This is a genomic window from Psychrobacter sp. 72-O-c, assembly GCF_904846605.1.
In the GTDB taxonomy this organism is placed as follows: Bacteria; Pseudomonadota; Gammaproteobacteria; order Pseudomonadales; family Moraxellaceae; genus Psychrobacter.
The window spans coordinates 57,672-115,342 of record NZ_CAJHBI010000006.1 but is presented as its reverse complement, the minus strand read 5'-3'; the positions used below and the strand labels follow the sequence as shown (position 1 = coordinate 115,342).

43 protein-coding genes, 2 tRNA genes and 2 pseudogenes (2 of these 47 cut by a window edge) are annotated in these 57,671 nt (G+C 42.7%); 28 read left to right on the top strand and 19 right to left on the bottom strand.

Translation table 11 applies throughout. The features are described 5' to 3' along the window. From JMX97_RS03415 to JMX97_RS03400, 4 genes are all read left to right on the top strand, one after another. Positions 1–730 carry the 3' portion of a cytochrome b gene (locus tag JMX97_RS03415; RefSeq protein ID WP_413786388.1) on the top strand. It extends 491 nt beyond the left edge of the window, so only the last 730 of its 1,221 coding nucleotides appear in the window; the start codon falls outside the window, past its left edge; it ends in the stop codon at positions 728–730. Beyond that, entirely contained in the window at positions 730–1,443 is a 714-nt protein-coding gene (locus JMX97_RS03410) for a cytochrome c1 (RefSeq protein ID WP_201555415.1), read from the top strand. Before JMX97_RS03415 ends, JMX97_RS03410 begins: the two co-directional genes overlap by 1 nt. 252 nt (positions 1,444–1,695) lie before the next feature. Beyond that, positions 1,696–2,310, top strand: coding sequence for a glutathione S-transferase N-terminal domain-containing protein (locus JMX97_RS03405; RefSeq protein ID WP_201555414.1), 615 nt, complete (start codon positions 1,696–1,698; stop codon positions 2,308–2,310). A 94-nt stretch (positions 2,311–2,404) separates the two neighbouring features. Next, a complete protein-coding gene (locus JMX97_RS03400; protein ID WP_201555413.1) occupies positions 2,405–2,851 on the top strand; it encodes a ClpXP protease specificity-enhancing factor in 447 nt (148 codons plus the stop codon). Between the two features lie 108 nt (positions 2,852–2,959). Here the strand turns inward: JMX97_RS03400 and dcd are convergent, their stop codons facing one another. The 6 genes and pseudogenes from dcd to JMX97_RS03370 form a co-directional block, all read right to left on the bottom strand. Next, positions 2,960–3,535 carry a dCTP deaminase gene (gene dcd / locus JMX97_RS03395; protein WP_201555412.1) on the bottom strand — a complete coding sequence of 192 codons (576 nt, stop codon included), beginning with the start codon at positions 3,533–3,535 and terminating at the stop codon, positions 2,960–2,962. 165 nt (positions 3,536–3,700) lie between these two features. Next, positions 3,701–4,177, bottom strand: a pseudogene (locus JMX97_RS03390) (DUF2804 domain-containing protein); the annotation flags it as partial. Positions 4,178–4,428: 251 nt separating this feature from the next. Beyond that, positions 4,429–5,655, bottom strand: coding sequence for an iron-sulfur cluster carrier protein ApbC (apbC, locus tag JMX97_RS03385; RefSeq protein WP_201555411.1), 1,227 nt, complete (start codon positions 5,653–5,655; stop codon positions 4,429–4,431). Positions 5,656–5,895: 240 nt separating this feature from the next. Next, complete coding sequence (locus JMX97_RS03380) at positions 5,896–6,696, bottom strand: 3-hydroxybutyrate dehydrogenase (protein WP_201555410.1); 801 nt, start codon at positions 6,694–6,696, stop codon at positions 5,896–5,898. Between the two features lie 78 nt (positions 6,697–6,774). Next, positions 6,775–7,404: a CoA transferase subunit B gene (locus JMX97_RS03375; RefSeq protein ID WP_201555409.1), complete on the bottom strand. Its 630-nt coding sequence runs from the start codon at positions 7,402–7,404 to the stop codon at positions 6,775–6,777. Positions 7,405–7,465: 61 nt separating this feature from the next. Further along, the gene (locus JMX97_RS03370) at positions 7,466–8,179 is read right to left on the bottom strand and encodes a CoA transferase subunit A (RefSeq protein WP_201555408.1); all 714 of its coding nucleotides are present in this window, start codon (positions 8,177–8,179) and stop codon (positions 7,466–7,468) included. A 396-nt stretch (positions 8,180–8,575) separates the two neighbouring features. Here JMX97_RS03370 and JMX97_RS03365 point away from each other — a divergent pair, with 396 nt between their 5' ends. The 12 genes from JMX97_RS03365 (at position 8,576) to JMX97_RS03315 (ending at position 24,288) form a co-directional block, all read left to right on the top strand. Then, a complete protein-coding gene (locus JMX97_RS03365) occupies positions 8,576–10,063 on the top strand; it encodes a GntP family permease (protein ID WP_201555407.1) in 1,488 nt (495 codons plus the stop codon). Positions 10,064–10,468: 405 nt separating this feature from the next. After that, positions 10,469–12,583 carry a methionine--tRNA ligase gene (gene metG / locus JMX97_RS03360; protein WP_201555406.1) on the top strand — a complete coding sequence of 705 codons (2,115 nt, stop codon included), beginning with the start codon at positions 10,469–10,471 and terminating at the stop codon, positions 12,581–12,583. Positions 12,584–12,923: 340 nt separating this feature from the next. After that, positions 12,924–13,982: an ABC transporter substrate-binding protein gene (locus tag JMX97_RS03355; protein WP_201555405.1), complete on the top strand. Its 1,059-nt coding sequence runs from the start codon at positions 12,924–12,926 to the stop codon at positions 13,980–13,982. Between the two features lie 64 nt (positions 13,983–14,046). Then, positions 14,047–15,069, top strand: a complete 1,023-nt coding sequence (locus tag JMX97_RS03350; RefSeq protein ID WP_201555404.1) for an ABC transporter substrate-binding protein — start codon at positions 14,047–14,049, stop codon at positions 15,067–15,069. Positions 15,070–15,473: 404 nt separating this feature from the next. After that, a complete protein-coding gene (locus JMX97_RS03345) occupies positions 15,474–16,373 on the top strand; it encodes an ABC transporter permease (RefSeq protein WP_201555403.1) in 900 nt (299 codons plus the stop codon). 92 nt (positions 16,374–16,465) lie between these two features. Continuing rightward, entirely contained in the window at positions 16,466–17,260 is a 795-nt protein-coding gene (locus JMX97_RS03340; RefSeq protein ID WP_201555402.1) for an ABC transporter ATP-binding protein, read from the top strand. Positions 17,261–17,642: 382 nt separating this feature from the next. Further along, positions 17,643–20,030 (top strand): FdhF/YdeP family oxidoreductase, encoded by a 2,388-nt coding sequence (locus JMX97_RS03335; RefSeq protein WP_201555401.1) that lies wholly within the window; start codon positions 17,643–17,645, stop codon positions 20,028–20,030. Positions 20,031–20,141: 111 nt separating this feature from the next. Continuing rightward, the gene (locus tag JMX97_RS03330) at positions 20,142–21,155 is read left to right on the top strand and encodes a formate dehydrogenase accessory sulfurtransferase FdhD (RefSeq protein ID WP_201555400.1); all 1,014 of its coding nucleotides are present in this window, start codon (positions 20,142–20,144) and stop codon (positions 21,153–21,155) included. A 735-nt stretch (positions 21,156–21,890) separates the two neighbouring features. Beyond that, on the top strand, positions 21,891–23,546 hold the full coding sequence (locus tag JMX97_RS03325; protein WP_201555428.1) for a sodium:solute symporter family protein: 1,656 nt from the start codon (positions 21,891–21,893) through the stop codon (positions 23,544–23,546). A gap of 48 nt (positions 23,547–23,594) precedes the next feature. Next, positions 23,595–23,729, top strand: a complete 135-nt coding sequence (locus tag JMX97_RS13755; RefSeq protein ID WP_227671432.1) for a putative transporter small subunit — start codon at positions 23,595–23,597, stop codon at positions 23,727–23,729. 272 nt (positions 23,730–24,001) lie between these two features. After that, positions 24,002–24,075: transfer RNA gene (locus tag JMX97_RS03320), tRNA-Cys, on the top strand. A gap of 126 nt (positions 24,076–24,201) precedes the next feature. Beyond that, positions 24,202–24,288 (top strand) — tRNA-Leu (locus JMX97_RS03315). A 502-nt stretch (positions 24,289–24,790) separates the two neighbouring features. Here the strand turns inward: JMX97_RS03315 and JMX97_RS03310 are convergent. Further along, complete coding sequence (locus tag JMX97_RS03310; protein WP_201555399.1) at positions 24,791–25,642, bottom strand: SDR family NAD(P)-dependent oxidoreductase; 852 nt, start codon at positions 25,640–25,642, stop codon at positions 24,791–24,793. Positions 25,643–25,720: 78 nt separating this feature from the next. Continuing rightward, a complete protein-coding gene (locus tag JMX97_RS03305) occupies positions 25,721–26,230 on the bottom strand; it encodes a 2,4'-dihydroxyacetophenone dioxygenase family protein (protein ID WP_201555398.1) in 510 nt (169 codons plus the stop codon). A 336-nt stretch (positions 26,231–26,566) separates the two neighbouring features. Between JMX97_RS03305 and JMX97_RS03300 the strand changes: the two genes are divergently transcribed. Beyond that, positions 26,567–27,310 (top strand): SDR family NAD(P)-dependent oxidoreductase, encoded by a 744-nt coding sequence (locus tag JMX97_RS03300; RefSeq protein WP_201555397.1) that lies wholly within the window; start codon positions 26,567–26,569, stop codon positions 27,308–27,310. 54 nt (positions 27,311–27,364) lie between these two features. On the opposite strand, the gene JMX97_RS03295 is transcribed toward JMX97_RS03300, so the two are convergent. Beyond that, on the bottom strand, positions 27,365–30,202 hold the full coding sequence (locus JMX97_RS03295) for a LuxR C-terminal-related transcriptional regulator (protein ID WP_201555396.1): 2,838 nt from the start codon (positions 30,200–30,202) through the stop codon (positions 27,365–27,367). A 781-nt stretch (positions 30,203–30,983) separates the two neighbouring features. On the opposite strand from JMX97_RS03295, the gene JMX97_RS03290 reads away from it, so the two are divergent. Beyond that, positions 30,984–32,144 carry a M20 aminoacylase family protein gene (locus JMX97_RS03290; protein ID WP_201555395.1) on the top strand — a complete coding sequence of 387 codons (1,161 nt, stop codon included), beginning with the start codon at positions 30,984–30,986 and terminating at the stop codon, positions 32,142–32,144. A 52-nt stretch (positions 32,145–32,196) separates the two neighbouring features. Beyond that, positions 32,197–33,513, top strand: a complete 1,317-nt coding sequence (locus tag JMX97_RS03285; RefSeq protein ID WP_201555394.1) for a DUF3100 domain-containing protein — start codon at positions 32,197–32,199, stop codon at positions 33,511–33,513. Positions 33,514–33,606: 93 nt separating this feature from the next. On the opposite strand, the gene JMX97_RS03280 is transcribed toward JMX97_RS03285, so the two are convergent. After that, positions 33,607–34,902: an LD-carboxypeptidase gene (locus tag JMX97_RS03280; protein WP_201555393.1), complete on the bottom strand. Its 1,296-nt coding sequence runs from the start codon at positions 34,900–34,902 to the stop codon at positions 33,607–33,609. A 638-nt stretch (positions 34,903–35,540) separates the two neighbouring features. On the opposite strand from JMX97_RS03280, the pseudogene JMX97_RS13985 reads away from it, so the two are divergent. After that, positions 35,541–35,637 (top strand): annotated as a pseudogene (locus tag JMX97_RS13985) (YkvA family protein); the annotation flags it as partial. A 452-nt stretch (positions 35,638–36,089) separates the two neighbouring features. Here JMX97_RS13985 and JMX97_RS03270 read toward each other — a convergent pair. Beyond that, positions 36,090–36,395, bottom strand: coding sequence for a hypothetical protein (locus JMX97_RS03270; RefSeq protein ID WP_201555392.1), 306 nt, complete (start codon positions 36,393–36,395; stop codon positions 36,090–36,092). A gap of 106 nt (positions 36,396–36,501) precedes the next feature. After that, positions 36,502–37,068 (bottom strand): hypothetical protein, encoded by a 567-nt coding sequence (locus JMX97_RS03265; protein WP_201555391.1) that lies wholly within the window; start codon positions 37,066–37,068, stop codon positions 36,502–36,504. Between the two features lie 344 nt (positions 37,069–37,412). Here JMX97_RS03265 and dnaQ point away from each other — a divergent pair, with 344 nt between their 5' ends. From dnaQ to JMX97_RS03225, 8 genes are all read left to right on the top strand, one after another. Beyond that, positions 37,413–39,146: a DNA polymerase III subunit epsilon gene (gene dnaQ / locus JMX97_RS03260; protein ID WP_201555390.1), complete on the top strand. Its 1,734-nt coding sequence runs from the start codon at positions 37,413–37,415 to the stop codon at positions 39,144–39,146. Between the two features lie 165 nt (positions 39,147–39,311). After that, positions 39,312–40,994, top strand: a complete 1,683-nt coding sequence (locus tag JMX97_RS03255) for a hypothetical protein (protein ID WP_201555389.1) — start codon at positions 39,312–39,314, stop codon at positions 40,992–40,994. 117 nt (positions 40,995–41,111) lie between these two features. Continuing rightward, the gene (gene nudC / locus JMX97_RS03250; RefSeq protein WP_201555388.1) at positions 41,112–42,041 is read left to right on the top strand and encodes an NAD(+) diphosphatase; all 930 of its coding nucleotides are present in this window, start codon (positions 41,112–41,114) and stop codon (positions 42,039–42,041) included. Positions 42,042–42,136: 95 nt separating this feature from the next. Beyond that, positions 42,137–43,015: an RnfABCDGE type electron transport complex subunit B gene (locus JMX97_RS03245; protein ID WP_201555387.1), complete on the top strand. Its 879-nt coding sequence runs from the start codon at positions 42,137–42,139 to the stop codon at positions 43,013–43,015. Positions 43,016–43,350: 335 nt separating this feature from the next. Further along, positions 43,351–44,046 carry an endonuclease III gene (gene nth / locus JMX97_RS03240; protein ID WP_201555384.1) on the top strand — a complete coding sequence of 232 codons (696 nt, stop codon included), beginning with the start codon at positions 43,351–43,353 and terminating at the stop codon, positions 44,044–44,046. Positions 44,047–44,473: 427 nt separating this feature from the next. Next, a complete protein-coding gene (metK, locus tag JMX97_RS03235; RefSeq protein ID WP_201555382.1) occupies positions 44,474–45,640 on the top strand; it encodes a methionine adenosyltransferase in 1,167 nt (388 codons plus the stop codon). Positions 45,641–45,877: 237 nt separating this feature from the next. Then, positions 45,878–46,276 (top strand): DUF3144 domain-containing protein, encoded by a 399-nt coding sequence (locus JMX97_RS03230; protein ID WP_201555380.1) that lies wholly within the window; start codon positions 45,878–45,880, stop codon positions 46,274–46,276. Positions 46,277–46,478: 202 nt separating this feature from the next. Continuing rightward, a complete protein-coding gene (locus JMX97_RS03225; RefSeq protein WP_201555378.1) occupies positions 46,479–46,829 on the top strand; it encodes a hypothetical protein in 351 nt (116 codons plus the stop codon). 194 nt (positions 46,830–47,023) lie between these two features. Here the strand turns inward: JMX97_RS03225 and JMX97_RS03220 are convergent, their stop codons facing one another. The 7 genes from JMX97_RS03220 to JMX97_RS03190 form a co-directional block, all read right to left on the bottom strand. Further along, entirely contained in the window at positions 47,024–48,679 is a 1,656-nt protein-coding gene (locus JMX97_RS03220; RefSeq protein WP_201555376.1) for a BCCT family transporter, read from the bottom strand. 249 nt (positions 48,680–48,928) lie between these two features. After that, a complete protein-coding gene (locus tag JMX97_RS03215; RefSeq protein WP_201555373.1) occupies positions 48,929–50,572 on the bottom strand; it encodes a BCCT family transporter in 1,644 nt (547 codons plus the stop codon). A gap of 277 nt (positions 50,573–50,849) precedes the next feature. Beyond that, entirely contained in the window at positions 50,850–52,097 is a 1,248-nt protein-coding gene (locus JMX97_RS03210) for a PQQ-dependent sugar dehydrogenase (protein ID WP_413786387.1), read from the bottom strand. Positions 52,098–52,357: 260 nt separating this feature from the next. After that, positions 52,358–54,952: an ATP-dependent chaperone ClpB gene (gene clpB / locus JMX97_RS03205; RefSeq protein ID WP_201555372.1), complete on the bottom strand. Its 2,595-nt coding sequence runs from the start codon at positions 54,950–54,952 to the stop codon at positions 52,358–52,360. Positions 54,953–55,491: 539 nt separating this feature from the next. Further along, entirely contained in the window at positions 55,492–56,070 is a 579-nt protein-coding gene (locus JMX97_RS03200) for a L,D-transpeptidase family protein (RefSeq protein WP_201555370.1), read from the bottom strand. A gap of 146 nt (positions 56,071–56,216) precedes the next feature. Further along, positions 56,217–57,005 carry an SDR family NAD(P)-dependent oxidoreductase gene (locus tag JMX97_RS03195; protein WP_201555368.1) on the bottom strand — a complete coding sequence of 263 codons (789 nt, stop codon included), beginning with the start codon at positions 57,003–57,005 and terminating at the stop codon, positions 56,217–56,219. 124 nt (positions 57,006–57,129) lie between these two features. Continuing rightward, positions 57,130–57,671, bottom strand: partial view of an AMP-binding protein gene (locus tag JMX97_RS03190; RefSeq protein ID WP_201555359.1) — the 3' end only. It continues 1,162 nt past the right edge of the window; only the last 542 of its 1,704 coding nucleotides appear in the window; its start codon lies off the right edge, out of view; its stop codon occupies positions 57,130–57,132.

Below are 57,671 nucleotides of genomic sequence, written 5' to 3'. Positions count from 1 at the left end.
CGATGGGCTTGCTGAATGGGTACGTGGTGATTACATCATCTCAGGTATTACTCTAAACCGTTTCTTTGCGCTACACGTGGTTGCTATTCCGCTAGTATTAGTCGGTCTGGTATTCATGCATTTAGTGGCACTGCATCATGTGGGTTCTAACAACCCTGATGGTATTGACATTAAAAAGCTCAAAGACAAGAATGGTGTGCCATTAGACGGTATCGAGTTCCATCCTTACTATACTGTGCACGACATGGTAGGTATTGTGGTGTTCTTTATTTGCTTCGCTGCAGTAATATTCTTCTTCCCAGAAGGCGGCGGTTTCTTCCTTGAACCCCCTAACTTTGAAGCTGCAAACGCACTGAAAACGCCTGCACATATTGCACCAGTTTGGTACTACACACCGTTCTACGCTATCTTACGTGCGGTTCCTGATAAGCTGGGTGGTGTTATCGCGATGGGTGGAGCGATTGCGGTATTGTTCTTGGTACCTTGGCTTGATAGATCCCCTGTACGCTCTATGCGCTACAAAGGTATCTTATCTAAAATTGCTTTAACCGTGTTTGCGATTAGCTTCTTAGTATTAGGTTATTTAGGTGCGACGCCAACCTCGCCAACAGCAGTAATCATGGCTCGTGTATTCACTGTACTGTATTTCTTGTTTTTCTTACTGATGCCCATTTACACCTCCATTGAGAAGTGTAAACAGCCACCAGAACGCGTTACCGGAGGTCACTAATGAACACGCTAATAAAATCCCTAGCTGGTTTGGGCTTAGGCGCGGCATTAACCTTGACCGCTGGTACTGCGCAGGCAGCAGGCAGTGGATGCGGGACATTCACCAACGCTGAAGGTGTTGAAGAGCACTTAGCTTGTAGTGAAGCCCCGATTGATTTTACCAATAAGGGCTCGCTACAAAACGGCGCGAAGTTGTTTATGAACTACTGCGCTGGTTGTCACTCAGCGAAGTACGTTCGCCATTCACGTATTGCTAAAGACTTAGAAATACCGCCTGAGCTGGTCGAAAAGTATTTGATGGTGACTACCGATCAAATCGGTGATCACATCGATGCTGAGATTGATCCTGACATTCAAGCCTCGTGGTTTGGGGCAGCGCCTCCAGATCTATCGCTTGAATCAAGATTACGCGGTGATGATTGGATCTATACTTATCTACTGACTTTTTATGAAGATCCAAGCCGTCCTTGGGGTGCGAATAACTTAGTACTACAGAACGCAGCGATGCCCCATGTACTGAACAATCTGCAACAAAGCTTGAGTCAAGAAGAGTTCGAAAGCGAAGTGGGCGATTTGGTTAACTTCATGGCATGGATGGGGGAACCTAATCGTCATAATCGTCAAGTTATTGGCTTCTTTGTCATTTTGTTCTTACTAGTCTTGCTCATTCCGGTCTATCTGCTGAATAAAGAGTTCTGGAAAGACGTTAAGTAAGTTTAATTTATCTCTCAAAAAAAGCACTACTTCGGTAGTGCTTTTTCGTATTTAACTTTAGGGTAAATAAACACTTATCTCTTGTATTTTATGAATCTATATTTACCTAGATAAATGATTGCAAAATAGGACGAAAAGTTATCAATCAGTATGATAAAAATCACGTAAGCTCTCCTAGTTTACGCTTCCTACCTTGATAAACAGGGTAACTTTGTTTACGATGGCAGCCTTAACTATTAACATTAGGCTTTCATGATTGATGCGAATGACATACCAAGTAGTCAGCTTATTTTATACGCTGATGATGGCTACGACAGTCATGTAGTGCGCCTATTACTTGAAGAAAAGAAGCTAGCTTATTATTTGTCCCGCTTGCACTCAGAGCGTCCCGAAGACCTAACCGAGCTGAACCCCTATCATACTTTACCTGTTTTACAGCAGCGTGATATTGCGCTGTATGAGATCAATGTTATCTTTGAATATATCGAAGAACGTTATCACACTAACAAGCTTTTGCCTGATACCCCTCAAGGGCGTGCGCAATTTCGGCAATTGGCTTGGCGTATTCAACGCGATTGGTTGGTACTGGGTAAACGACTGCTTATGCACCCAGATAGCTTCAATAAAGCACAAGCCGCTATGGCAAAAAAACAGCTGACCGATTCTTTGATTACCTTATCACCGCTATTTGCTCATAAACCTTATTTTATGGCAGACGAGTTTGGTTGGTGTGATGTGCTGCTAGCACCGCTATTATGGCGGTTGGATGAGATGGGTATCACTTTACCTCCAGCTATTAGCCGTCCTTTACTTGATTATCAAACGCGCCTATTCGAACGCGAAAGTTTTCAGAAAAGTGTCCGCTGATTAACCAATAATCAACTAAGCTAAATAATAAAGCGAGCAGACAATAATTTCGTTAAAATATTAACTTAATACCGTAAACACAGGAAATAATAAGATGAGCGAGCCCACTACTTCTATTACTCCCACCCGCCCATATATAGTGCGCGCGCTTTATCAATGGATAGAAGATAATGCGCTCACGCCATACTTGATGGTCGATGCCACTGCTGAAAATGTACAGATCCCTACCGAACATGTACAAGATGGTCGTATTGTGCTCAATATTGCCAGCCGCGCTACCGGTAATATGAGTATAGAAAACGACTATATTCACTTTAGCGCGCGTTTTAGTGGCGTGTCGCAAGAGATTTGGGTACCACTTACCGCGGTACTGGGTATTTATGCCAAAGAAAACTCACAAGGGATGTTTTTTGACCCTAATGAATATGATAACTACCAACCAGAAGACGATGCCTCTGGGTCATCAGCTAAGCAAAATACAACTACTGGGTCTACTAAGGCTAAACGTGATAATAAAGCCGGCTTAAAAGTTTTAAAGTAATAGACTTGGTGGTTTAATTTTATATAAACATAAAAAAGCTGGGCGTATTGGATACGTCCAGCTTTTTTGTTTGTTGCTTATCTACCAAAGGCTAAGCTTTAATCACTACTACGTTCTTGGTAGTGTCACGCCTTTTTGACCTTGGTATTTACCACCGCGGTCTTTATAGCTGGTCTCGCAAACATCATCAGCATCACTTTGGAAAAATAACATCTGTGCGACCCCTTCGCCAGCATAAATACGTGCCGGTAAATTGGTAGTATTACTAAACTCTAAGGTCACATGCCCTTCCCACTCTGGCTCAAGTGGCGTGACATTGACGATAATACCGCAGCGTGCGTAGGTCGATTTACCTAAGCAAATAGTCAGCACGTCACGTGGAATGCGAAAATATTCAACCGTACGTGCCAGTGCAAATGAGTTGGGCGGAATAATACACTCATCACCGACGATATCAATAAAGCTTCTTTCATCGAAGTTTTTTGGATCGACAACCACTGAATGGACGTTGGTAAAAACCTTGAACTCAGGTGCACAGCGCACATCGTAACCGTAGCTTGAGGTACCATAACTAATCAAGCGCTCTCCGTCGTCATTAAAGCGTACTTGACCGGCTTCAAATGGCTCAATCATGTCATGAGCTTCAGCCATTTGACGAATCCAGCGGTCAGATTTGATAGACATTGTTATTCCTTAGCGAATATTTAACAGCAGATATTGAATAGCAGTTATGATCTTACTAGTATTTTGATAGCGATGATTATACGGAATTGAGTGCACAATTTATAGGCTTGGCTGCGTTTAAAGTAAATCTATAATGAATATGACTCAGCACTTATCACTTAGTACTTACCACTTGGCAAAGTGATCTTCAGCTAATCCTATTACTTTATCAACTTTAACAACCTGGTCTCCTATCCGAATCTCGCCACTATACTCACCAAGCCATTGCTCAAAGATACTGGCAATCACACCAAAGTTATCGGTTTTTTCATAAACAGTAATAGGTGTAAACGTCAAGTCGATATCAACCTTGCTCCAGCCGAGATTCTGATGGTAAATGCGCCAAGGCTGCGGCCTATTAGCATCTGTACTTTGGTTACTTTTATTTTGTAAGTTAATTTCATTGCGAGAAAATAATACGGGCGGTAAATAAAAGATTTGTCCATCAAGCCAGCAAGCGTTTTCACTCATTCCCGTTTCGTTAACACCCATGGATAAATTCAATAAAAAGTGGCGACCATCCGGTAAGTAGCTATTAATACAGGTCCAAAACCAATTGGTCTCATGACGCATATAGCCCAGTGTCCAATCTAAGTTGGCAATAGTCTCATCGGTAAAGTTGGTTTGGACAGTTTGAATTTCTGTATGAAATTGCGAACACGGTTTGATCAGTAGAGAGCTTTGACTTGAGCAAAGACCCCGAAGGTCGGTTGACCATTTTGAATGAGGTTATCAATAGTAGGTCGAGACTGATAGCTACTTTTAGCAGATAATGCCGTCATATTAATTAACATCCTTGTTTATTAATAACAATACATTCTATTCAGTTTATTTTGTCCATACTGCTCAACCAGCTAAAAAATACGCTTATCATCCACAGGCTTAGCAAATTTATCGATATTGGCTTCAATTTTTTTGGCAATACTTATATAGTACGGCGCAAATTCATCATCGGCTAAGACGCTTGGCTCACCTTTATCCACTTGGGCGCGGATACCAGTAGCTAGTGGTAGCTGTCCTAATAATGGCACGTGATATTGTTCAGCGATACGCTCGCCGCCGCCAACTCCAAAGATTGCCTCTGTATGATTACAATTGCTACAGGTATGTAGCGCCATGTTCTCCACCACACCTAATACCGGAATACTGGTTTTATTAAACATCTCGATACCTTTTTGGGCATCAAGTAGCGCAATATGCTGCGGAGTAGTCACAATAACAGCGCCAGTTACTGGAATGCGCTGCGCTAGCGTCAGCTGAATATCACCGGTGCCGGGCGGCATATCAATAACTAGATAATCAAGCTGTGGCCAATTGGTCTGGTTAAACAGTTGCATTAGTGCACCGGTCGCTTTCGGCCCGCGCCATGCCACAGGCGTATTATCACCATCAAGCAAGCTGCCAATAGATAACATCGCTAAACCATGAGCATTAACCGGTATAAATTGCTCGTTTTCTAGCTCAGGCCTTACATCAGCAACGCCTAGCATAGTAGGCATACTGGGTCCGTAAATATCCGCATCGAGCACGCCAACACGGTTACCAAGCTTTTGTAATGCCAAGGCAATATTAACAGTAGTGGTTGATTTACCGACCCCGCCTTTACCAGAAGCTACCACGATAATATGGCGAATATGTGGATGCGAAGACAGTGATGCTTGGGTGGGAGCTGCTTTGCTAATAGGTGGTTCTGGATCAGGGTTAGATTGTGCTGGAGCCTGAGAAGCACTGGATGACTTGTTCATGGCATCAGTCGTTTTTGGCATGCTCTTAGGCAAGCTTGCAGACGCACCTTTAGCAGACGCTGGCAAACGCACATTCATATGAATCGCTTTGATACCATGAGGTTGCAGCAGCTGTCCCAGCTCTTGCTGAATGGCTTCGGGATCGCTGTCTTGTGGTAGGCGCAAATCTAAAGTGAGCTGATCACCGTCACGATCTAATCCGGTTACCATCTGTGCAATACTGGTCTCACCCACTTCATAACCTAGCAGCACCTTATCAACGGCGCTATCACGTGCTGCTCGCTGCTCTGAGGTTTCAGGTTTTGAGGGGGTTATTTTTTTTATAAAATTAAACATAGCTACCTTTACTGTCTATAAGAATATGTAAGTGTGGCATTATTATTATGAAATTGGCGATAAATTAACCTAACGACAATAAAATAAAAATAGACGCGAACGCTATTAAGCCTATTAGTGTAGCCGAATTACGACCACAAAAAAACCACAACGCCAGTAAGTCTGACATTATGGTGATAGATGACTCATTTTCAAATATATCGATCTATATATGGCACAGCTAACCCATTTACTAATCAATCAGTTCATAAACCAGCCATGACTGGCAACGATAGATTGACCGGTAAAAACATTGGTTGGGAAGGCTGCCAAAAACAGTGCCAATTGAGCAATATCATCAACGGTGGTGAACTCTTTATCTACCGTATTGACCAGCATGATATCGTTAATAACGGACTCTTCACTGATGCCTTTTTCTGCGGCTTGCTGTGGAATTTGCTTTTCGACCAGTGGTGTTTTTACAAACCCAGGGCAGATGACATGCGAGCGTACGTTATGCTCAGCGCCTTCTTTCGCAAGTACACGGCATAAACCGAGCAAACCATGCTTGGCGGTGACATAAGGCGCTTTATACAGTGACGCTTCATGCGAATGCGCTGAACCCATGTAGATGACCGTGCCACCCTTATTGTCTTTATACATGTACTGAATGGCCGCTTTGGTGGTTAGAAATGCACCATCTAAGTGAATATTTAGCATCTTTTTCCAGTCGGAGAAAGACATTTTATCAATAGGATCAATGATTTGAATGCCGGCATTAGACACCAAAATATCAATACCACCAAAGGTATCGACCAGCTTTTGTATGCCATCGTTCACTGCTTGCTCAGAAGTGACATCCATCGCGATGGCTAATGCTCTTCCTCCAGCTGCTTCAATAGCGCTAACGGTTTGCTGTGCAGCGTCAAGATTTATATCAGCAATACCAACTGCAGCCCCTGCTTGGGCATAAGTCTCAGCAATATCACGCCCAATGCCACTCGCGGCACCAGTGATGAGAGCGACCTTGCCGGTTAAATCTTGTTGTAATTGAGTCGCCATGATTTATCCTTGTTCTATTCTTATTACATTTTTATCAAGTAGCAGTGGCCTAATTAATTACCCGCTACTGGACAACCGCTATTGGATAATCGTCACTGGGGTTTTTTCTTGTAGTTCATCGAAGCTAACGCCTTCTGCCAGCTCAACTAATTTTAGACCCTTGTCAGTGACGTCCAGCACCGCAAGCTCAGTGATAATGCGATCAACCACACCTTTACCGGTTAATGGCAACTCACAATTAGCAAGAATTTTTGGATCACCATGCTTATTGACCTGCTCCATTAGCACAATCACCCGCTGTACGCCTGCGACTAAATCCATCGCGCCGCCCATGCCTTTTACCATCTTTTTAGGAATCATCCAGTTGGCTAGATCTCCTTGCTCTGAGACTTCCATCGCGCCTAAAATCGCCAGGTTGACATGACCGCCGCGAATCATTGCAAAGGATTCTGAACTACTAAAATAGCTAGCACCCGGCTCCGTAGTGACCGTTTGCTTGCCAGCATTGATCAAGTCAGCATCGACCTTGTCTGCTGTTGGGAACTCGCCAATACCTAGTAAGCCATTTTCTGACTGTAACCAAACGTCCACACCTTCAGGGATGTAGTTGGCAACTAAGGTTGGTAATCCTATACCAAGGTTCACATAATAGCCGTCTTTTAATTCTTGCGCTGCACGCTGTGCCATCTGTTCTCTTGTCCATGCCATGATGTCTTCCTTATTTTTACAATATTCTATTATTGATGTAGCGTTATTTGTTGACTAAAAACTAAGCACCTTCAACCGCTTTAGTCGTAGTTTTTTCAATGCGTTTTTCAGGGCTGCTATTTAATACAATACGCTGCACAAAAATCCCCGGTAGATGAATTTCATCAGGATCAAGCGTGCCAATCTCTACAATTTCTTCTACTTCAGCAATAGTAATTTTGCCTGCCATAGCGCAGTCTGGGTTGAAGTTACGAGCGGTTTTATTGAATATTAAATTGCCCGATTTGTCCGCTTTTTGCGCTTTAATTAATGACACATCAGCAACTAATGAATGTTCAAGCACATAAGTACGACCATCAAAATCACGGGTTTCTTTGCCTTCAGCAACTAGCGTGCCCACACCAGTGGCGGTATAAAACGCTGGAATACCAGCGCCGCCAGCACGTAATTTTTCAGCCAATGTGCCTTGCGGGGTCAGCTCAACTTCTAGCTCGCCTGCTAAATATTGACGCTCAAACTCTTTATTCTCACCCACGTAGGAGGAGATCATTTTTTTGATTTGCCGCGTCTGTAATAGCAAACCCAATCCAAAATCATCGACACCAGCGTTATTACTGATGCAAGTTAAATCCTTGAAGCCACTATCACGTAAGGCTTCGATTAAAGCTTCAGGAATCCCGCACAGGCCAAAGCCACCAATGGCAAGGGTCTGTCCATTATTGATAATACCTTCTAACGCACTGTTAGCACTGCTATATACTTTTGATTGACTCATACTAATCTCCTTGTCAGTCTAATGTTTCTTATTATGTATTTGAAGAAGTTACTGGTTCACGCTGTATTTTTGTCTGTATCGTATGATTATCCCTATTAACTAAAATCTCAGTCATTAATATAAATAACAATACATTTTGTATCAGTATATGATAATTAAAATACTTATGTTAATTTAACATATAATTCTTATTACGACTAGAAAATAACATCAAGGGAGTGGTAGCAGTGATTGGTTTGGGCGATTCTGAATATAGACAGCACAAGTGTTCATTAAATACGAAACATTTATCGATATCACACTGCTAAGTGGTATTTTTAAATTTAAATGACGTATTGACCTATAACGACAAGCACTACATAATTGCCAATTTTTTTATGCCAAGGAGAGGCGCTCATGTTTAGCATACTTGCCATTGTTATTACTTTATTATTATTGATGTTCTTTGCTTATCGTGGTTACTCCGTGCTGATTTTGGCACCGATTATGGCGATTTTAGCGGTATTTTTATCAGGAGATTTCTTAAGCAGTATTCCTGCTTATACTGATGTTTTTATGTCCGCATTGAGTGGCTTCTTGCTCAAATTCTTCCCTATTTTCTTATTAGGTGCGCTATTTGGTCGCTTGATGGCAGATTCAGGTGCTGCGACAGCGATTGCCAATACTGTAGTCAAAAAACTCGGCGCAAGCAAAGCAATCCTTGCAGTCATTTTAGTCTGTGCCATTTTGACTTATGGCGGTGTCTCCTTGTTCGTCGTGGCCTTTGCTATCTATCCCATCGCCAAAGACTTGTTCAAAGCCGCTGATATTCCTAAGCGCTTGATACCAGCTGCCATTGCGCTAGGCTCATTTACCTTTACCATGACCGCGCTACCAGGCACGCCTGCGATTCAAAACGCCATTCCAATTCCTTACTATAATACTAACGTGTTTGCCGCGCCTATTCTAGGTATCATCGGCGGTACGATTATGTTTATCTTTGGTTGGTTGTGGCTACAGTCGCGAGCGAACAAAGCCAACGCTGTGGGTGAAGGCTATGGTCAGCATGATGATGAGTTTGAGGGCGAAAGCGGTGCTATTAAAAATGAAAAAGCAAGCAACAATGATGAACAGAATAATGACGCTCAAAGCAATGTGGCGCAAAGCAACTTAGCAACAGCCGCCGAGGCACGTGATACCCATCACACTTCATTTGGCATTGCAATGATACCGCTGGTCTTGGTCATTGGCTTAAACGCCTTACTGACTTACGCTATTTTTCCGTCCATGGATTTTAGCAATCTGCAAACTCAATACCCTGACCTTAATATTGCTGGCTCTTTAGGCTTATGGTCAATTATTATCTCGCTAATTATTGCTTGTGTGGTGCTGATTCTACTGCGTATCGGTCATTGGAACGATCTACAAAAAACCATTAACCGTGGTACTTATGATTCGATGTTGCCAATCTTTAACACCGGTTCAGAAGTCGGTTATGGGGCAGTCATTGCCTCACTTGCAGGCTTCCTTATTATTCGTGACAGTATCTTAAACCTAAGTCCTGATAACCCACTGATTTCAGAAGCGGTAGCGATGACGACCCTTGCTGGTATCACAGGCTCATCATCGGGTGGTTTAAGTATTGCCCTTACAACTTTAGGCGAAGACTATTTACGGATGGCAGTCGAGGCAGGCATTGATCCAGAATTGATGCATCGAGTCGCAGTTATGGCGGCAGGTGGACTTGATACTTTACCGCACAGCGGCGCGGTCATCACCCTCCTTGCAATTTGTGGTTTGACCCATAAACAGTCTTATCTCAACCTAGCGATGGTAACTATGGTTATTCCACTAATTGCTGTGGTAGCAGTCATTATCTTAGGCACGCTATTTGGTTCGTTCTAGCCTAGTTCCTTTTGGTTTAGTCCGTTTTAACTTAGCTCGTTCTAGAGGATATCTAAACTTTAAAAAGTGCTGAGCTAAATATTTAACAACAAAACCCAATTGGTTGGTAGTCGATTGGGTTTTGTTGTTGCTGATAATCAGCAAGAGCGTTCAGAGACTTTACCAATAGAAGAGAAAATGAGTGCCTTTCTAATGAGCACATCATGAGATTATTACTGCGAACGTTATAAAGATACTTACTAAGCAATGGCACAAATTCGGCTGAATTACGGTATCATAGAAACCATTTTTTTAGTTTTCATAGCTTTTAGACTTTATAATAACATCGCGTCTACTAATAGCTATCAATGAATGGCTTATGACGTTTGATAATTAACCCGTTTATATTATGATATAGGTGATTTTGTGCGTGAGATTTTAGTAACCAGTGCCCTGCCCTACGCCAATGGCTACATTCATTTGGGGCATCTTGTAGAATACATTCAAACTGACATTTGGGCGCGCGCAATGAAAGCGCAAGGCCATCAGGTCACCTATGTCTGCGCCGATGATGCACACGGCACGGCTATTATGCTCAAAGCCGAAGACAATGGCATCACGCCAGAAGAGCAGATTGCTACGGTTAAAGCTTCACATGAAGCTGACTTTGCTAAGTTTTTGATTGAGTTTGATAATTATCATACGACTCATTCAGAAGAAAATCAGCATTTCTCTGAGCTAATTTATCGTAGGCTTAATAGCGCCGGACATATCTCTACCCATGACGTCGAACAGCTTTTTGACCCCGAAAAACAGCTGTTTTTAGCGGATCGTTTTGTCAAAGGCACTTGTCCTGAATGCGCAGCCCCTGACCAATATGGCGATAATTGTGAAGTGTGCGGCACAACGTACAATGCGACCGAACTCAAAGACCCGCAGTCCACACTATCAGGCGCGACGCCAACGCTCAAAACGTCCAAGCACTATTTCTTTGATTTGCCCGAGTTTGAGCAATTCTTGCAAGACTGGACACGCAGCGATAATCGCTTGCAACCTGCGATTGCTAATAAGTTACAGGAATGGTTCGATTCCGGCCTTGCTAGCTGGGATATTTCCCGCGATGCGCCTTATTTTGGTTTTCAAATACCCGATACCCCAAACGATGAGCCGGACAAGTACTTTTATGTGTGGCTTGACGCTCCTGTCGGTTATATGGCCAGCTTTAAGAACCTATGCGATCAGCGCGCTGGCACCGATGACGCCCTAGACTTTGACCATTATTGGTTGCAAGAAAATGAACATAAAACTGAGGTTTATCACTTCATTGGCAAAGATATCGTTTACTTCCATGCCTTATTTTGGCCAGCTATGCTTGCCGGTAGTGAATTCCGCACACCAACCGGGGTCTTTGCCCACGGCTTCCTGATGGTCAATGGCGAGAAGATGAGTAAGTCGCGCGGTACTTTTATCAAGGCCGAAACTTACGCTGACCATTTACATCCTGAATATCTACGTTATTACTTTGCTAGCAAGCTATCTGATAAAGTTGAAGATATTAACCTCGATTTAGAAGACTTTATGCAAAAGGTCAATTCTGACTTGGTTGGTAAAGTGGTTAATATCGCCAGTCGCAGTGCTGGGTTTTTGGTCAAAAAATATGATGGTATGCTATCAGAGATTTGTGCTGAGCCGCGTCTATTAGAAGACATTACCAAAACTGGTGACGAGATTGCGGCCGCTTATGAGAACCGCGAGTTCTCACGCGCTATGCGCTTAATCATGCAGTGCGCTGACAAAGCCAATGAGTATATCGATGACAAAAAACCTTGGGCGCTTGCTAAGCTTGAAGGTAAAGAGCAAGAAGTACAAGACGTCTGCTCAGTGGCGATTAATATCTTCCGTCAGTTGATGGTGTATTTAGCACCCGTATTGCCTGAGCTCACTAATAATGCCAAAGAATTCTTAAACATTGAAGACTTAAGCTTTGCCAGTCGTAATCAATGGTTGCTGGGACATAAAATCAATAAGTTCAAACCACTCATGCAGCGTATTGAAGAAAAAGATGTCGCGGCCATGGTTGAAGCCTCAAAAGCATCGTTAGCCCCAACTGAAGCCCTAAGCACTAGCCAAACAGCAACCAATACTGATGTTGCTAAAAGCACTCAAGCTAAATCCACTGAGGACAATACTACAAACAGTGATGAGGAAGCCGATTACATTGGCATTGACGATTTTGCCAAGATTGAGATGAAAGTTGCCCACGTCTTAGCCTGTAATTATGTTGAAGGCGCTGATAAGCTACTGCAGTTCACTCTAGATGTCGGTGAGGCCCAACCACGTAATGTGTTCAGCGGTATTCGTAAATTTTATGAGCCTGAACAATTGGTAGACAAAAAGGTGATTTGCGTTACCAACCTTGCCCCGCGAAAGATGAAGTTTGGCATCTCAGAAGGCATGGTATTATCGTCAGGCGATCCAAAGACGTCGCTGGTGGTTATTACATTACCAGACGCTGCCGTTATTGGTGATGTTCTCGCCTAAATGACTTAACGCGTTCAGCTAAAGATTTAGCTATCAAAGCTTATAGTAAAAATAAAGTTGATAATAAAAAAGATGTCTTTATGGCATCTTTTTTATAGCCTTTATTATCATTGAATACTCATAGCAAAACCTAAAAATATCAGCAACAAATGAGCGAACAATTACCTTAATAAATCCGATGACAAAAGCGCTTTAATTTCTTATTGCCATTGGTTACATTACTGTCATAATATAGACATCATGATCAAGGAAACGATCGCTTCAATGTTAGCCCGCTATCGCAGAGTTAATGTTGCTATTCGGCTAACCTGCATTTTCTAACCTAAGAGCCAACCTAATAATGACTATTGCCACAACTCTACGCCTAAGCCTGTGCGGAGCTGCTATTAGTGCCATCAGTACGCTTGGCCTAATGGGCTGCTCAAACTCCTCTACTGAACCTGCGGCGGAGACTGATACTACTACCGCTAACGCAGAAAAACCGGCCAAAACACTGGCCATCACCCAAATTGTCGAGCATCCATCGCTTGATGACATGCGCCGCGGCATCATCGATGAGTTGGCAGACAATGGTTATGTCGAAGGTAAGAACTTAAAAGTTAATTTCCAAAGCGCGCAAGGTAACACCGCAACGGCTGGTCAGATTGCCAAACAGTTTGCTGGGGACAACCCAGATGCCATTGTCGCTATCTCCACTCCATCAGCGCAGTCTGTCGTTGCGGCAACGACTACGATACCGATTGTCTATACCGCAGTATCAGACCCACTTGGTGCTAAGCTAATCACCGCAGACGGTAAGCCGTTTCAAGACAATTTAACGGGTTTATCAAGCCAACTGCCTCTAGAGCCGCAGCTGGATTTATTACAGAAAATTAAGCCAAGCATTAAGACTATTGGTTATGTTTATAGCCCTGGCGAAGCTAATTCAGTATCGTTACGTGATAATCTTAAAGAAGCCTTACCGGCACGAGGTCTATCCTTACTAGATATCCCAGCCAACCGCCCCACTGATATTGGTATGGCAACGCGCAGCTTACAAGGACGCGCCGATATCATTTACACCTCATTTGATAATAACGTGGCTTCTGCTTTTGAAGCGATGACTCAGGCGGCTAACGAGATCCAAATGCCTATCGTCGCCTCTGATGAGTTTAGCGTTCAGCGCGGCGCAACCGCAGCTCTGGGTGTTAATGATTATGATTTTGGACGGGTTACTGGCAAGATGGTTTACCGCATCTTAAATGGTGAAGCGGTCAACACGATTAAGCCAGAAGTAATGAATGATCTGACATTATACGTCAGTCCTAAACACGCCAAGGCACAAGGCGTTAGCTTACCAGCGGACATGCTTAAGAACGCAGTCAATGTCGATACAAAAACCCAAACGGCAAACAAATAACTGCGATTAGACGCTATCCTTTATTTATTGTACGGACACATTATTATTTTTAGGAGTAAGACCCATGTTGTATCAAAATCGTTTTGCCAAAGCTCTATTATGGGGCGGTGTTTGTACCGCTATCTTGACTGGTTGTAATCAGTCAGCACAAGATACGACCGCTAATGACGCCGCTGGTGGCGATGCTGCTACGGCTATGAAGACGGTCGCTATTACGGCTATCGTTGAGCATCCAGCGCTTGATGAAGTGCGTAAAGGCGTTATCGATGAGCTGAATGAAGCTGGTTTTAAAGAAGGCGAAAACTTAACCGTTAACTTCCAAAGCGCCCAAGGTAATACGGCTACCGCTGGTCAAATTGCCAAGCAGTTTGTCGCAGACAACTCAGACGTTATCGTCGCTATTGGTACGCCATCGGCGCAGTCGGTTGCTGCTGCAACCAGTACTATTCCATTGGTATTCTCAGCCGTCACTGACCCTGTTGAAGCCAAATTGGTACCTACACTTGATGGTTCTGGTACCAATGTCACCGGTGGCTCTGATGCGCTTCCTTATGAACCACAAATTGCCTTAATGCGCCAAATTATTCCAAACTTAAAGAATGTTGGCTACGTCTATAGTCCAGGTGAGGTGAACTCAACTATTATCCTAGAGAATCTAAAAGAAAAACTAGCACCGCTTGGGATAACTGTGCACGAAGCTCCTGCCCAGCGTAGTACTGATATCGCCATGGCAGCACGTAGCTTAGAAGGTAAGGTCGATATGATCTATACCTCAACCGATAATAATGTTGTATCTGCCTATGAGTCGCTGTTTCAAGTGGCCAGAGAAAGTAAAATACCGCTGATTGCTTCTGATACCAGCTCTGTTGCGCGCGGTGCCATTGCCGCATTAGGCGTTGACTATTATGACCTTGGTCGCGAAACGGGAAAAATCGTGGTGCGTATCTTAAACGGTGAAAAAGCGGGCGATATCCCTGTTTATACGCCGCAGGCTCTTAATTTATATGTCAGCCCAAAGAACGCTGAAGCTGAAGGCATCACTTTGCCACAAGCCGTTATCGACAAAGCAAAAGAAGTGGTAGAATAGCGCTTTTTTATTACTCGCAGTATGAGACAGACGACTATATTGAAGCTTAGTTAATGCTTAATAAATAATGGTCGCCTGTCTTTAAAGTAATAATGCTACTTGTTGAACGCACAAAACCCAGCTATAGCTCAATCAGCTGGGCTTATTTTTTAAGCGATTTGAAAGTTTTAAAAACTTGGAGTGTTTCTAACCAAAGTAGCTTATCATAATTGCTCGTTGTGACATGTTCTGGTTTACCCTAACCGCAGATTGTTTGATCTGTTAAATTCACCGCTTAGTCGTTCGGTTTATAGGCGCTTATTAATGATGCTAGTCACTGACCCTAGTACCTGATATTAGTAACTGACACACATCTATTAATCGCCTTGGTTGCTGAACGCTTGGTTATGACTTACTGATACCTTATGTCCTTAATTGCTTTTTTTGGTGCGCTTGAAAGCGGTCTGATTTATGGCCTAGTGGCGCTTGGCGTCCTTATCTCATTTCGTACTCTTGATTTTCCTGATTTAACAGCAGACGGAAGTTTTCCGTTAGGTGGCGCGGTTGCCGGTGTCTCTATTGTCGCTGGCATCAATCCTTGGCTGGCTTGTGCCTTTGGTATGCTTGCAGGCTCAGTAGCGGGTATCGTCACTGCCTGGCTACATGTCAAGCTCGGTATCTTACAGCTATTAGCCAGTATTTTAGTGATGGTCGCGCTATATTCTGTCAACTTACGAATTATGGGTGCGCCAAACTTACCGCTACTGGGTGAAAACACTGTATTTAGTACGCTGGTTACCGACGGTAATGGTTACTGGATGCGCTGCTTAATTATCGGCGTGGTAGTAATATTGGCCAAGCTATTCTTGGATTGGTTTTATAGTACTGAAACCGGCCTGTCTATGCGCGCGACCGGCTCCAACCTAAAGATGGCGCAAGCCCAAGGTATTAATACCTCGTGGATGACCATTATCGGTATGGCAGTCTCTAACGGTCTAATTGCCTTAGCAGGCGCACTGTTTGTACAGACCCAAGGTGGCGCAGATATCTCTATCGGTATCGGTACCATTGTCATTGGTCTGGCCGCGGTCATCATTGGTGAAACCATTATTCCCGCCAAGCGTATTTGGCTTATTACCATTGCCGTTATTATCGGCGCTATCCTTTATAAGTTATTTATTCAGGTGGCACTATCAAGTGATATTTTGCGTAGTATTGGCTTTGGCCCGCAAGATTTAAACTTAATCACCGCATTGTTGGTCGTGTTTGCATTGGTGCTACCAAAAGCCAAGAATAGGTTTTTAAGTCGTAAATTGCGCGTTTAAGCTCAACGAATAACAGTAAAACAATGATGATAGCGACTGTACTCGTTAAGCTTGAATAAAGCATAAGGAATAATAATTAAGGAATAACAGATATGATGCAAGCCAAAGATTTGCGGTTGACCTTTAATCCAGGAACGCCTATTGAAAACCCAGCTTTACGCGGTATTAATTTAAATATCGCCGATGGTGAGTTTGTTACCGTCATTGGTACTAATGGTGCAGGTAAATCAACGTTTTTGAATGCAGTCAGTGGTACGAATCTAGTGGATAGTGGCTCAATCCTGCTCAATGGTATCGATGTCACCAAAAAAACCACCTATCAACGTGCCCATTGGGTAGCGCGCGTGTTCCAAGACCCGATGGCCGGAACTTGCGAGGCGCTAACTATTGAAGAGAATATGGCTTTAGCCTATAAGCGCGGCGATAAGCGTGGTTTGAGTCTTGCTTTAAACTCAGGTAACCGTGAGCTGTTTCGAGAAAAGCTTGCCGTACTTAAACTGGGGTTAGAGAATCGTTTAACGGATCGTATGGGGTTATTGTCAGGTGGTCAGCGCCAAGCAGTAAGCCTATTGATGGCATCGTTGCAACCGTCCAAAATATTGTTGCTCGATGAGCATACGGCTGCTCTTGATCCTAAGACCGCGGCGTTTGTATCAAAATTGACCGATCAGATTGTCACTGACAATAATCTGACGACTATGATGGTCACCCACTCAATGCAGCAAGCATTGGCGCATGGTACTAGAACCGTGATGCTACACCAAGGTGAAGTGGTACTCGATGTCTCTGGCGAAAGACGTGAAGGTATGACCGTCCATGATTTACTCGATATGTTTGAGCAAACTCGTGGCGAAAAAGTCGACGATGACAGTTTGATTTTAAGTTAATCAATTTAGATCTAAGTGTGGTTAGGCTGGCTGTTCTCAAACCAAAGAAAACACCTGTTTTATAGCAGGTGTTTTTTTGTGGCCGTATTTATGTATAAGATCTCTATTGCTATTAATTATACAAGAAATATTAGCAGCACGAGTTTACGACTACCAAATCCAAAGGTTTTTTATCACATCCGAGCGCTATGTCTTTACCGTACAAATCGGCACTTCTGAGTCTTCAATTATGCTTTTTTGTCTTAAAATACTCCTGTTAAGCAGAAGTAACGATGCGATAGAGTTGCAATTTTTTACTGGCTATTCTGTAGATATCATTTAATATTATTTAGTATCGTTTACTCATCGTCATTTACCTATTCACTCACTTATGAGATCTGTCATGCGCAAAATTCCTGTTTATACGCACCCCGCAGCCGGTTGGTCTGCGCTGATTGCTTCTACTCGTAAGCTGATGGATTACGACGCTTTTTTGCGAGGTAGCTTGAGTGTATTGAGTAGCAATCAGCCCAAAGATGGTTTTGATTGTCCGGGCTGCGCTTGGCCAGATCATAAGACTCACAAAACACTTGATGTCTGTGAGACTGGTATCAAGGTGATTGCCAGCGAAGCCATGTCTACGCGTGCAGATGCCAATTTTTTTGCTGAACATACGGTAAAAGAGCTGCAAGGTTGGTCTGGCTATGAGCTTGAGCATAGCGGCCGACTATCGGAGCCCCTATATTATGATGCGGCGCAAGATCGCTATGTGGCTATCTCTTGGCAGGCAGCTTATGAGCGTATCGCTGAGCAATTAGGGCAACTTGAATCACCAGATGAAGCGCTATTCTATACCTCAGGGCGCGTCACTAACGAGCCAGCCTTTATGTATCAGTTGTTTGTGCGCTGCTTTGGTACCAACAACTTACCTGATTGCTCTAATCTGTGTCACGAGCCCACCTCGGTGATGCTTGGCAAGCAATTGGGCGTCGGCAAGGCAACTGTCGTATTAGAGGATTTTGAGCAGGCCAAGCTTATAATGTTATTCGGACAAAACCCGGCAACCAATCACCCCCGCATGCTTGAGATGTTAGCTCATGCGCATAAGCAAGGTTGTCGAATTATTTCTATCAACCCTATGCGAGAACAGGGTTTAAGTAAATTTAGAAATCCGCAAAAGCCCTCACATATGGTGGCAGGAAAGAGTGACGACATAGTTGATGACGTTATTCAAATTCAAATCGGTGGTGACGTTGCGCTCTTGACTGGCATAGCAAAATGGCTCACCAAAAATGGTAAAATTAATAAAGACTTCATTGATAGCCATACCTCAGGTTTTGAGGCATTAGATCATTGGCTGCGTCAGCAGTCTTGGTCAGATGTCGAGCGCGGCTGCGGTATTACTAAAGACGAGATTATAAACATTGCTCGCCTCGTTGCCGACAGTCCAGCAACGATTTGTACTTGGGGTATGGGTATCACCCAGCATGTTCAAGGCGAAGACAATGTCGCCATGATTACCAACTTACTATTACTTATGGGCATGATCGGTATTGAAGGTGCAGGCGCGTCGCCGATTCGTGGGCACTCTAATGTGCAAGGGGATCGGACGATGGGTATCCACGAGCGACCCAAGCAAAGCTTACTTGATAGCCTTGAAAAAGTATTTAAGCGCTCAATGCCACAGGAGGACGGCCTCGATGTCATCGCAGGGGCAAAAGCTTTAATAGAAAGCAAGCTCAAAGCTTTTGTTAGTATGGGCGGTAATTATGCGGTAGCTGCGCCTGATTCGAGTGCCATTCAACAAGCGTTAACAAAAACTCAGCTTAACGTTTTTATCGCCACCAAGCTTAATAAGACCATGCTTCATCCAGGTGTGAATAATATCATTTTACCGTGTTTGAGTCGCATCGAACGCCTAACCACTGCTAAAGGTGAGCAATTTGCAACGATTGAGGACTCCATGTGCCAGATTGTGGCAACCCAAGGCCGCACTGCTCCTGTTAGTGACACTCTAAAATCTGAAGCGCAGATTGTGGCCGATATTGCCACGCAATTATTTGGCTCTGAAACATCGATTCCTTGGCAAGCTATGAGCGAGGACTTCGACATCGTTCGTGACTATATTGCTCAAGCTATTGAAGGTTTTGAAAACTTTAACCATCGCATCCGTGCCGCTGAGCGTGGCTTTCATTTATTCCATCCTGCGCGCCATCGTCAATGGGATACCGACAGTGGTAAAGCACAGTTTGAAGTACCGCAATACCCTATTACCTATGTCGCTAGCCAAATGGCAAAGACAACATCGACGCTTGACTCAGACTCAGACTCAAAGCATATAAGCGATATTGATGACGTTCAAAACGTCTTTAAGTCTAATTCTCAGAGTAAACCTCAGCCTAATGAACAAGCGGTTTGGCAATTAACCAGTGTCCGTAGTCATGATCAATTTAATACCATGATATTTGGCTTTCAAGATCGCTATCGGCAGACAGATCGTCGTGATGTTTTGTTTATGCATCCTGATGAGATTAGCCGATTGGGTTGGCAAAAGGGCGATAAAGTTATGGTCTCGCGTCAAGACAGTAAAGACGAGCAACGCACATTGGGGCCGCTAATATTAACTGAGATGGATATTGCTGCCAACGCCGTCGCTACCTACTATCCTGAGTGTAACGATTTAATCGACTTAGACACTCATGCGCCAGACTCTAGAACACCGGCGTATAAGTCATTAACCGTTGTTTTGCAACGTGTTAGTGCAGCGGCTGGACTAGCTGACTCTGCTTAGTAGGAAATAACAAAGGTAATTAATAGTGATAATGCTATTTAAAAAGGTAATGACGTTTAAAAAGGTAACACCCACAACAATATCGATGACAACACCATATAACGAGCGTTCATGATAGTTGAAAACAATACCCAATATAGCGCCAAAGTATCAGCAGATAGCATGTCTGAAGATTTAGAGTTGCCTGCGACACCGCTTGCACGTAACCATATGGCGCAAAAACACTCTTATCAATCAAATGAGTATGGTCGCAATAATATTGGTATTGAGGGCTTTGATGAGATTCATATTGATCGTATGTCAGCCAGCTTGGCTGTAGAGGCGGCTATTGCTATTGTCATCAACGGTATTCATTATGCGGTACTGATGGCCAGCCCCAGCCAGCTTGATTATTTAGCGGTTGGGTTTTTGTTCAGTGAGGGCTTGATTCAGCATAGCCATGAGTTGCTCGATTGGGAAGTAACCCAGCTTACGGATAGCAGAAGTTTTGAACTGTTTACTAGAGACTCAACCGATGAATCGCTACCGCTTGAACAACTCTCAGAGCAGTTACAAGACTATGATGTTTATGTGGTGGAACTGGTATTAAACCAGCGCTGCTATCAGCGTATACAAGCACAAAAACGGCAGCTTGCGGGTAGAACAGGATGCGGTATGTGCGGTATGACTGGACTTGCGCAAGCGCTGCCAGATTTGAGTGGTTATTTAAAACATAGGCAACAGACCGAGCAAAAAAATACAGCAACCATGCCAAGCCTTGATAGCTTATTGAACATACGAGCGCAAGTCGATGCCAAGCAACATACGCATCAATTGACGGGCGCGGTCCATGCGGCTGCCACTATGTATGGTCAGCATTTGCACCTGTTTGAAGACGTGGGACGCCACAATGCGCTTGATAAACTCATTGGCTGGAAGTTGCGACACAAAGCAGATATTGACTGCGTTATCATGACTTCACGATTGTCGATTGAATTGGTACAGAAGTCTGTTCGTACTCAAATACCTTGGTTAGTAGGTATGTCTGCGCCTACCAGTACGGCAGTACGTGTCGCTCAGCGCTATGGGCTGGGGCTGGCGGGGTTTTTACGTGATAATAGAGTGACTTATTATTCAGGCCTTTAGTTTATTAAGAAATTAAGTTTTTGGACAAGTTGAACAAAAAAACCTCAAGCGCAAAATCTGCCTTGAGGTTTTTTATTGTCTGTTAGAACTACGTTATAGATTACCATATAAAGAGTAAGTTTGAGATTCCACCCGTAATAGGTTACCCTTGTAGCTGATAAATGTTACATATACTTAACATATTTGTAGTTTTATTTATCAAAAAATAAGTGAAGTGTACTCATAGATGAGGCACTAATTTTAATTAAGCTACTTTTAATTAATGTGATAACCATTAATTTTTACGTATCACATACAACGGATGGGTAAAAGACATTACTCATCACGATGCTTATTACAGCTGATATAGGCTGTCTAAATTTAGCACAGGTTATCGACCGAGTGCTTATCCGTACTTATGCTATAAATGCTTGTTGTTTGAGCATTTATTAGTAGCCGCTACTACTGTGTACAACGCTTTTAGGCGTCATGGTGATTCCATGATAAGGCGCTGGTATTGATAGTTGCCCCTATTATTTGTCACTACCATTATACGGTCAATGACATATGAACAGTGACAATTGAAGCTGGGCATAACACGCACCTTTAACCTTTATCTGTGACTACGATTTTTATCGTGGCTTGGTGAAGTAGGTTCGTGGTCTGTAACGTATTCCTAATTTTTTTATTTTATTTTAATAAAAAACTTTTATTTATCTATAACAATTGCGAGGTATGAATTTGAAAACTGAGTCATTGTTTCAATTTTCGGCGTTCACCATTATTTTATTATTGGTTGCGTTTTATGGCGGTACCTACCTGCTGTCTTTATTGATTAAAAAAGACAAAGAATCAACCAGTGGTTTTATGGTTGCAGGTCACGGTGTCGGTTTCGGTATGGGTGCGGCGAGTATGACCGCAACATGGATTTGGGCGGCATCGTTTTATGCGGCCGCTACTTCCGGCTATAAATATGGGGTTTCAGGGCCGATACATTATGGCTTTTGGGGCGCGTTGATGATTTTATTCATCTATCCATTTGGTATGCGCTTTCGTGAACTGGCACCCAATGGACATACTCTAGGCGAGCTGATTCACGCCCGCCATGGCTCATCAAGCCAATTAATTTTAGCCATATCTAATATTATGGGCAGCTTAATTAGCTTGATGGTCAACTTTACGGCTGCTGGTGCACTGGTATCGGTACTTTCACCGCTATCGTTCCAGACGGGTGTGATTATCGCAGGTGTCGGGGTGCTTAGCTATACCTTGACCTCCGGCTTTCGCGCCTCGGTGTTTACCGATTTTGCTCAATTGGTCGCTTTGATGGCGATTGGTATCGTTATTATTCCAGCAGTGCTCTTCTCTATGGGTGGCCCTTCGGTTATGGTTAGCGGACTATCAAACCTAACTTTTGAGCAACAAAATTTCTTCTCATCTGAAGCCTTCTTCCAGCAAGGCGCACCGTTTTTTGTTGCCGTTTTGGCTTATGCTATTGGTAATCAGACCATTACCCAGCGCTTATTTGCGATTGATAAAACTAAAATCAAAGCTACCTTTATTACCGCCACTGTCGGCTATGCTGGTATTGTTATCGGTCTGGGTATGATAGGTCTCATGGCATTAACGATTGGTGTTGAGCCACTTGATGGCAACATGAATAACCTGATTCCACAGATGGTTAGTACGTATCTACATCCCGTATTTATCGCCCTATTCTTTATTTTGGTTATCGGCTCGCTATCGTCAACCGCTGACTCAGATTTGTCGGCGCTTTCAACCATTATGATGGCCGATGTCTACGGCAAGAATATTGCCAAAAAAGGCAACGTAAAGCCAAAAACTATGATGCTAGTCGGTCGTGGCACTATGATTGTCGCTACTGCCGCCGGTCTTGTTTTTGCCAGCTTTAAGCTTGATATTCTAGTAATGCTAGTGTTTGTTGGTGCATTATGGGGGTCTATCGTCTTTCCGGTTATTGCCAGTGTGTACTGGAATCGGGTGACCAATACTGCCTTTACCGCCGCAGTTATCGTGGGGCTATTATTCTTTTGTATCGCCCGCTTTGAGTTGATTCCAATCGTCGGTATAACGGCGCTATTCTTTGAAATTATGGCCAGTGCTGGCGGCGCAGTCGTCATAGGACTTATGGTCTTTGGCTTCTTAGGTCGCAAAATGGGACTGTTAGCGGCTGCCATTGCGCTGCTGTTCATGCTGATATTCGCTACTGGGTTCTTACGTCAATATATGGTGCTGGTCGCCTCGCTAACAGCTTATGGTGTCAGTACCATCGTTTGTGTGATTGTCAGCCTGATGGGTAATGAGCGCTTTGACTTTGACTTAATCGCACAGCGCGTTGGTAGTTACGATAAAAAGTCTAAAGTTGACACGCAACCGGCACCAGACGCTTAAGAATGCTGATAACGGTTAACTAATGAATAACGACTATAAGGAGCTTATATGGATAATGTTTTTTTCTACGGGTTTTATATTTTAGTATGGCCAGCGATTACGCTTGGCGTGTTGATACTAATTTGCACTGCGACCTATCGCGATATTAAAAAAGCTCAGCGTAATAATGAAGATATCGTTTAGCGTTTTAATTCTTTCGAAATTTATCTGTTAATGATCATCACTAAGCAAAGGCTTGGTGGTGATTTTTTAATTAGTATCACTACCGTAAGATATCTAGTATGTTGCTAACATATAGACCCAGTGAATTAGTAAAATAGTGAATATTAAGCTAATTAAGTATTAATAAAAGTATAAATTCGATGACAATATCGAATAAAGTGACTTTAAAGTGGCTTTGACGAAAAAATGACTTGTAATTTAAGACAGTTTTGCTAATATAGGCCACCTTGATTGGCTGGGTGGCAGAGTGGTCATGCAGCGGACTGCAACTCCGTTAACGCCGGTTCGATTCCGACCCCAGCCTCCAATTTTTTATTAACGTAAAGTTAATTTTGGCTTGCATTATCAGCATAATTGCTTATAATAGCGACCACTATCTAACAAGTAAAAAGCTTAATAAATAGCGTTTTACTTTACAGATAATACAAGTTTTGCCCGGGTGGTGAAATTGGTAGACACAAGGGATTTAAAATCCCTCGCTAGCAATAGCGTGCCGGTTCAAGTCCGGCTCCGGGTACCATTATAGCAGTACAGAAAATACCGTTGACTAGTTATAGTTAGCGGTATTTTTTTGCGTGCGTTTTGTGATGGGTTAAAAAAACATCACATCATTTCAGACGCTACCGCTAATAATCGTTTAAAAGATTTAGGATATCGAAACATACACTGTGCACATGGCTTTAGAGCGACTGCGAAGACTGTCCTACAAGAGCATCTAGAATACTCTCTAGTGCTTGTAGAGATGGCTTTAGGTCATACTACTAAAGATTCTAACGGAGAGGCTTACGGGCGATTTGAGTATATTTATGATCGTGCAAAGACGATGTAAAAGTGGGCAAACTACTTAGATTCTTTAAGAAGAGGTAAAGAAACTATAGAATTTAGAGCGGACGCGCAAACGCAAGCTGATCCTACTGCCCAGCTAGAAAATTTGATCGCCCAGCTGGGAGAGGATACGGTACTGGAGATACTTAACAAATAAGAGCAATGAACGAAGTCTATATTTTATTAAGAATATTAATTTAAGCAGATTTACTTATAATCTGTGCTAATTTCTTATCAACTTGTTTTCTGACAATCATTGGCATCAATCGAGACAAATGGTATAGCTTACGAGCTTGCTTACCCGGTATGATGAAAAACTCATTCCCTCGAATACCTGCTAGTATTTCATCGACTGCTACCTCAACAGATAGACTGCCACCAATTTGCTTGAGCTGCTTAGTGATTGGTGATCCTACCCTTCTCTCTTCAAATACTAAAGGCGTTTCTACCTCAGGCGGACAAATCACGGCTACATCAATGCCTTCTTGCTTACTGAGCTCCATTCTTAATACATCCGCCAGACCTATAACACCGTATTTTGAGGCACAGTAGCCTGCGTAACCATAACAAGGTATCAATCCTGCCATCGATGACATCAAGACTAGCTTTGGCGGCTGCTTGTTCTCATTTCTAGCTTCTTTTAAATAAGGAAGAGCCGTATAAGCCACATTACGGCTGCCTACCAAATTGACATCTATCTGACGTTTAAATTCTGACTCACTCATATCTTCAAAAGATTTTGCAATAGCAATACCGGCACTGTTAATAACGGTTGCAGGTAAACTTAAAGCCTGTTCAGCTGCTCTGAATACTTCTTCTAATTGTTCGGTGTCTAGTACATCAACTTGATAACCCTTTATGTACTCAGTCCCTTTTTTTGACTTTGCGGCATATTCAGTAAGAGTGCTGACAGCATCCTCAACTTGATCATGGGCGAAGATACAGACTCTATCACCTGCTTGTAAGTAACGCTTTGCTAGCTCATAGCCAATACCGCTACTGCCACCAATAATCCATCTGACCTGCTTTTTGGTTTTTTTAAAAATCATAGTCAACCTTCCTTGTTAAAGCTGATAGGCTAGATGAGACAAGCTTGTCTGTCTCATCTATAACCAAAAGAGCAATTATTAAACTTTAGGATTGTTTGTGGCTTTATCGCTGAAATCGTTATTAGCATTTGGCTTTATGTAACGTGGCATTTTTTGCCCCGTTTCTTTAGCGACGGCATGCAGCGTCTGTTCAATCCAACCTGCGTCCATAACGAACATGAGTGAGCCATCTTCATTGAAATTTATATTAGCACCTTCAACGATAATAAAACCTTCTGCACCCTCATCGCTTCTAAGCGTATGTGTAGAGCCAGCTGGTTCAAACAAATAACTACCTGCTGTTTGTACATCATCAGGATACTCTAAGTACATCCAAGATCCCGCTGTCGTATAAAAATGCACTACTCCGGTATGGAGATGCTCAGGTAATTGCGTATTAGGCTCGAAACGGGCATAGATTACCCATACACCAGTTTCAGAATTTAGATGGAAGGGAGTAATGTGAACACCTGGTAAGGCGTTTTTGATCTCGCCTTCTTTCTTCATATTGACTGTCAATAGATAGTCTTGATGGTCGCCAATAAACATAATACAATTCCTTTTGCTGAGGGTTTAAAGCCAGCGTCGATATCCTTCAAACGCTGGCTAGTCATGAACAAGTACAGCCTAAACATACAGTTAGATTGCTATTAGTTTTGAGCCTACTTGCTGATACTTTATTAGTATATCTATCTTAAACACCTTGCCAACCACTCAAAAGAATGGTTTTTGCCAGACTAATACTGAAACAAACCAGTCTTTTACAGTAAAAATTTATGCTAATTTTGAATGGTGTGATGGTTGTTAGAATAGAATCAAGACTATGCACCAACAGATCCAATCTGTTGCTTTAACTAGATATTTTTAATAAAAGGAATTTATCGTATGGATACGCAAGCATCAAATACATTTTCGAAGGATTTATTTGCTAACAAAGTTGCCGTGGTCACTGGAGCAACATCAGGAATTGGACAAGCTGTCGCTACTGCCTTTGCAGAAAAGGGCGCTAAAGTATGGGCATTAGGCCTAAATAGTGAAGAGGCAGAGTATCCAGAGCATTTGGATATTGAGCTTTTAGAATTGGATGTTACTGATGAAGACAAAGTAAAAGAGTTTTTTACCAGTCTGGATAAACTTGATGTGCTTTTCAATGGTGCAGGCATCGGGACCATGACAGAACATGAGTTACCCACTTTTAAAAAGGTTATCGATATCAATCTAACCGCAGTGTTTCATATCAGTGAATGTGCGGCTCCACTATTGGCAAAATCAGATAGCGGCTCTATTATTAATGTCTCTTCAATGTATGCTATCTTTGGCTCACAACTTACCCCTGCTTATGCATCGTCCAAGGGTGCGATTGATCAGCTGACTAAATCTCATGCTATCTATCTTGCTAAAGATAAAGTTCGTGTCAATGCTGTTGCTCCTGGCTGGATTGACACGCCTATGATTCAACAGCTAAAGGTACTAGAAGGTTTCACTGATGGAATTTTGGCACGAACCCCATTAGCAAGGTTTGGTAATCCAGAAGAAGTAGCTAATGTGGTTTTGTTCTTGGCATCTGATGCGGCGAGCTGGATCACAGGCACGATAGTAAACGTTGATGGCGGCTACTCTGTTAGCTAACACGCAGAAAAACATGGCAGACACTAAATAGGCTCCAGCATAATAGTTCTTGGCCTATTCTAGAATATGCTGCTGGCGCGCTTCCGCAACTGCTTGTGTTCGGGAGCGTACTTGCAGCTTATGATATATATTACGCAAGTGCCATTTTACGGTATGAATAGATAAAAACACCCTATCAGCTATCTGACTATCACTTAACCCTTGTTCAACCAGTAATAAGATTTCAATCTCTCGTTCCGACAAAACAAGTTTGTTATCTTGCTTATTATCATTATCACCAGTTAATAGCGCTATATCATTTTGTTGATCTTTAGAAGCTAAACTACCTACCTCATTGTTATAGCCGCTAATTGTTAATAGTGTTCCTATATAGCTACGTATATCAGACGATACTATCATCTCATTCCCTTGATAGTCGTGAAGCTCTTGCAACAGCATAAAAAGCAAAGGATGTTCGTCAAGAATAATACGATGTGATTGCGTTGAGCGAAACTTTTCAAGAGCCTCTATTAGTGCAGCATAAGAAAGAAGGTACTGACCTAGAACATGATATGCCATCGCGAGCAATAACCTGATACGAGCGTTACGTAATACAAATGGTAACTCAGACTTTAAAAGTCGATTCAAACCTACTATTACCTCATCTATCTGCTGGCTACTACCTAAAAAAATAGCAGTACGATACGGCAATAAATCTAATCCAGTCAATAATTCAGCCAATGTCAAAAATTCGGGCTGCTCAATATCTATTTTTAGTTTATAAAATGGCCTACTACTTTCCTTGTCGTGTTTAACAGTACCAGCTAGTGGCATCGAACGCTTTAACTCTTGCTCCTTTAACCACCGTTGTATATCTTTAGGTAGCCGAGTAAGCGACCATTCATCCGCTTTGCTATTGGCCTTTGATATATGTTGATAGCGATCATTTTCCTTTGTTAAACCCCCTAGCCTTAGCTCTGTCAAAAATCCTACAATAATCATATCGGCAATGACCATATTTTCACCCTGGTCAAAATCCATCAAGGCTTGTTTAGCCTCTTCAATACGATTGAGTTCATAATAAAAATCTGCCTTCATACTACTTGCAACACTAAGCATCATATTGCGATTGCTATCGTTAGTGCCTAGCTGAGCATATTCCGGACTGATACCAATGCGCTGAAATTTTTTGGTAGCTGCTGGTATATCCCCTAATAATCTATCGCATGTAGCATCAATACTATCTATATACGTTAGACCGTAAGGGTTATCATCCTTAATATAAAGTGCTCTAGACTGCAAGATGAATGAACGGGCATCTTCTATATTCCCTCGACAAAGTTGATATAAAGCACATATGGCTAAGAGTGGTGCTCTAAAAAAATAGGCGTCTGAACTCAGTTGTTGAAGACCCGTTTGCGCCAGTTGATACGACCTAGGTAAATCATCAGCAATAAACGCGGTCATTGCTGATAATCCTAATTGTTTGTCTTGGTGGCTAATAGATATCTGCTTATCCTTATGTAACAGATACAGCTTCTCTTGCTCCAGCACTTGTATGTAATGCGCAGCCTTGCGATGCTGGCGAGAAAGAATTAAACCCCAAATCAAGTCGTATAATAAGGCTGGGTGTTGGTATAGTTGTTTATCAGATAAGGAGTCGGTTAGCTCCAATAAACTGTAGAGACGCCCTTCAAGTATTAAGTCATGACTAACTACTGTTAAAGTTGATAAGACCAAGTCTTTGTCACCGATTACTTGTGCATGATAAATAGCTTCTAGAAACATATCGTGTTCTTGGTACCATTCAGCTGCCTCAGTCTGTGCTGCCCAATACCTTTTTTCATCTTGATTTTGCAATCTCGTCTGTAAAAACTGTCTCATCAACTGATGTATACGAAACCATTGATATTGATCATCTATAGCTTGAATAAACAGCCCTTGTTGACTAAGATTTTTTAGTAAGAGCTGTGCATCAGTTACTCCTGTTAGAGCCTGACATAAACTAGCGTTTATTTTTCTCAACACACTAATGTTTAATAAGAAATTTTGAATATAGTCATCACACTGTAGGAACACTTGCTCAGCTAAAAAATCAGCTATTTGGCGCTGCGCTCCACTTACTTGGTGAACGAGTTGATATAGGTCTGTCTCATTTTTACAATACAGAGTAATCAGTTGTATACCCGTTAACCAGCCCTCGGTCTTTTCTATGAGCATGGAGACTAGCTTGTCATCAATCAAAGTCGATTTGCTTTCAGTAGTTGCAGAGCGCTCTAATAATATTTGATTAGCCGCCATATAAGGAGTAAGACTGGTGTTTTGGATAAAGTTATTTTGCAAATATTGTTGTAATGCGTCGGTATCAGGTGATGATAACCTCAACTCATTTGCTCTAACAGTCCGTACCAGTCCTTGTAGCTCGTCCTTCGCGAGTGACCAGTCTGGGTATGTACGTGAAGCAAGTACTAGATGGTGGTTAGCAGGCAAAAAAAGGTAGAGCCACCATATTAAATTTAGACTGGCAGGATTGGTTAATACCTCTAGCTCATCAATAAACAACGTGTATTTGGATGGGGTATCGAGTTGAGAAAGCAGATGATGAATATGATTTTTCGTCACCCTATCTTCCGTTAACGACTGCGAATCAGGGAGCTGTGTCAATACTGACCATAAGTACTGATATAAGCGTATAGGATCGTTGTCGTCGTCATCTAAGGTCAGCCATCCAACAGCGATGTTATTCTCTGCTAGCTGCTCGCTCAGTTGGACCATCACAGTCGTTTTTCCATACCCTGCTGCCGCTTGTATCAAAACTAACCGACTGGTGTCATCAAGCAACTGTTTCAACAATCTAGGCCGCTGTAGCAACCTAACCTGCTGTAACTGTGGTCGATTGATCTTTGTCTTCAAAATCAGCATCCTTGCCTCATTCTAAAAAATTGATTGCTAGAGTAGATGATAGTGCCAAACCGCTATAGAATGCAAAACTAAAGAGTACCTTAACGGAAGTGTGCTGACTGTTTATATGCTCTGCACGCAGGTAAGGAAACGTCAGAATTTCAAGCGGATGCTCAAGCGTCAGCTAATCCTAATACCCAATCAAAGTATTCCTAACACCGCTCAAAAATGTGAAGGTGTGCTGCGCTACACCCGCAACTGTCTGATAACCCTGCCCTATCGAAAAGCTACGAACCCCTATTCGCTAAGCCAATACTTGATAAGACCTGTCATGCCACAATCGTAACGCTGCGCTCCTTGTTAAGCCTTAAACAAAAAAATAGCCATCTCACTTTGCCACAGGAATGAATCAATGTTAGTTATAACGTGATTCTAGTAATAACTCTGATTGAGTCTCAATCAGTGCTAGACTGAACATAACCCTTAGTCAAAAGAGTTATCGACATGCTTTAGATAAACGGACATAGGATGAACAGACCATTGAATTTAAATGGTTTACTTATAAATGGAATCAACATCAAGCCACAGCTATTTGTCACGAAACCCGCTGCCATATTCACTAAATCGAAATAGATAAGAGGAATTGAAGCAACGTCTTAGGAAAAATTATAAAGCATACATATATTCCGTCATAAATAAACTAAAGGTTTGGCTGGTGGTGTAATAAAGGACTGATAATACACCTCATTTTCACCCACTACTTATCACTAAACACTCTCGAAGGAGAAAAGAAATGTTAGTTAATGAAGTACTACTAGATGAAGTCAAACAGTGGCGCAAACAGATTCACAGCCAGCCCGAGCTGGGTTTTAAAGAATTTAAGACCTCATCGTTTATTATCGACAAACTACAATCTTTTGGGATTGAAGTGCATCAAGGACTGGGCGGTACGGGGGTTGTCGGTACGCTTAAGAACGGCTCAGGCCCCACTATTGGACTACGAGCTGATATCGATGCTTTACCAATTAAAGAGCAAAGCGATGTTGATTATAAATCCACCCACGAAAACTGTATGCACGCCTGTGGTCATGATGGTCACACTTCAGTCCTACTAGGTACAGCAAAACATCTAAGCCAACACAAGAACTTTGACGGAACGATTCACTTTATATTTCAACCTGCTGAAGAGGTTTTAGGCGGTGCGAAGGCAATGATTGACGATGGTTTGTTTGACAAGTTTCCTATGGATGCGGTTTATGGACTACATAATTGGCCAGGACTACCTGTAGGAGAAATTGCCGTCAACAATGGACCTATGATGGCGTCTTTTGATACTTTTGAGATTACTCTAACGGGTAAAGGCACGCATGCAGCTATGCCACATTTAGGGGCTGATCCCATTGCAGCAGGAGCGGCATTGATTACGAACATTCAGTCCATCATCTCTCGCCGAATATCTCCACTCAAATCAGGTGTCATTAGCGTGACGCAGATGAATAGCGGCGATACTACCAATGTCATTCCTGATTATGCGATTCTAAAAGGCACGGTTCGTAGTTTTGATATGGACGTACGTCAGTCCATGCAGGATATGCTCAAAGAAATGGTTACAGCTTTACCGCCTTTATATGGGGTCACGGGCGAGATGGATTACCATATACGCTATCCAGTAACCACTAATGACAGTCAGGCCTATCTTGAAATTAAAGAAGCTGCTACCAAAGTGCTGGGCGCTGATAAGGTAAAGACTGATGTAGAGCCCTCAATGGCTTCTGAGGACTTTTCATTCATGAGTCAAGTGGTTAAAGGCGCTTATTTTTGGTTGGGCGTTGACGGCAACACCCCTTCTAAACCCTTGCATAACGCGTCCTATGACTTTAACGATGATGCCATTGAGACCGGTATTAAGGTGTGGGTTTCTTTAATAGAGTCTGAGTTACCAAAAAGTCGTTAGTAAAGCAAGTGATTAAAGTGTACGGTAATATCGATATACAAAAGGAATTGTTATGAATAATACCAGTGTGCTATCCAGTACGATGACTAAGCACTTATTTGATTGGAAGCTACATTTACTCGTGATTGTTGTGTCACTAATTGCAGAATGGATAGGCATCATTAAAATTCCTATTGGTATCGGTACATTAGTATTACTACCTTTACTATACGCATTCATTTTTGCGATTTTGTTAAACCCCAACGTTATACCCTCAATGAAAGCGGTCATCTCTAAAGATCGAGCAAAATTTGCCAGCTACGCTGTTCTTTTAAGTATCATGCCTTTTATTGCTAAATTCGGAGTGGGTGTCGGTCCTAAAGTTGAAGAAATAATTGCCGCAGGTCCTGCGTTACTTTTACAAGAATTAGGTAATGTAGCTACTGCCCTTATTGCCTTACCCGTTGCGGTATTAGTATTTGGCATGGGACGAGAAGCTATCGGTGCCACTCACTCGGTCGCTCGTGAACCCAACATTGCTTTAATCGCGGACAAATACGGACTTCAGAGCGCCGAAGGTATGGGTGTCATGGGTGTTTACGTAATGGGCACGTTATTCGGAGCAATTTATTTCTCATTAATGGCCGGTATTATTGCCTCTATGGATATTATGGATATTCGTGCGCTAGCAATGGCTTGTGGTATCGGTAGTGGTAGTATGATGGGTGCCTGTTCGGCAGCACTGGCGGAAACTGTGCCTGCTCAAGAGGAGACTATTACTGCATTTGCAGCGACCTCCAATCTGTTAACTTATGCCACAGGACTGTTCGTTAGCTTATTTATTGCTCTTCCAGTTACAGAGTTTTTATACAAAGTCACTAGTAAGTTCAAAAAGAACAAAAATACTAACACCGTTACCCAAACAGATTTTGGCGCCGGCATACCAGAGCAATCTATCTTATCGGTAAAACAGTCTTTTATTCTGTTAGCCGTTATATGCGTCGTACTGCTATTGAGTAATTGGGTTGGACAGGGTGTTAATCCAATTTCTGCTCTACCTGCTATGTTGATTCTATTTGCTTGTTGCATCGTTGGAATTCTATTAAAACAAGTTATCCCTATTAATGTTCCCGCTATTGCTTGGATATCAATCGTGGCTATTTTAATATCCTTACCACAATTTCCAATGAGTGAATACGTCTCAGTAGAAACAGAAAAGCTTGGAGTCCTACAACTAATTACCCCTGTGCTTGCTTATGCAGGATTTGCAATCTCGCAGATGGAAGTAAATTTATTTAAAAAGTCTGGTTTTAAAATTGCAGTGGTTGCCATACTCACCTTTACAGGTACTTTTTTAGGGTCGGCTATGATTGCACAAGTTATGCTGTAAAGGATTTTTATATCAAACTATAGCGAATCAGATTTAGGATAAAAATTTATTAAGAAAATGAGCTACTTTGAGTGGCTCATTTGTTACCTTTGCCTACAACCTTTGCCACAACCCTTCAACATTAATATCATCTGCTTTAATAGTGGGATAATCCGCGAAAGTCAATTTGTAGCTGCCTTCTGTATTGGGATTAATCTGACAACGTGCCCCCAGCGGAAAGCTGTGTTTTTTACTGATATGACCAAAGCTCATACCATTATAGATAGGCAATCCGGTTAGCTTGTGCAGTTGGCGAATCACTACTGACACATCATAACGTGCGTCATAGCTGTCTTCGCCTGCGCCCGATAACGCACCAAATACGATGGCTTGTTGACGCTTGAACACGCCAGCTAAATACAAGTCATACAGCATGCGCTCAATCCGGTAAGGCTGCTCGCCAACATCTTCTAAGAACACGATACCGCCATCAATACGCGGCAGATAGTCACTGCCCGCCAGCGCTGATACCACGCTAAGGTTGCCACCCCAAATCGTTCCGGTCAGTGTTTGGCTGTCATTACTCGCAAGAATGGTCGGTAACTTCTGACTGGTTAATACTGCGCTTTGCACATCAATAGTTAAATTAGGATTGCTCAGTGCTTCCGCAAACTGGCGGCAACTAACTTGATCCGGTTTGGTTTTACCAAACTCGCTATAGAGCATCGGCGCGGCAAGCGAACTCATGCCCCCTTGCGCCAGTAACGCACACTGGATAGCAGTAACATCGCTAAAGCCAGCCAATATCGTACCGCGCTCTTGCATGATGCGCCCTAGTGTTGGCCAATCTACCATAGGCAATAAACGTACCGCACCGTAACCACCACGCACGCCAAGCAGTAGTTTAGGAGCAGCTATAGCACCCGTCGCGATATTCTGTAGATCACTAGCCCGCTGCGAATCTGTACCGGCAAAGCGCAAATATTGCCGACTAACGATGGTAGGATTGGCTACCTTGAAGCCTGCACATGCCATACGATCTAATGCCAACTCGTTACGCGTATCATTATTACCCACGTTGGAGCTGGCAAAAAGCCGTGTCTCAATACTGGGCACTATACAATTTGCTTGTGGCGATAACGTCTGTGACCCTTCCTGCGATAATGGACTGTCAGTAACCAATGACGTTGGCCAATCATCTTTGGTAAGCTGCGTGTTTTTATCTTGATCAATAGTGGTATCGGCTAACGACTGAGTAATACTTTGAGCCGCCAGAAGACCCGCACCAGCATTCACCCCTACTCGGCGTAAAAACTGTCTTCGATTGAGCCCAGTAGCGGTTTGAGCCTCTTTTTCTATATTTTTTTGGTCTTTTAAGGAGTGCTGTAAGGCTGGTATGGTTGAGCGCATATCTTACTATTACCTTTAAAATTTCGTCTTAATTTGATTGTAGATACTTTTTATTTTTGAGTGCTTTTGAGCTAAAATTTATTTTGGATAGCTTTTATTTTGGACAGCTGTCTGCTTTATAAGACCGTATTGTAGCGTATTAGATAGCATTCATAGTTGCCTAACCTTTACCCTTATTTACTTTTTCGCTACGCTAGAAAATTAAGGCTGCTACCTTCCGCTACCCATGCACAACAAATTACTAACCAAGCTATTTGGTACTTGCCGTTGCGCTTGCTATAGTATGAACTTACACAATTAACATAAGTATTTATTTTTATTGTGAATAATAAATTAACAATACCAACTAATCGTACTAATTAATAATAAAAGGAACAATCAGAATGAGCGATAGAAAGCAGAATGACAGTAACCTCAGTAACAAGATGCCACATAAGGATGAAAAAGCAGAGCTGGCCAACGGCAAAAAAAATGAAAAACTATTAGATGCTGATCTCGAACACATCATCGAAGAAGAAGAGAAACTGAAAGAAAAACTAAAGGAGAGTACTCAACTTGAGCGCTTTACCACCGATGTCGTGCTATTTTTGAGTCTAGTCAAAGACTACTCTCAAGGAAATTATCGTAAGGTGCCTTATAAGACCATCTCAGCAGTGGTGGTCGGTTTACTCTATATCCTGAATCCTATTGATATCATTCCAGACTTTATCCCCGTGATTGGCTATATTGATGACGCCTTAATTATTGCTTTCTGTTTAAAAATGGTCGAAAAAGACCTAAAAAAATATGAGACATGGAAAAAGCGCCAATCGTCTGCCAAGACTTCTGATGAACTAAAGAAAAAAGCCTAACTATTTTTGGTCATGACATTAAAGTGGTTACAATTTTAAGAAAAGATGTGTCGTAAAGCGCTTAACTAATATTTTAAACCACTTGTTACAATGCTATATTAATAACGAATACGGCCGATGATTAACTCATCGGCCGTAGCTTTGTAATGTAGCTTTTTAACATAGCATTGCAATACCGCTTCTTAATCTATTCAGTTGATGTTATTAGCTTGGTTTACTTACCCTAGCAGCTATAGTCAGTAACCAATAAAATAGATACACACATACATACAGGGTTTCGTATAACTGGCAAAAAATTTTCTAGCTTGCTGTGTGACTACGTCACTCCAGAGGCTTCTAATCAGGCACATCATAGCTCTTTTTTTCTGGATTAAGACCAAATGAATAAACAAAGGTAGCCACGATGCTATTGATAATAATAAATGGCAAATCGAGGCTGATATGACCGAGCGCATAGCGTCCAATCATCCATGAGACGATGAGCATAATAATAAAGAACACGCCCAAATAGCCTAAAATTGCGGGATGCTTTAAATTGTATGGCTGCTCTGGCGCAGGCTGTTTATTTAATACATAAGTGCGGATCGCCCAACCCGCCGCATAAGAGAAACCGCCTAACACCACATAACTTAAAAAATTCATATTAACTGACCATATATTTACTAAATGACTGACGGCATATTATGCTACGTTACCAACTATAGGCTATTAGTAGCACAAACTAAAAATTATTGACGACCCATTGTCGCTAGAGACTTTCATTAACGTTATCAATAACAATATTGGCATGAGGATTGGCCAAAATATCGGTATTAATTTCATCACAATCTAACCGATAAATAGTGTTTGCGCCTTTATAAATATAAGCTAAATACTCACTATCCAACAGTGGATCGATGTTGGCATAGACAGGTTTGACATGGGCCATGACCAGCACCCTATCAGGACGCGCAATGACTGCATCGATATTATCGGGATCAATAGAGAAGTATTTGGGTATTTGACTGTTATCGAGCACTTCCAACGGCTCAGGATTATCCCAAACACGTTTGGCACTGGCAGGCTCTTTCATTTGCATCACCCAAGCGCCGTCTTGTTGACTGACTTTTATTTGGGCTGGCTCGTCATTACTAACGGTATAGCAACCTTCAAACACAGATAAATCCGGTTCAGTAGCGGTGGCGTTAGCCGAATTGTTATCCACCGCAGTAGTACTAGTATCATTACAACCTGTTAAAAATAGTGCACTGCTCGCAGTGATACAGACCGCTACTAAAGTCAGTTTTTTACAAATAACGTCTGAGCGTAAGAACATGATAAGGTCATCCTGCGTTAATGCGTTGAGAGGTTTTTTTAGTTGAAGTGCTATTGTTAAATATGTTGTGGCAGCGTCAATACGCTTGGATAAATCCAGATAAATTATGACTAGAATTTTCCATTAGACTTATTTTAACAGAAATTTAAAAAGTTGCTGCTCTGATATGTGGTTTTACTATTTTGTGGATTGCGATTGCCCATGTTGCTAGCAGATTTGTTATAATCAAGCGCTGTTATTATCAGTTATCAGTAGTCACTAAATGTATTTTCAGCATTTCCGTGGCGCTTACCAACCCCATTAATACCCTCATACATTTATCATTTATTAGGCCAATGAGTTTTATGTCAGACAATTATACGCCATCGCAACCCGCTATCAAAAACCATACTATTGATCCAATGGCAGCCAAAACAGACGCGACTGTTGCCTATACCGATGGTGCCTGTAAAGGCAATCCGGGCGCTGGCGGCTGGGGTGCTCACCTGATATTTAGCGATGGGAGCTCACAGGATATATATGGCGGTGATAGCGATACGACCAATAATCGTATGGAGCTGATGGGTGCCATTCAAGCGCTGAAACATAGCCCTCGTGAGCTGAAACTTGAAATTTGGACCGATTCAAGCTACGTTAAAAACGGCATTACAGAATGGATTGACAACTGGAAGAAAAAAGGCTGGAAAACGGCCAGCAGAAAACCCGTTGCCAATCAAGATCTATGGCAGCAGTTAGATGAGCTACGCCAAGCGCGAGATGTTGACTGGCATTGGGTCAAAGGCCATGCTGGACACGCTGGTAATGAAAAAGCCGATGAATTGGCAAATCTTGGTGTGACGTCGAATAGTGAGCAAGATGTTGTTAATAAGCAATATAATGAGCAGTCTGCTAGACTTATTGACGATACTGCTAAAAAAAAAGAGCAAATAATGCCTAATGACAGCCAAATACATGACAGTCGAGTAGCACCTGATGTTGATTGGCTTCTAGATGACCCATTAGGTTTGAACATGATGGATGATGGCCTAGATTTAGATGACGACTTAGATGACGACGTAAACGCTGCTGAGTCAGACGATGGTTTCATTAAACAAACAACGATTGATCAACCAGTTACTGAACAAACAGCCATTGAGCATAGCAGTAATGAGCATAATACGACTTATGCCACTGACACGCTGACGACTGCCAGTACCGATATAGATACTGATATAAGCACCGATGCCATGACCACAGAACCTATGATGAATAGCCTGAACACAAACAGCAACGAGCCAGCCATGCAGGATAATGCGCCAACTGATTTGCCAAGTTTCGATGGTGATACCAGCCGCGCCAACCCACATTTTCGACCGCTATTACCCAAGCCTATTAATCGTCATGAAGCCAATCGGCAGCTGATCATGGATACTGAGACTACAGGACTCGATCCGCTCAAAGGCGACCGTGTAATTGAAGTGGGTATCGTAGAGATGATCGGTCGTAAATTTACCGGTGAAAAGCTACACGTTTATATCAATCCGCAACGCGGTATGGATGATGTGGTCATCCGTATTCACGGTATCTCCGAGGCGTTCTTAACCGACAAGCCAACTTTTGATAAAATTGCCAAACCGTTATATGAGTTTATGGATGGGGCAGAAATCATTGCCCACAATGCTTCATTTGATATCAGTTTTTTGTCCATGGAGTTTAATAAGGTTGGCCTAACAGACTTTGCGCAGCGGGTAAAAGTGACCGACTCGCTAGTAATGGCCAAACAGCAATACCCTGGCCAAAAGAATACACTCGATGCACTGGTACGCCGCTTAAATGTCGGCAAGCAAGACCGTACCTTTCATGGAGCGTTATTGGACTCAGAAATTTTAGCTGAAGTTTATCTAGCAATGACGGGTGGACAGGTCACTCTAGCCATTGAAGAAGACACGCAAACGGATGGTGCTCCCACTGCTCACGCTAATTTCACCAATTTAGCGGCTTTGTTAGTAGAATCAACCGTAGATGAGGCAACCAATCAAAGCTGGTTTGCGACGTTAGCAGAAGATTACCCTGAAATCCAAGCCAAAATGTCGCAGTGATTGAAGGGATAATAGCTTATACTGATAGGTATATAGCACGCTTTTAATTATAATAATATGAACCATTATTGCCTTAGTAATTAATAATTCTTATAACTAATTCTGGTAACTAACTATCTGATAAACAGCCACCCAACGTTATCAGCAATTGATGGAAAAACAACTATGAACCAGTCTGAGCAAATAAAATTAACGGCCCCAACGCTTAGTATTACTAACTTTGATCTGCCATCGTTACATATATTGCATGAAGAAATTATAGTGACGCTTAAAGACACTGAGGTTCATCTAAGCGAATTTAATGATGACAATGCTCAAGCGCCTTTGTTATTAGACTCTATTAGCGTCCTTAGACAGCTTTCTTGTATTTTTGAACTGATTACGCTCGCGGGTGGACAAGTATTAAGCACGGCCATCGCTCAGGGTTTACAGCAGCTTTATGACAGTGGTGATAATAACGATACAGCGTTGATTATGGACTTGTCAGAAGCCATTATGACGCTTGATCGCTATGTTGAATTTGTACTCTTGACCGAGACCGTAAAACCGTCGTTATTGCTACCTATTATTAATAAGCTGCGCGCTCATAGCACAGAGGCGGCTATCGAAGCAGATTATTTTGCTACTTATGGTAGTAGTAGCGTGGTTATCGCCAACCCAGAACAAAACTTTCAATCGCTCAGTGAGCTCAATCTTGATAGCGACTTTTTGAGCTATGCCTATCGTAGCGGCCTTGGGGTTGCGCTGACTTATCAAGATGGCGCACTCAGCGAAGATGCTCAGCAAAAACTAAATGCTATGAGCGCTGCCTGTGCCTTGATAGGGGCACATACGAGCAGCTTATTTTGGCAAGCAGCAACCGCAGCTGTTACTGATCTTGCTGTTATATTGCCGTTGAACCTTAGTCAAAAGCACACGCTTATTTACCTAGAGCAACAGTTTCACAGTTATTTGCCAGTGATGGACAGCCGTTTCGCCGATTTAGTTAGTTTTGCCTGCCAACGTGATAACGAAAAAGCCAAGCTGTTGCGTGAGCAATATGCCGACAATAAGCTAGATGAATCACAGCGCGAGCTGATGAAGCGCTTCTTATTCGGTCCTAATCGCTCGCTCACCGACTCTCTAAACGCCATTATTCAAACGCAGATTAATACTATCAAAGAAAATGTCGATCACTATGCGCGCGGAGATACGCTAAGCCCTGCTGCTGCGCAAACCGCTCAAATAACCAATGAACTTATACAGCTCAGCTCAGCGTTCCGCTTATTAGGGTTATCAGATGCCGCTATGAGCCTTCGTACAGCGGCAGACGAGATAACCAAGTGGCGAACGCCCTCTCCTGAAGATTTTGATGGCTTATTATTGGCATTAATGCGTGCCGAGAATGCGGCTATCTCCATGGCAAAAATGCATACTCCAGGGGCGGTCTACTTGCCACTGAATAATCCTCGTATTTCATTACATCAGCTCAATACCGCGTATGACACTTTAGTACAAGAAAGCCGTACTGCCATTGCCAGTGCAGAACAGGCCATCAATGATTATATGTCTGAGGCTCAGCGAGATCTGCTCAATATTCAGAATATACCTGAAATGATGCGCCAAGTTGCTGGTGCAGTACGCTTTTTACAATTGCCAACGGCCGCCAGTATGCTCAGTCAATTAGCGACTTATATACAGCAATGTCTCACAGATGATAAACGCATCGACGATCACAGCCTAGCTTATATCGCTGATGTGATGATGGCAGTAGATTATCATTTGGATGGCTTTGAACATAATCGTCCTGTGAGTAAGCAGGCGCTTGATGTGGGTCAGCACAGCTTAAGTCAGCTGCTCGCCGCTTAACCGTTACGGTTGTTTTGATACGGTTACACTCGTTATCTTAAAACAGTTATACCCTTTATTTTAAACAAGTTTATGCCTGATTTGGCCTACGCTTGCCTTGAATAGTTTGAGTTTGCTATGAGCAGCGCTTTTATACTTAATGACGGGACCGTTTTGTGTCGTCGAACGCTGGATGGTTGGTTGCCACTGCAAGTTCAATTATCAGAGTTCGATACCGTAGACGATAGCGAATGCCTGCAAGCCTATCAGGTTGGGCGAGTAGAGCTACTGGAAAGTCTAGCACCAAGCCACTGGGTGTCTGATGACTTTATTGATGTTGATGTTATAAGTGCTAGTGCTCCAGCAACCAGCGCTATTACTTATGACTATGCGGTAACGAATGATATTGCCTTACCGATAATTACGGATAGCATTTCAAATAGTGATAATTTTTTTATTACCTATCGACAGCTCATCACTCAGCTACCGGTAGCGCTTTCTGCTCAGCTTAGCCAAGCCATACAATTATTACGCTGGCAAGCAGATACCCAGTTTTGTAGTCGCTGTAGTGCCCCAGTAACCGCGGCCAAACGAGATGAGCGCGCCATGGTATGTCAGGTCTGTCAACTACGCCAATATCCACGAGTACAGCCCTGTGTGATTACGGCCATTACTCGTCCTAACCCGCAAACGGGTGAGATGCAGATTTTACTGGCGCATCACCATCGTTATGGACAGCAAAGTTTGCCATTACAATACGGCCTGATTGCTGGTTTTGTAGAAGTCGGTGAAAGCTTAGAGCACGCGGTGGTACGCGAAGTAGCTGAGGAAGTAAATATTAGCTTGTTAGATATTCGCTATGTGAGTAGTCAGCCATGGCCTTTTCCCTCTAATCTGATGCTTGGTTTTCGAGCATGTTATGCGAGTGGCGACATTGTAGTACAAGAAGATGAGCTATCACATGCTGAATTTTTTGATATCTCAAACTTACCTAAGATACCTTTTAAAGGTAGCATTGCTTATGAGTTGATAGAGCAAATTGTCCATGAGCAAGGTATGTCGCTTTAGTTTTTATTGTGAATACCTTCATCATTAGCACTTTTATCATTAGTACCTTCATATATCATCACTCTTTTTAAGCCAGTTTTAAGGCCATGAATTAAATGCCCAGTACTATACACGCCCGCTTAGCAAATCTGCCCATATTGTTTGATACATTAGCGCTTGATACTTTGCCCGCTGATAGGCAAGAGCAAATTGCGCTTATTGATGCTTGCCTGCCACAAACTCAATGTGGTCTCTGTGAGCATCCAGACGGCTGTTTGCCTTATGCCGCTGCCATTGTCATCGATGGCGAGCCGTACAATAAATGCGTGCCCGGTGGTCAGCCTGTTACCGATGCCATTGCCCACATTATTAACCCCAATGACGAAAGTGATACCGCCAATAATATCGAGAATAACATTGCAAATAGGGCTGAGAATCTACTTTCTGCCGCACCTTCAAAGTGGTCAATAGACTCTATAACAGAGCGTCCTCGTGAAGTCCGTGCCGTTATCCGTGAAGATGATTGTATCGGCTGCACTAAATGTATTCCCGCGTGTCCGGTTGATGCCATTGTCGGTACGGGCAAGCATATGCATACCATTTTTACCGATTTGTGTACGGGCTGCGAGCTGTGCATAGCGCCCTGCCCGGTTGATTGCATTGATTTGGTCACTATTGAGCGGCCGTTATCAACTTCCGAGCGTGTACAAGAGCAGGATGAGCTACGTCAGCGTTATCATACCCATCTCAGACGCGTTACCGAGCAGCTTGCTGATAGCAGCAATAGCAGACCTGTGGTCAGTATGGTAGAGGCCAAGCTTAATAACGCAGCTACTAAAACGCTTGATATCAGTGAGCAACAAGCAAAAGATACCATCGCCGCCGCCAAGTTACGCAGTAAAATTAAAAAGCTAGAGAAGCAGCTAAGCGTGCGAGCGAATAGCAGTAAACAAGCTGAACTTGAAGCGTTACAATCGCAACTTGCGCAGATATAGGTATTTATTATTAAAGAGACGGTATAATTAAAGAGACGGTATAATTAAAGAGCTGGTATATAGTCGATCCAATTTTAAAAATGATACAGTGCTGCTGGTATGAATTTTTTGCAGCCTCTGTCACGCTTGCGAACAGCACGCAAGAAAAACTTATACCAGTAGCACGTTGATATAAGTGACTCTCTTTTATTTCGAACTGTCTATAACTTTTAATTTATCAACCAGCATCACTAATAACAATATCTAAAAACTAGCCAAAAACAGCAGTTAAAACCAGCAGTTGAAAAAAACAGTATCTAAAAATAACAGTCACTAAAAACGATAGCCAAAACGCCATGAGTAAAACGGTTCAACACAAAACTGCGGATACACCGCCATCAAGACGCTTGCCCAATCGTGACGTACGGCCATTTTTTGAAAAGCTGGCTGCTACGATTGAGGAGCCAGTCACTGAATTAAGTTATTACAGTAACTTCGAGCTACTTATCGCGGTAATTTTATCCGCGCAGGCCACCGATGTAAGTGTGAACATTGCCACTCGCCAGTTGTATCCGGTAGCTAATACTCCTGAGGCGATCTGGGCATTGGGCGAAGACGGACTTAAAGCATATATCAAAAATATCGGCTTATATAATGCCAAAGCCAAAAACGTTATTAAAACTTGCCGCGACTTAATTGATAAATTTGATAGTCAAGTGCCTGATAATCGTAAGGACTTAGAGTCGCTAGCAGGCGTTGGACGCAAGACCGCGAATGTGGTGCTCAATACCGCCTTTGGCCAGCCGACCATGGCGGTCGATACCCATATCTTTCGTGTGGGCAATCGTACGGGGCTGGCTACGGGGAAAAACGTATTAATCGTTGAACAGAAACTAGTCGAGCGCATTCCAGAGGATTTTATGCTTGATGCTCATCATTATCTGATTTTGCATGGACGTTATACCTGTCAGGCGCGCACTCCTAAATGCGGCGCTTGTCCTGTGTATGCAGAATGTATGTTTAAAGACAAAGCCGCTTTTTTAGACTTTTAAGTGTGCCAACAAATTTAGCCACTAGCGGCATCATAGGTTTATCATAACAAACGCCTTGTTGAGTATTACTTATAATAGAACAAGCGTAGCTCACTAGAGTTTTATGGCGTTTCAAGGTAGAATAAGCCTATTTTCGTGTTGTTACTGCGTATCAATTATCATGATAATAAGATGATAAACGTATAAATGGTAGTAGCTATGCGTTAACCTTATCTTAATGGTCTTACGCTAAAACTGCCGAAAATCAGCAGGGCATTGTTTATCAGTAGCTATTTTTGAGTAAGTTATTAAACAAATTAAGCAAAACTATTTATAAGCGAAACCAGTTGACTACCGAGCAAATAATTACATGACCAATATTAATTAAAGCTGCGCTCAGCCGTTATGCTTTTTCCCATCTTTATTGATTCAATTAAGCGATCCCATTATGCGTGAATACAACTTATTTACTTCAGAATCCGTGAGCGAAGGCCATCCCGATAAAATGGCTGACCAAATCTCAGATGCCATACTCGATGCGATATTACGTGAAGACATTAATGCTCGCGTGGCGTGTGAAACGCTAGTCAAAACAGGGGCTGTGGTACTGGCCGGTGAAATCTCAAGCACAGCCAATGTCGATTTTGAACGTATCGTACGTGATACCGTCAACGGTATTGGCTATCACCACTCAGACCTTGGTTTTGATGGTGAAACTTGCGCAGTGATCAATATGCTGGGCAAGCAGTCACCTGAGATTGCTCAAGGCGTTGATCGTGCCAATCCTGAAGAGCAAGGTGCGGGTGACCAAGGGTTGATGTTCGGTTATGCCAGTAATGAAACCGAAGTGCTAATGCCAGCGCCAATCGAATTTGCTCATCGCTTGATGGAGCGTCAATCTGAGCTGCGCCGTGCCGGTGATTTACCTTGGTTACGCCCCGATGCCAAAGCGCAAGTGACATTAAAGTATGACGGCAATCGTCCGACTGCTATTGATGCGGTGGTACTATCTACTCAGCATGATCCGAGTATTTCACAAACTGATTTGCAAGAAGCGGTGATGGAGTCCATCATCAAGCATGTATTACCAGCCGACCTCTTGCACGCGGGCACTCGTTACCACATCAACCCAACCGGCAAGTTTGTCATTGGCGGCCCTGTTGGAGATGCGGGACTTACTGGACGTAAAATCATCGTTGATACCTATGGCGGTATGGCGCGTCATGGCGGCGGTGCATTTAGTGGTAAAGATCCTTCTAAGGTTGACCGCAGTGCCGCCTATGCGGTACGCTACGTTGCCAAAAACCTAGTCGCCGCAGGTATTACTGATCGTTGTGAAGTACAAGTTAGTTATGCTATTGGCGTTGCTGAGCCTACTTCTATCTCGGTCAATACCTTTGGTACTAGCAAAATCAGCTCTGATGAAATCATCCGACTGATTCGCAAGCATTTTGATTTACGTCCTTACGGCATCACCCGTATGCTTAATCTATTGCAGCCCATGTATCAGCAAACCGCGTCCTTTGGACATTTTGGTCGCCCAGGCTCGGAGACTGCCTTTACGTGGGAAAAAACTGATAAAGCGGAAATTCTAAAAGCAGATGCTGGGTTATAACGACTCAGCATTACTGATAATAAGCAACTGCAATAAGAAACTACAATAAGCGCTAAAGTATTAAAGCCGGACTTCATAGCAGTATAATGCTTGATTAGAAGTCCGGCTTTAATTTTTGCCAATCTGCTTTAAGTTACACTTTTTATATTATTCTTTATATCTTTAAGCGTTACTATTGCTTCGACGAACAATTTTATCAATCCACATTCACATATTTTTAATAAATAGGAGAAGCTTATGTCTCAAGACAATAGTCAAAGCAACACTCAAGACAATGCACAAGACAAGCATTTAGACCTCAACGATAGTACTGCTACTGACGGTAATGCTAACGTTGAAATCACTCCAGAAATGCAGGGGTTTTATCAACGCGCTGATGTTATTATCGGTGTAGCAAATAATCAATTGGGTGATGATGCGCATTCAGGACAAGTAGGCGCATCACTACTATATGCAGCGGCACGTTATAGCGCATCGGTCGCCTCCATTGGCTTCGTAAAAGGCGATGATTTTGCTAAAGAAAAAGATGATATCGTTGAATTCTATGTTAAACAATACCGTCAAATGCTCAGTGACAACTTGACTGACTATGCGCAAAACTTTGATAAATATATTAATATAGATAAAGAATCATAATTAACATATCAACTAACATAATAGCCCATCTGATTGATGGGCTATTTTTTTGTGAGTGAGATATAACTACCCTACTTTTATTGTCTTCTATAACGCTAAAAATACGGTATGATAATCAGTAACTGATTAAAGCTCGAAAATGACTCTGATAACGAATATGATTCCAATAAAAATTCATCAAATTCATAGATAAGGACATCTTATGATTATCAACCGCTTTCCGATATCATGGCAATCTTGCCTCTCATTACTTGGATTTACAGCCACGATAACTTTGGCAGGCTGTACTAGTATGGTCAACGTCCCCGCCCCCGATACCAAGCCTATTAATACTCCTCACTCTGCCAGCACCGACAATCCAGTATCAAACGCTAACAGTTTTACTGGATGCCCGCCTTTTAATCCTAAAAATACCATATGCACCATGCAGTACGATCCTGTTTGCGTCAAAGTGACGACTAATTCAGGAACAAGTTCTCGCACTGCGGGAAACGCCTGCTCAGCATGTGGCACTCAGGAGGCGATAGGTTATGTTAAAGGCGAATGCTTATAAGTTCGTTCATAACAACGCTAGCTTAAATAGCTGAAATCTCAAGTAGATTTGGTTAACGCTATGTTAAATAGACTAGGTATGTTAAATACCTTGCCTCACATAAAAAAACCCAACTCGCTAATCATAAGATAGAAAGTTGGGTTTTTATTATCAGCACTATACTACCTGCTAATTTTTAGCCGTCTTCAAAACAGTTACTTATCAGGCTCGCTAATTTTAGGCGGACCCTTTAATAGATGCTCATCACGAAACTCATTGGCTGAGTTATGCTCCGCAGATTCCTCAGTAACAAACCATTGCTGGTTACGATACAGGATCAAACGATCTCGACTAAGTCCACGTAGTAAGGAGTACATCATCACAACTATCACAATGGCAAAGGGGAAACCTGAGACAATAGACGCCGCTTGCAACGCCCCTAAGCCACCTGCTGCCAATAGTACGGCAGCGATAACGCCTTCCGTACCTGCCCAAAACAGACGCTGAATCTTTGGTGGATTGGTATTACCACCTGAGGTCAACATGTCAATGACAAAACTGGCTGAATCTGATGACGTTACAAACCACAGGACAATCATCACCACAATGAGCAAGTTAACCGCTGAGGTTAGTGGATAAGACTCCATCAGCTTAAAAATGGCACTACCGGTATCTGCTTGAACTGCTTCAATTAGACCAGGACTGACCATACTAGGGTCAGCCGCAGCCATTAGCTCCATATTTACCGCTGAACCACCAAAGGCGGTAAACCATAAGAACAAAATAGTAATAGGAATTAACAACACCCCTAATATGAACTCACGAATGGTACGACCACGAGAAATACGAGCAACAAATACTCCAACGAACGGCGACCAGCTTATCCACCATGCCCAATAGAAAATCGTCCATGACGCCTGCCAATTTTCTTCACCGCTATAAGATTCAGTCCAAAGACCTAATGGCACAATCTGATGTAAATAGTTACCGATGTTTTCTACAAAGCTGTTGAAGATAAACTGGGTAGGCCCTAAAATAATCACAAAGCTTAGTAGCACAATAGTTAAAAAGATATTAGTATCACTTAAGCGCTTAATTCCTTTATCGAGCCCCATAAACAGGGATAGCCCTGCCAGCATAGTGATAAAGGCAATCAAAATAATCTGTACGGTAATATTATTGGGAATACCAAATAAAGTCTCAAGGCCTGAGTTAATCTGCAATACCCCAAGACCCAACGTAGTCACTACCCCAAACATCGTACCAAATACCGCCAGCGTATCCACCGTATGGCCCCAACCGCCGTAGATTTTTTTACCTAATATCGGGTATAGTGTCGAGCGAATGGCCAGTGGTAAACCCACTCGGTAGTGAAAATAAGCCAATGACAAAGCGACCATGCCGTAGAGAGCCCATACATGTAGACCATAATGCAGGAACGAGATGTTCATTGCTTGCTTAGCAGCAGCGATCGTTTCAGCCTCTCCTAATGGTGGCGCCATGAAGTGATATAATGGCTCAGCCGTTCCCCAATAGAGCAACCCAATACCGATACCGGCTGAAAACAGCATACCAATCCAAGATACTAGGTTATACTCCGGCTTCTCGTTCTGATGGCCGAGCCTGATATCACCGTATCGACTAAACATCATGTAAATGCTCATAACTAAAGTTAAGTTGACCACCACAATAAAGAACCAGCCAAAACGCAGAGAAATAAACGCTTTTGCTTGGCCAAACACTTCGCTCGCCAAATCATTAAAAAAGGCGCCAAAAATAATAAATGCGACAATTAGAATTGCCGAAGATAAAAACACAGGTTTGCTTACCCGTGGAAAAGGGCCCAATCGGCCAACTTTCACATGATCCATGTAGTAATCTCAAATTTTTAAGGAGCATACCTTAACAAGATACTTGGCAACTATCAAATTAGATTAGACACCTTCCAGTTTTGTACTCTATTTAAAAACTAAGAAACCCTAAGACAGCAAGCTATCTTAGGGCACATTACGACAGGAATATTAGATTATCAGCCAAACCCAACTCGCTAGTCATAACATAGGAAGTTGGGTTCTTTGTCAGTAGCAATCGATCAACAGAAAGCTGTCTGGCATCAGTGCCTAGTCACCTTTGACAATCTTAGGTGGTCCTTTTAACAAGTGCTCATCACGGAATTCGTTGGCCGAATTGTGATCTGCCGATTCATCAGTAATAAAGTCCTGCTGAGCCCGATATAAAATGAGACGATCGCGGCTAAGACCACGCAATAATGCATACATCATTACGAAAATTACCAAGGCGAATGGCAGTCCTGCTATGACAGCAGCGGCTTTTAATGCTGACAATCCGCCAGCTGCAAGCAATATAGCAGCAATAACACCTTCGGTAGTTGCCCAAAATAAACGCTGAACCTTCGGTGGGTTGGTATCGCCGCCTGCGGTCAGCATATCAATGACAAAACTTGCCGAGTCTGATGACGTCACAAACCAAAGCATGATCATAACTATAATCAGTAGCGTAACGGGTTTTGCCAATGGATAGTACTCGACCAGTTTAAAGATTGCACTACCTGAATCTGCCTGTACGGCTTCAACCAATCCTGGGCTAATACCAGTCACAGCAGAGGCAAGCTCCATTTGAATAGCAACACCGCCAAAAGTAGTAAACCAGAAGAATAAAATCAGCATGGGAATTAACAGAACACCCAATACAAACTCACGGATGGTACGACCACGACTGATTCGGGCAATAAATATACCAACGAATGGTGCCCAACTAACCCACCACGCCCAATAAAATACCGTCCAAGCGCTTTGCCAATCCGTGCCGCTATAAGACTCACCCCACGTTCCTAGAGGAACAATCGCCACGATATAATTTCCGATATTTTCGATAAAGCTATCAAAGATAAAGAGGGTTGGTCCTAAAATCACCATGAACGCAAGTAAAACAATAGTGAACCCAATATTGATATCGCTAAGTCGCTTAATACCTTTATCTAACCCCATCATAACGGAAACTGCTGCAAGCGCTGTAATGAAGGCAATTAAAGCAAACTGTACGATTAAACTATTTGGAATGCCAAACAGCTTCTCGAGTCCGGAATTGATCTGCAGCACCCCAAGACCAAGCGATGTGACCACGCCAAACATAGTACCAAATACCGCCAAGATATCGACGGTATGACCCCATGGGCCATAAATCTTTTTACCCAATATTGGATATAAGGTCGAGCGAATCGATAAGGGTAGCCCGCGACGAAAATGAAAATAAGCCAAAGATAGCGCCACAATAGTATAAATCGCCCAAGCATGTAGACCCCAGTGTAGAAATGAGATATTCATGGCTTGCTTCGCTGCAGCAACGGTCTCAGCCTCACCCATAGGTGGCGCCATAAAGTGGTATAAGGGCTCAGCCGTTCCCCAATACACTAAACCAATACCGATACCTGCCGAGAACAACATCCCAATCCATGAAAACAGCTTGTATTGCGGTCGCTCAGTCTGACTGCCTAGCCGAATGTCACCATAGCGACTCATAGCTAAGTAGATACAAAGTACTAATGCCGCATTGACTAAAATAATAAAAAGCCAACCGAACTTATCGGTAATAAAATTTTGTAAGAAGCTAAACAGCGCACCCGCAGTTTCAGTAAAAAATGCCCCAAAAATAATAAATCCAACGATTAACACTATCGAGACAATAAATACGGGTTTATTCACCCGTGGAAAAGGCCCTAACCGACCTACTTTTACTTCATCCATGCTTCAATCTCATAGTATAAGGAATGTAAGGATGCTCACTTTAACAAAGTAACCCTTTATTATCAAACTATTACAAAACCAAACTGCATAGAAATAACTCAGACGTTGTTATTATTTCAACGATGAATTGGGTCAGCTCGCACAAATTAAATAAGAAAATGATCAACTACAAGCAACAACTGAGTCAAATAATATCTCTTCCACTTAACCGTAAGTAGAACGATACGATAAGGTTGGCACACTGTAACGGGTTTACATGAGGCTAGCTATACCGTTCTTAATCAGGCAACAACCTCAGCAACTTAGCACCGTTACCATCTTCTAATAGCCACACTTCTCCATCCACTGCCAGTACACTGCGAATACGCGCACCCATATCATAGCGATAACGCTCGCTAGGTATATTAGATTTATTACTTGAGCCTAAATCAACCACTATCAACGCTTTAGACGATAGTCCACTGATAAGCGCATCTCCTTGCCATGCCGGAAAGTCTTTATGGCTACCCGATGAATATATACTCATAGATGACGGTGATATTACCGGCGTCCAAGTAATTTTGGGCGCGACAAGATCAGGTCGGGTATCATGATCAGGGATATCAATGCCTGAATAATTACGCCCATTAGACACCATAGGCCAACCATAATTGCTGCCTTTTTCTATCAAATTGAACTCATCTCCGCCTTTTGGACCCATTTCATGTGCCCAAAGTTTGCCTGCTTTATCAAAGACCATACCCAATACATTACGATGGCCTGTCGTCCAAAACTGTGCGGAGATATCACTAGATTTAGTAGCAAATGGATTATCTGCTGGCACAGTACCATCAGGATTCAGCCGTATTATTTTGCCCAAGTTGACGGTCATGTCTTGCGCGGGGTCTTTTTTCTGACGATCACCTGAGCTGATATACAAATGACGACCATCAGAGGAGAATAGTAAACGGTGGCTATAATGCCCTTGCCCTTTAACTTTTGGGGTCTGCTGCCAAATGGGAGTAATGGCTTGCAGGCTTGGCATTTTACTATCCAATCCTGTCAGTTCAGCTTTAATAACTTTAGCCCCAAAGGTGTTATCTTCAGAGCCCATACTGGCTTCAATATAGCTTAAGTAGACCCTATTGGTGGTTGCAAAGTCTGGCGCAACAACGATATCTCCCAATCCGCCTTGCCCACCATAGGCAACTTTAGGCACACCGCCTACTGCCGTTTTAACTCCTGTCTTAGCATCAACAACGAATAACTCCCCTGTTTTTTGAGTCACCAGCAGTTTGAGCGGCTCAGCGCTACTACCATTATCATTTTTGGGTAGCGCGGTCATCGCCCACGGCTCATCAAAGCTAGCGACGGTTTGGGTCGTAAAAGCAGGTTTATTATTGCGCGTTTTCCCATCGGATATAGAATCGTCAGATGTCTGGATGTTATTGGCTGGTTTATTATCAGCCTTTTCCACCCTTACTGTATCTGTGTTCACAGTTGATGGATTAGAGCAGGCAGAAGCGCTAAATAATAGTGCCATCATGCTTAAAACAGCGCTTGTACGTTTGGTATTAATTATCATAGTTTTTTACCCCTATCAATATTCTTTATAACCTAATATCTTTTATAACATAGTAGAAGCGCTTAAGAGGTAAAATAATAGTGTAACGGTAAACAAACAAAACCCCGCACTTGCTATGAAAAACGCGGGGTTGGTTTACAATTAAAGCTTTATTTTCAAGTAATTAGAGCCTTGTCCTTAAATAATTAGAGCCTTATTCTTAAACAATCAAAAACTTGTTCTTAACTCATTCTAAGCTTATCAAAAGTCAGCTTATCATTGGTACCGACATCGACCTTGATGATGTCTCCTGCCACAAAATCACCAGACAGCAACTTCAATGATAATGGATTTTCAATCTCTTGTTGAATAGCACGTTTGAGCGGGCGTGCACCATATACAGGATCGTAGCCTACCGCAACCAATTGATTCATTGCCGCATCAGACAGGGCAATGTCCAGCTCTCGCTCTTGCAAACGGCTACGCAAACGATCTATCTGGATATCAGCAATACCCGCCATTTGCTCTTGACCAAGCGCATGGAATACCACAATCTCATCAATCCGGTTGACGAACTCAGGACGGAAATGCTCGCCGACTGAATCCATAACTTCTGCTTTGATATCATCATAGCTTTCGCCCACCATCTCTTGAATCTTGTGCGATCCTAAGTTGCTGGTCATGATGATAACGGTATTTTTGAAATCTACTACCCGACCTTGTGAATCAGTCAAACGCCCATCATCCAATACTTGTAATAAGATATTAAACACATCAGGATGCGCTTTTTCCACCTCATCGAATAGCACAACGCTATAAGGCTTGCGGCGTATCGCTTCAGTCAATGCACCACCTTCTTCATAACCAACATAACCTGGAGGCGCACCCACCAAACGACTGACGCTATGTTTTTCCATGTATTCACTCATATCAATCCGTACCAACGAATCTTCAGAGTCAAACAAGAAGTTAGCCAAAGATTTGGTTAGCTCGGTTTTACCGACCCCCGTTGGCCCAAGGAACAAGAACGATCCTGAAGGACGATTGGGATCGGACAAGCCAGCGCGACTACGACGTACGGCATTAGCTACCGCTTCTACCGCTTCATCTTGACCGATAACGCGCTCATGGAGTTTATCTTCCATCGCTATCAGCTTATCGCGCTCACCTTGCATCATTTTATTAACGGGAATACCGGTTGCTGCACTGACCACTTCAGCAATCTCATTGTCCGTGACTTTGTTACGCAGCAACTTAATATTTGGCGCATCTGCCTGCTCTTTTTGCTCAGCAAGATCCGACTCATGAATACGGCGCTCAAGCTGCGGAATAGTCTCATATTGCAGCTTTGACATTGCTTCATAGTCGCTCTCGCGGCTGGCTTTATCATAAGCCGTACGCGCTTTGTCTAGCTCGTCTTTGAGCTGTTGACTGCCTTTTACTAGTGCTTTTTCCGCTTGCCAAATCTCGTTAAGATCTGCATATTCTTTTTCTAATTCTTCGATTTGCGCATTTAAGGCTTTACGCTCAGCTACCGCACCGGCATCTTCTTCATTTTTCAGCACTTCACGCTGCATTTTTAATTGAATCAGACGGCTATCAAGCTTACCTAAGGATTCAGGTTTACTGTCCATCTCCATCCGTAGACGACTTGCAGCCTCATCTATTAAGTCAATCGCTTTATCAGGAAGCTTACGGTCAGTGATATAGCGATGACTCATGCGCGCAGCGGCAATGATGGCGCTATCTTGAATATCAACACCATGATGTAGCTCATAACGCTCTTTTAAACCACGTAAGATTGCAATGGTATCCTCAACCGTTGGCTCATCAACCAGTACCTTTTGAAAGCGGCGCTCAAGAGCCGCATCTTTTTCGATATATTTGCGATATTCATCTAAGGTAGTCGCGCCAACGCAGTGTAGCTCACCGCGAGCCAGCGCAGGTTTGAGCATATTACCGGCATCCATCGCGCCGTCTGCTTTACCTGCTCCAACCAAGGTATGCAGCTCATCAATAAACAAGATGACATTGCCTTCTTGCTTCGATAAGTCACTAAGTACACTTTTCAGGCGTTCTTCAAACTCACCACGGAACTTCGCCCCAGCAATCAGTGAGCCTAAATCTAAGGACAATACTTCTTTATGACGCAGACCTTCTGGCACATCGCCATTGATGATTTTTTGCGCTAAACCTTCAACAATTGCGGTTTTACCAACACCCGGCTCGCCAATCAGTACTGGGTTATTCTTGGTACGGCGCGATAGCACTTGAATAGTACGGCGTATCTCTTCATCACGGCCAATTACTGGATCAAGCTTGCCGAGTTCCGCCTGTTCAGTGAGATTGATCGTATATTTATTTAACGCATCACGCTGATCTTCCGCGTTTTGGTTATTAACCGTTTCATCACCGCGTAGCTGTTCAATCACTGTTTTTAATTTAGCTGCTGTAACCCCGGCACTTTCAAATATTTTTTTGGTTTCACCTTGCTCAGCTAACGCTAAAATCACCCATTCAGTCGCGATAAAATCATCGCCTTCTTTTTGTGCTTGGCGATCGGCCAGGTTTAATATTTTTACTGAATTTGGATTTAGGTTTACATCGCCCGTTGGCTCAGAAATAGTTGCTTGATTATCGAGCGCTTTCGCAACACCGTTTTTTATTGCTGGAATAGACGCACCGGCTTGCTGACAGATCGACAAGTTAGCCTCATCTTGTAGCAAAATCGCAAGCAAATGTACCGGATCTATACCAGTATGATCGCGCCCCAATGCCAAGCTTTGCGCTTCCTGAATAGCGGTTTGCAGTTTTTGCGTGAACTTCTCGAATCTCATCTTTGTATCCTTTTATAATTAGTATGGATTAATCTATTGAGTAGCGGGTTTTATAAGTTTTTGACGATGCCGCTTACTGTTAGTTATTACTGATATGTGGGAGTTTTGGTAAGATTTCAACTAATAAATGAGTCGTACTGATAATAAATATTTACTTATTAGTATGAGTAGGAAATATAATTAAATTACGATGTGCTAATTATAAACCTACTAGCTGTTGATCATAAACCCTACCAATAGTAATGATATCAATCATACAGTATTAATGGATGTTTAAGAAAAGAATTTCAAGAGAAAAAAGTGAGGTATAGTTGAATTTAGATGGGTTTGATACTTAAACAAGCACGATGATTAGATGGGTTCGATAACAAAAAGCGAGGTTAACGTTATAGCATATCTATATGGATTTAACTCTATATTTAGAATCAGGATGAGGAAGCAATATTTTATGAATGCCGTTCTATCAACACGTTTAATAGTGATAATAAAGCAAAAAGAAAATCTATCTACACGTTTTATCTACACTTGCTACCTACAAATTATTCGATGATTTCAATCGCTGTGCCAATCTCTACCGCCTCCATAATCTGGTCCATCTCATCATCGGTAACGGCGATACAACCATCAGTCCAGTCGCGTTGTTGGGTAACCGATGCTAGATGACCGAAGCCATTCTTCTGCCCATGAATCATAATATCACCACCCGCACTGACACCTAGCTTCTTAGCGTGCGCTTTGTCAGCTGCGTTAGGATAACTGATATGAATAGAGCGATAAAATTTGGATTTTTCATTTTTATAATCTAGCTTATAAGAACCTACTGGCGTACGCTCGTCACCTTGTTGTTGCTTATGACCTGTCGGGCTATCACCTAGTGCGATATGATAAGAGGTAATCACCTTATCATCACTTAATAACTGCACAGTACGTTCGGACTTATCGACCAAGACTTTATCAATAACCACAGTATTAGGAATAGTCTGTGCATTATTGGCAGTTAAAGGAGAATGTTTTACATAAGCTATTGCTGTTGTACTAACGACTGCGCTAACAACCAGCCCAATGGACATCATTAGCCAATGGAAATTCTTACCAGCACTGGGACGAAAAAAAAACACAGGCTTTGATCCTTATAACTGATTTTTAAGGGGAGTTAGTTTTATATCGCTGAAACCAGATACCTAAAACAATAAAAAAAACTCTGTTACGGTACAAATAGCACAGTAACAGAGTCTAAGGTTGGTATCTATTTATCTAGACTAGCCTAAACCATCCGAATAGCACCATCTAAGCGAATTACTTCACCGTTTAAATAGCTGTTATCGATAATATGGGTCACCAGTTTAGCAAACTCACTGGGTTCGCCCAAACGCTTAGGATAAGGTACACCCGCTTCTAACTGCTCGCGTGCTTTTTCAGGAATACTATCCATCATTGGAGTGGCAAATACCCCCGGGGCAATAGTCATTACCCGAATACCATGACGTGCCAGCTCGCGCGCTAATGGTAGCATCAGTCCTACCACCCCAGCTTTAGAAGACGCATAACTACCTTGACCTACTTGACCATCAAAGGCGGCAACGGAGGCAGTGTTAATAATAATTCCTTGATCGACGTTCTTTTCTGTATCACCAGCCTCTTTTGCTGCTGCAACACGGCGCGCGATACTAGCAGCGACTAAGCGGGCAACGTTAAAAGAGCCAACAAGGTTAATATTAACCCCGCGACTAAAGGCATCTAGGTCAGCTGGATTGTTATCGCGATCTAGCAACTTCTGTACCACAGCAATACCCGCGCAGTTGATGGACCCTTGTAAGCCACCAAAAGCTTGCTCCACTAAGCTGACGGCAGCTTGTACTTCTTCGCCACTAGTAACATCACAGCGGATAAAGCGTACGTTATCTCCTAGCTCGTCTACCAATGCTTGCCCAGCTGATTCATTTAAATCAGCGATGACCACATTGCCACCCTGTTCATTAATACCACGAACAACTGCTTCGCCCAATCCTGACGCGCCGCCAGTAACTAAAAAACTATTTTCTTGAATTTGCATAATTATTCCTTAACGACTTATCGTTTAATATTTTTATTGATTTTCTATTCTCAACAACTTTATTATAAAAATCTCTATTTCAAAACAATGCTATTTAGTACAAAGTATCCATACGCAGCAGATGTTATTCAGCGGATAAACTACGTAGCAAAAAGCGCTGAATTTTGCCACTTGGGGTCTTTGGTAGCTCTTTGATAAATTCAACTTCACGCGGATAAGCATGTGCCGATAGACGTTCGCGTACTAAATCCTTGATTTGCTGGGCAAGCTCGTCACTACCATTGATGCCGTCTTTGAGCACCACATAAGACTTAATCGTATTCCCACGTACCTCATCAGGTATGCCTACCGCTGCGGACTCTGCGACAGCCTCATGTTCTAATACGGTATTTTCGACATCGGTTGGACCCACTCGGTAGCCGGCAGTCATGATAATGTCATCATCGCGCCCTGAGAACCAATAGCTACCATCAGTATGACGTTCAACCACGTCTCCGGTCAGGTAATAATCATCGGAGAAGGCCTGTTTTTCATTCCAGCTATAGCCACGGAAATAGAACGCTGGCGATTGACTAACTACTACGGCCAGTTGCCCTTGCTCGCCATCAGGTAATACTTGCATGTCATCATCTAATATCACTAGCGTATGGCCTGGCAGCGCCATGC

Bases quoted from the DNA above. Each gene is read 5' to 3' on its own strand.
- JMX97_RS03350 (WP_201555404.1), top strand. From the start codon at position 14,047: ATGTTGTATCAAAATCGTTTTGCCAAAGCTCTATTATGGGGCGGTGTT.
- JMX97_RS03365 (WP_201555407.1), top strand. From the start codon at position 8,576: ATGTTTAGCATACTTGCCATTGTTATTACTTTATTATTATTGATGTTC.
- JMX97_RS03270 (WP_201555392.1), bottom strand. From the start codon at position 36,395: ATGAATTTTTTAAGTTATGTGGTGTTAGGCGGTTTCTCTTATGCGGCG.
- JMX97_RS03370 (WP_201555408.1), bottom strand. From the start codon at position 8,179: ATGAGTCAATCAAAAGTATATAGCAGTGCTAACAGTGCGTTAGAAGGT.
- JMX97_RS03375 (WP_201555409.1), bottom strand. From the start codon at position 7,404: ATGGCATGGACAAGAGAACAGATGGCACAGCGTGCAGCGCAAGAATTA.
- clpB (WP_201555372.1), bottom strand. From the start codon at position 54,952: ATGAGATTCGAGAAGTTCACGCAAAAACTGCAAACCGCTATTCAGGAA.
- JMX97_RS03335 (WP_201555401.1), top strand. From the start codon at position 17,643: ATGCGCAAAATTCCTGTTTATACGCACCCCGCAGCCGGTTGGTCTGCG.
- JMX97_RS03345 (WP_201555403.1), top strand. From the start codon at position 15,474: ATGTCCTTAATTGCTTTTTTTGGTGCGCTTGAAAGCGGTCTGATTTAT.
- dnaQ (WP_201555390.1), top strand. From the start codon at position 37,413: ATGTCAGACAATTATACGCCATCGCAACCCGCTATCAAAAACCATACT.
- JMX97_RS03300 (WP_201555397.1), top strand. From the start codon at position 26,567: ATGGATACGCAAGCATCAAATACATTTTCGAAGGATTTATTTGCTAAC.
- JMX97_RS03410 (WP_201555415.1), top strand. From the start codon at position 730: ATGAACACGCTAATAAAATCCCTAGCTGGTTTGGGCTTAGGCGCGGCA.
- JMX97_RS03330 (WP_201555400.1), top strand. From the start codon at position 20,142: ATGATAGTTGAAAACAATACCCAATATAGCGCCAAAGTATCAGCAGAT.
- JMX97_RS03310 (WP_201555399.1), bottom strand. From the start codon at position 25,642: ATGATTTTTAAAAAAACCAAAAAGCAGGTCAGATGGATTATTGGTGGC.
- JMX97_RS03245 (WP_201555387.1), top strand. From the start codon at position 42,137: ATGCCCAGTACTATACACGCCCGCTTAGCAAATCTGCCCATATTGTTT.
- JMX97_RS13755 (WP_227671432.1), top strand. From the start codon at position 23,595: ATGGATAATGTTTTTTTCTACGGGTTTTATATTTTAGTATGGCCAGCG.
- JMX97_RS03210 (WP_413786387.1), bottom strand. From the start codon at position 52,097: ATGATGGCACTATTATTTAGCGCTTCTGCCTGCTCTAATCCATCAACT.
- JMX97_RS03290 (WP_201555395.1), top strand. From the start codon at position 30,984: ATGTTAGTTAATGAAGTACTACTAGATGAAGTCAAACAGTGGCGCAAA.
- JMX97_RS03305 (WP_201555398.1), bottom strand. From the start codon at position 26,230: ATGTTTATTGGCGACCATCAAGACTATCTATTGACAGTCAATATGAAG.
- JMX97_RS03225 (WP_201555378.1), top strand. From the start codon at position 46,479: ATGATTATCAACCGCTTTCCGATATCATGGCAATCTTGCCTCTCATTA.
- JMX97_RS03195 (WP_201555368.1), bottom strand. From the start codon at position 57,005: ATGCAAATTCAAGAAAATAGTTTTTTAGTTACTGGCGGCGCGTCAGGA.
- nth (WP_201555384.1), top strand. From the start codon at position 43,351: ATGAGTAAAACGGTTCAACACAAAACTGCGGATACACCGCCATCAAGA.
- JMX97_RS03405 (WP_201555414.1), top strand. From the start codon at position 1,696: ATGATTGATGCGAATGACATACCAAGTAGTCAGCTTATTTTATACGCT.
- nudC (WP_201555388.1), top strand. From the start codon at position 41,112: ATGAGCAGCGCTTTTATACTTAATGACGGGACCGTTTTGTGTCGTCGA.
- metK (WP_201555382.1), top strand. From the start codon at position 44,474: ATGCGTGAATACAACTTATTTACTTCAGAATCCGTGAGCGAAGGCCAT.
- JMX97_RS03380 (WP_201555410.1), bottom strand. From the start codon at position 6,696: ATGGCGACTCAATTACAACAAGATTTAACCGGCAAGGTCGCTCTCATC.
- JMX97_RS03285 (WP_201555394.1), top strand. From the start codon at position 32,197: ATGAATAATACCAGTGTGCTATCCAGTACGATGACTAAGCACTTATTT.
- JMX97_RS03340 (WP_201555402.1), top strand. From the start codon at position 16,466: ATGATGCAAGCCAAAGATTTGCGGTTGACCTTTAATCCAGGAACGCCT.
- JMX97_RS03280 (WP_201555393.1), bottom strand. From the start codon at position 34,902: ATGCGCTCAACCATACCAGCCTTACAGCACTCCTTAAAAGACCAAAAA.
- apbC (WP_201555411.1), bottom strand. From the start codon at position 5,655: ATGTTTAATTTTATAAAAAAAATAACCCCCTCAAAACCTGAAACCTCA.
- JMX97_RS03355 (WP_201555405.1), top strand. From the start codon at position 12,924: ATGACTATTGCCACAACTCTACGCCTAAGCCTGTGCGGAGCTGCTATT.
- JMX97_RS03220 (WP_201555376.1), bottom strand. From the start codon at position 48,679: ATGGATCATGTGAAAGTTGGCCGATTGGGCCCTTTTCCACGGGTAAGC.
- JMX97_RS03265 (WP_201555391.1), bottom strand. From the start codon at position 37,068: ATGTTCTTACGCTCAGACGTTATTTGTAAAAAACTGACTTTAGTAGCG.
- JMX97_RS03215 (WP_201555373.1), bottom strand. From the start codon at position 50,572: ATGGATGAAGTAAAAGTAGGTCGGTTAGGGCCTTTTCCACGGGTGAAT.
- JMX97_RS03255 (WP_201555389.1), top strand. From the start codon at position 39,312: ATGAACCAGTCTGAGCAAATAAAATTAACGGCCCCAACGCTTAGTATT.
- JMX97_RS03400 (WP_201555413.1), top strand. From the start codon at position 2,405: ATGAGCGAGCCCACTACTTCTATTACTCCCACCCGCCCATATATAGTG.
- dcd (WP_201555412.1), bottom strand. From the start codon at position 3,535: ATGTCTATCAAATCTGACCGCTGGATTCGTCAAATGGCTGAAGCTCAT.
- JMX97_RS03230 (WP_201555380.1), top strand. From the start codon at position 45,878: ATGTCTCAAGACAATAGTCAAAGCAACACTCAAGACAATGCACAAGAC.